Genomic DNA, 52,601 nt, shown 5'->3' with positions numbered 1-52,601 from the left:
TCCGGATTTTCGCGAGGGTCTGGAGCGCGAGGCGTTCGAGATCGCCAGAAGGGGGTTCTGACATGCAGGATGCCGTGCTTTTCAATGCGCGCAAGGACGGCATTGCCGTCATCACCATCAATCGCCCCGAGCAGCGCAACGCCCTCACCCGGGAAGTTCGCGAGGGCCTGCGGGCGGCATGGGCGCAGTTCGAGGCCGATGACGCCCTGCGCATCGCGATCCTTACCGGCAGCGGCAACAAGGCGTTCTGCGCCGGGGGCGATCTCAAGGAGATGGTCGAGACCGGTATGGCCGTGCCTCCGCGTGACATGTACGCATTGCCTTACGACACCATCGAACTGTCGAAGCCGACCATCGCCGCAGTGAACGGCGTCGCTTTCGCGGGCGGTTGGATGATCGCGCAGGCCTGCGACTTGTGCGTGGCCTCCACCGCTGCGAAGTTCGCGATTACCGAGGTCAAGGTCGGGCGCGGCAGTCCATGGGCGGCCCCGCTGATCCACATGATCGGGCAGCGCATTTTTATGGAGATCGTGCTGACCGGCAAGCCGATCAGCGCCGAGCGCGCTTACGAGATCGGCCTCGTCAACCGTCTTGCCGAGCCCGGCGCGGTGCTGGATGCGGCTCTGGATCTGGCGCGCGAAGTGCTGGAAGGCGCGCCGCTCTCGGTGAAGGCTGCGCGCGAGACGGTGATGCTCTCGACCGAGATGGGTCGCAGCGCGGCACTGGCTGCGGCGCGGGCGGCGCATGAGCATGCCTATAACTCGCACGACGCGCAGGAAGGGCCGCGGGCCTTCGCGGAAAAGCGCAAGCCCGTTTGGCAAGGGCGTTAGCTCAGGCCGTCTATCGCCGCCCAGCGGGCGATCCGCGCGGTTCGGGCGCGGTGCCGCGTCATTCCGCCTAGTGCGATGACGGGAACCCGCGCCCGTGCGGACAGCAGTTTCAGCCCCACCGCGCCGAGTGTTTGTGCACCGGGATGCGAAGCGGTTGGAAAGACCGGGGAAACCAGCACCGCGTCTGCTCCGGTCCGATGCGCGATGGCCAGCTCACGCAGCGAATGGACGGTGGCCAAGCGTAGCACGCCTTGCTTGCGGCCCAGCCTTTCGGGCGAGGCATAAACCCCATCCGCCCGCCAGCGACGGGCCAGCGCAGTATCTCCCGCCAGCACCGTGCGATGCCCGTGCCGGCGCGCCAGCCTGAGCAGTGCATCGAACCGCGTCTGCCGCGCCTCGGGAGAAAGATGATAGTGCCGGAACACCAGCCCGGACCCGCGCGGGAGCCGCGCCAGTGCATGCTCCAGCCGCGCATCGTTGCGGGCATCGCTGATAAGCCAGAGCTTGGGAAGGGACGGCTGGCGGTTCTTCACGAGGACGCTATAGCAGCGCGCCATGGATCAGCTACAAGACATCCGCGCCCGCATCGCCAGGTCCGCCGAGATCGCCGGACGCAAGCCCGAGGCGATCGAACTCATCGCTATCTCCAAGACCCACGACGCCGAGGCGATCGAGCCGCTGCTCGCTGCCGGCCAGCGCGTCTTCGGCGAAAACCGCGTGCAGGAAGCCGAGGCGAAGTGGCCCGCCCTGCGCACGGCCTACCCCGACGTTAAGCTGCACCTTGTCGGCCAGCTTCAGTCGAACAAGGCGGAGGATGCCGTCGCGCTGTTCGACTGCATCCATTCCGTCGATCGCCCCTCGCTGGTCGCGGCGCTGGGCAAGGCGATGGAAAAGGCGGCCCGCAAGGTCCCGTGCTTCATCCAGGTCAACATCGGTGCGGAGGACCAGAAGGGCGGTTGCGCCATCGCCGATGTCCCCGTGCTCCTCGCTTCGGCGCGGGAAGCGGGCATTCCCGTCGTCGGCCTGATGTGCGTCCCCCCCGCCGGGATCGAGGCGGCGCCGTTCTTCGCGCTGCTGGCAAAGATCGCGGCCGACAATAACGCCGATGGGGGGCTCGACCAGCTCTCGATGGGCATGAGCGATGATTTCGAGACCGCCGTGCTGCTCGGCGCTACACAAGTGCGCGTCGGCAGCGCACTGTTCGGCAAGCGCGCGTGACAATGGAGCGCACCGAAAAGCAGAAGATGCTGGCGGGCGAGCCCTACCGCGCATCCTGCCCGGAAATCGTTGCCGACCAGCGCGCGGCAGCCGAATGGATGGCCGCGTACAACCGCACCATCGACCTTGCCGACCGCGATGCACTGCTGCGCGAACGCTTCGCCGCGGTGGGCGAAGGGGCGACCATCCGGCCGCCGTTCCATTGCGACTACGGGTACAACATCAGTCTCGGGCGCGGGGTGTTCCTGAACTTCAACTGCGTCATCCTCGACGTGGTGGAGGTGACCATCGGCGACGGAACGCAGATCGGCTCGGGCGTGCAAATCCTGACGGCGGACCACCCACGCGATCCGGTCGAACGGGCGAGCGGCCTCGAATGGGGCGTGCCCATCCGCATCGGGCGCAATGTCTGGATCGGCGCCGGGGCGCTCATCATGCCGGGCGTTACGATCGGAGATGATGCGATTGTCGGTGCGGGGAGCGTGGTGACGCGTGACGTAGCCGCAGGGGTTACCGTCGTGGGAAGTCCGGCCAAAGCCAGAAGGTGAGGGAGACGCAGGGGTTTACCACCCCTGCACCCCGTATACCGTCGAGGTCGCGCGCGTAGCTTCGTTACGCACTGACGCTTCGTCGGGAGACTTGTAGCCTGCGGCGCAATATGTGCCTGACGCCGCTGCACGCACGGCGACGACAGTAACGGGGTCTGGGGCGATGGCCCCAGATTCTCCCCTTTTTCCTTCTTACTTCGGCGTATCCAGCTCGTTGCCGGTCAGCGTCACGATATGCAGCAGGTTGGTGGAGCCCGGCACGCCGAACGGCACGCCAGCCAGCGCCACCAGCCGCGATCCGGCCGCGCCGAAGCCGTGGCGCAGGGCCATGCGCTTGCCTTTGGCGATCATCTCCTCGAAGCTGCCGATGTCGCGGGTGACGACGGCGTGTGCGCCCCACAGCAGTGCGATGCGGCGTGCGGTGGGCTGCGAGGGCGTGAGCACCAGCATCGGCGCGGCGGGGCGTTCGCGGGCCACGCGGCGGGCGGAGCCGCCCGAGCCGGTGAACACCACAATGCCTTCGATCGTCAGGGTATCGGCGATCTGCGCGCAGGCTTCCGACAGGGCGTCGGCGCTGGTCGCGTCGGGCGGGGTACGGGTGAGGTGGATGCGTTCGCGATAGGTCGTGTCGCTTTCGACCTTGGCGGCGATGCGGTCCATGATGGTCACCGCCTCGACCGGCCACTGGCCCGCTGCCGTCTCAGCCGAGAGCATGACCGCGTCGGCGCCGTCGTAGACCGCGTTCGCGACGTCGGAGACTTCGGCGCGGGTGGGCGAGGGGCTGGTGATCATCGATTCCAGCATCTGCGTGGCGACGACGACCGGCTTGCCCAGCGCGCGGGTCTTTTCGATGATGTGCTTCTGGATCGGCGGCACTTCCTCGGGCAGCAGTTCCACGCCGAGGTCGCCGCGTGCGACCATGATGCCGTCCGACAGCTCGATGATCTCGTCGAGGCTTTCGACGGCTGCGGGCTTTTCGATCTTGGCCATGATCGCGCCCTGGCCGCCCGACAGGCGGCGCGCTTCAGCGACGTCCTCGGGGCGCTGGACGAAGGAGAGACCGATCCAGTCCGCCTTCTGCTCGACCGCGAAAGCGAGGTCGCGGCGATCCTTCTCGGTCAGGGCCGGGATCGGGATCAGGGCATCGGGAATATTGACGCCCTTGCGATCGGAGATCGGGCCGCCGACTTCGGCGCTGCACAGTATCGCGTCCGGTTCGGCGCGGATGACGATGAGGCGCAGCTTGCCGTCGTCGATCAGCAGGCGCTGGCCCTTCTGGAGGATGCCGAAGAGTTCGGGATGCGGCAGGCAAACGCGTTCGTCGTTGCCCGGGGTCGGGTCACGGTCGAGCGTGAAGTGGGCGCCGTGGCGCAGGAAGGCCTTGCCGCCCTCGAACTGGCCGACGCGCAGCTTGGGGCCTTGCAGGTCGCACAGGATCGCGACGGGGCGCTCCAGGTCCTTCTCGACCGCGCGGATGTTGGCGATCGTCTCGCGGTGGGTGTCGTGGTCGCCGTGGCTCATGTTGACGCGGAAAGCGTCGGCGCCGGCCTTGAGCAGCTTGGCGATCGTCTCCTTGTCGCGGCTTGCCGGGCCCAGCGTTGCGAGGATCTTTACCTTGCGCTGGCGCTTGATGCCGCGATGGTGGGGAGAACGACGATAGGGCCCATTTGCGTTCAGGGCGCCCGAAGGAATGGTGCTGACCAAGTTTACTGCCTCTTCCGGAAACTGGGCCCCATATGGCAAAGGCGTGATGACAAACCAAGGACGATCGGTGCGATTATGAACGGCAAGGATAACATTGATACGATAGATGACGCCGTGGCCGCTGCCGCGTTCCGTCGCCTTGTGCGCCACCTCCAGCAGCGCCACGATGCCGAGAACATCGACCTGATGGGGTTGGCGGGCTTTTGCCGCAATTGCCTGGCCGACTGGATTCGCGATGCGGGGTACGAAGGCGACAAAGCTGCCGCCCGCGCGGTGATCCACGGGATGCCGTTCGACGAATGGAAGGCAAAGCACCAGAGCGAAGCCACGCCGGAACAGATCGCGCGGATGGAAGAGAGCCTGAAGAAGAACGGCGGGACGCATTGACCTTTACGTCGTCCCGGACCTGATCCGGGACCGCTGGCCGTGAACGGCCTACTTGGCTGCGCGCGCTGCGATCTCTCACCGAAAGACAGCCACCGGTCCCGGATCAGGTCCGGGACGACGAGCCTGCCTGTCAGGGCGTCGCCACCTTCATCAGCACGATCCCGCTGAGGATCAGTCCGGCGGCGAGCAGGCGCATGGCGCTTGCCGATTCGCCCATGAACACGATCCCCGCCGCGAAAGCGCCCACCGCGCCGATGCCGGTCCACACGGCATAAGCCGTGCCCAGTGGCAGGGACCGCATCGCGGCGGCGAGCAGGCCGAAGCTCGCCAGCATCGCGGCCAAAGTCACGACGCTGGGCCACAGGCGCGTGAAGCCCTCCGACTGTTTCATGGAAAACGCCCAGACCACTTCGAGCAGGCCGGCGATGGCGAGAAGAACCCAGGGCATTCGGCAATCTCCTTATGAGGCGATTCCCGGGCCGTCCCGGACTTGAAGCTCCGTCGAAGGAGACGCACGAACGTGGTCGGCGCACTGGCCAGATAGGAAAGTGCGGCTTTGGGGGCAACCCTTTGCGCGTCCTCCACATGATTTCCACAGGGGGGCGCTTTGCCCGAATCCTGTTGTCTCGCTATCAGCGCCGCCAACCGATTCACCAGCATTTACCGGAGCACGTACCCCCATGGCCGAAACCACCGACGATCGCCTGCGCCTGCTGATCGAGCGCGTCGAGCGCCTGGAAGAGGAAAAGAAGGGCATCTCGGACGACATCCGCGACGTCTACAACGAAGCCAAGGCCGTCGGCTACGACGTCAAAATCATGCGTGCCATCGTGCGCCTGCGCAAGATGAAGCCCGACGACCGCCGCGAAATGGACATGCTGCTCGACACCTACAAGTCGGCCCTTGGCATCGACTGATCCTCATTCCTCCCCGAGCCTGCTCGGGGAGGGGGACCGCCCGCGCAGCGGGTGGTGGAGGGGGCGTCAGCTCCCCAGTTGCACCAGCACCATGGCCGCCGCATTGGCGCAGCCGTGCTGGAGCATCGAGGCCGGAAGGCCGATGCGCTGGCGCGTGAAGCCCAGCAGCACGCCTGCCCACAATTGCGGCAACACCATCGGCAGCGCGAGCGCGGATATGGTCGGGTAGTTCATCAGATGGACGCCTGCGAACAGTAGCGCCGCCAGCCAGAACACCGCCGGATAAGCCGCCGCATAAGTGGAAGACGTCGGACGCTTGCGCAGCCACAGCCACCCTCCGACAGCGGCGACCACGAGCGCCAGCAGCGATCCTGCCAACACCAGCGGCTGCAGTGATTTCGCCATGACGGCCAGCCCCGCGAACAGGCCGAAGCACGGCAGCAGCCATAGCGCGCGGGGGCGTCCGGTCTGCCAGCCACGGAAGATCATCTCCTCCAGCACCGGTGCGATCACGATGGTGATCGGCAGCAGCCAGCCTGCCGGCAGCTTGTCGAAGGCGTCGGGCAGCGGCTGGCCCATCGTCTTCTGGTAGAGCCCGAGCAGCGGCAGGATCACCAGCAGAAGCCCGCCGATGTGCAGCACCGTCAGCAGCGCCAGCCGGGGCCATGCCTCACGCGACCGCAGGCCGATGGGCGCAAGTATGCGCGGCCGGGCGACGAAGCTCGCCAGTTCGCGCAGCAGGGCAGAGGGTACTGAGGAGCTTGTTTCGATCCGGGTCGCCATGCTTCGTTCTATCCCCGATTTCCTTGCCAATTCGTTGTCTTGCCAGCACCGTGAGACGGTGCAACCTTGGCGGTCCAGCGAAGGAGAGCGCGCCGATGATCGTCACCACCACTCCCACCGTCGAAGGCCAGCCAGTCCGTGACTATCTGGGTATCGTCACTGGCGAAGTCATCGTCGGCGCCAACCTCGTGCGCGATCTCTTCGCCGCCGTCACCGACATCGTCGGAGGTCGCTCCGGCAAGTACGAGGAAGTCCTCCAGCGCGCCCGCCGCGAGGCGTTGAAGGAAATGGAAGCGGAGGCGGAGAAGCTGGGCGGCAACGCCGTGGTCGGCGTGGACATAGACTACGAGGTGATCGGATCGCACGGTTCGATGCTGATGGTAAGCTGTTCCGGAACTGCCGTCGTCCTGTAGCAGACCGACTCCGGTTGCCCTTTGGGGTGCCCCTGTTGTAAGGCCCGCGCCACTTCATTCATCGCAAAGACCCGTGGACTCATGGGCAGGCAACGAGCGGACCGATGGCAGGCCATTCCAAATTCAAGAACATCATGCATCGCAAGGGTGCGCAGGACAAGAAGCGCTCGGCGCAGTTCTCCAAGCTCAGCCGCGAAATTACCGTCGCGGCGAAGATGGGCATGCCCGACCCGGACATGAACCCGCGCCTGCGCGCCGCCGTCAACGCGGCCAAGGCGCAGTCGATGCCCAAGGACAACATCCAGCGCGCGATCGACAAGGCGAGCAAGGGCGACGCCGAGAACTACGAGGAAGTGCGCTACGAGGGCTACGGCCCCAGCGGCATCGCCATCATCGTCGAGGCGCTGACCGACAACCGCAACCGCACTGCTACCAACGTGCGCACCGCCTTCGCCAAGAACGGCGGCAACCTCGGCGCCTCGGGCGCGGTTTCGCACGGCTTCGAACGCCTCGGCCTAATCGAGTACCCCGGCAGCGTGGGTGACGAGGACAAGGTCCTCGAAGCCGCGATCGAAGCGGGCGCCGAAGACGTGCAGAGCGACATGGGCGACGGCGACGAGAACCCTGGCAGCCACCAGATCTGGGTTTCGGTCGATGCGCTCCACGAAGTCGCGCGCGAGCTGGAAAAGACCCTGGGCGAAGCCGAAGGCGTCAAGCTGGCATGGAAGCCCAACCTCACCGTCGATGTCGACGCGGACACCGTCAGCACGCTGATGAAGCTGGTCGACACCCTCGAAGACGACGACGACGTCCAGACCGTCTGGGGCAACTACGAGATTTCGGACGAGGTCATGGAAACGCTCGGCTGATATGCTGGCACTGATCGCCCGCGCCCTGCTTTCGGGCGTTCTCATCGTGGCGATCGCGGAAATCGGCAAGCGCCTGCCCGCTCTGGGTGCGCTTGTCGCTTCGCTGCCGCTGGTCTCAGTACTGGGCATGATCCTGCTGTGGCAGGCCCGCCCGGATGCCGAGAACATGGCGGTCCATGCCGGGGCGACGTTCTGGTACGTGCTCCCCTCGTTGCCGATGTTCCTGCTGATGCCCGTCCTGCTGCGCAATGGCCTTGGTTTCTGGGCCTCGCTGCTGGCCGGGTGCGTGCTGACCATCGTGCTCTATTCGCTGATGATGCATTTCGGGCCGCGGCTCGGGCTGAAGGTCTGACATCATGATTATCCTCGGCATCGACCCCGGCCTGACCTGCACGGGCTGGGGCGTCGTCGCCAAGAGCGGCAGCCGCCTCAGCCATGTCGCCAACGGCCAGATCCGCACCAACGCCAAGGCCGGAATGGCCGAGCGGCTGGTCGAACTCGACGCCGCGCTGACCGATGTGATCCTCCAGCACCGGCCCGATACCGGCGCGGTGGAGGAAGTCTTCGTCAATGTGAACCCGCAGTCGACCCTCAAGCTGGGGCAGGCGCGCGGTGTCGCGATGCTGTCCGTGGCGCGCGCCGGGATTCCGGTGGCGGAATATTCGACCAAGCTGGTGAAGAAGGCGATCGTCGGCACCGGCGGGGCGGCGAAGGCGCAGATCCAGGCGATGCTGATGGTGCTGCTGCCGGGCGTGAAGCTGGCGGGCGAGGACGCCGCCGATGCTCTGGCGGTGGCGATTACCCATGCGAATATGCTGGGCAGTCACAGATAAAAGGGAAGTCCTGGGGCCATCGCCCCAGACCCCAAACTGTCGTTGTCGCGCGCGCAGCAGCGGCGGCCTAACATTACGCCGCAGGCTTTCAATGTCTCCCGGCTCACCGTCTGACATGACGAAGCGGCGCGCGTGGCCTCGACGCTATACGGGGTGCAGGGGTGGTAAGGCCCTGCTTGCCTCTCTTTTCCTCTGGCGCCCCGAATCCCTTCCTGCCATAGGAACAAACCATGATCGCCAAGCTGACAGGATTGCTCGACGACACCGGCGCCGACTGGGCCATCATCGACGTCAACGGAGTGGGCTACCTCGTCCATTGTTCGGCGCGGACGCTGGACCATCTCGGTATCCGGGGTGATCGCGTCGTCGTCCATACCGAGATGCAGGTTTCGGAAACCGACCAGCGCCTGATCGGCTTCACGTCCGGGGCGGAGCGCAACTGGTTCCGTCTGCTGACGGCGGTGCAGGGTGTCGGCTCGAAGGTAGCGCTGGCGATCCTCTCCGCTTTGACGACCGAGGAACTCCAGCGAGCCTGTGCGGGCGGCGACAGCGCCATGGTGGCGCGCGCGAACGGCGTCGGGCCGAAGCTGGCGAGCCGCATCGTCAACGAACTCAAGGACAAAGCCGGCGGCATGCTCACCGCGCCGGGGGCGTCCGGCATCGTGGCGGTGGCGCCTGCGGGCTCGGCCAGCGCCGATGCGGTCTCGGCCTTGCAGAACCTTGGCTTCAAGCCTGCGGTGGCGGCGACGGCGGTTGGCAAGGCGGTCGATCAGCTTGGTGAGGATGCGGCGCTGGGCGACCTCATGCGCGTGGCGCTGAAGCTGGCGACGGGGTGAAGATCATGTCTCAGGTCAAACTCGACATTCCTGCAGAGCAATTACAATGGATCGAAAAAAAGGTTTCGCAGGGGCGCTTCCTTGATGCTGCTGAATATGTCCGGCATCTTGTTCGCCGTGATTTGGAGCGCACAGAGCAGGAAGCGACCGCATCGGGGCATCCGCTCAAATGAGCTTCGTGGATCAATACGAGGATCGACAGCCGCCGCGGATGCTGCCGACGATTTTTGGGATCTTAGCAAGCCCGATTAGCATCGCCATTGTGCTATGCGTTATATCTTGGTCCTTTGCGCCTGGATTTATCGGACTGGCACTGCCGCTATGCCTTTTGGTCGGTGTTCCCGTAGCACTCGGTGTCAGAAAGCGAATGACGCTGACGTTTCCAAATTGCGCACTGGCGGGCGGCACGTCCGGGTTCCTGACCGCGCTTATGATCATGATCGTCGCGGCCATACGCGACACGTATTATGAAATTGGCAGCTCTTTCTTCATACTGACCTTTGGTGGCGTTGTGTGCGGAGGCATAGCTTTCCCGTGGATCAGATGGATGGATCTGCGCTTTCCAGCTACAGGCCATTCATGACCGACAACCCCATCCTTTCCCCCAATCGCCAGGTCGAGGACGCCGATGCCGCGCTTCGGCCCAAGACGCTCGCCGAGTTCGTCGGGCAGGCGGCGGCCAAGGACAACCTGCACGTCTTCATCGAAAGCGCCAAGTCGCGGCGCGAGGCGATGGACCATGTGCTGTTCTTCGGGCCTCCGGGCCTTGGCAAGACGACGCTGGCGCAGATCGTTGCGCGCGAACTGGGCGTGGGTTTTCGCGCCACTTCCGGTCCGGTCATCGCCAAGGCGGGCGACCTCGCCGCGCTGCTGACCAATCTGGAGCAGGGCGACGTCCTGTTCATCGACGAGATCCACCGTCTCAATCCCGTGGTCGAGGAAGTGCTCTATCCGGCGATGGAGGACCGCGCGCTGGACCTCATCATCGGCGAAGGTCCGTCGGCGCGCTCGGTGCGGATCGACCTGCCGCCGTTCACGCTGATCGGCGCGACGACCCGGCAGGGCCTGCTGCAGACGCCTCTACGGGACCGTTTCGGCATCCCGGTGCGCCTGCAGTTCTACACCGTCGAGGAACTGGAGAAGGTCGTCAGCCGCGGCGCGGGCCTGCTCGGCATCGGCATCGACAAGGGCGGAGCGACCGAGATTGCCCGCCGCGCACGCGGTACTCCGCGTGTCGCGGGGCGCCTTATGCGGCGGGTGCGCGATTTCGCGCATGTGGCGGGATCGGACACCATTACCCGTGCGATCGCCGACGATTCGCTCACCCGGCTGGAAGTGGACGCCATTGGCCTCGATGCGCAGGATCGCCGGTATCTGAGGATGATCGCGGACATCTACAAGGGCGGCCCGGTGGGCGTGGAGACGCTGGCGGCGGGACTGTCCGAACCACGCGACACGATCGAGGAAGTGATCGAGCCGTACCTCATCCAGTTGGGCCTTGTCGCCCGCACGGCACGGGGACGTTGCCTCAATGATAGGGGTTGGAGCCACCTTGGCATGACCCCTCCTGCGGGGCCGCAGGGCGGGTTGTTCGATTCGGAAGGGTGAGTGCGCCAAGCGGCACATTCGCCGCAAAAGCGTCGGTCTGCTTTACAACCCGCCGAACCAACAGTCCCGTTTCGGTACACCCTCTGAGTTAGAATGATAAATTAACCCAGTTTCCCGCATCGGGACGGTGAATTGCGGGTGAATGACGTTGCCGCATTAACGTGTCTCTGCGTTGTTTCTGGCAGATGGATGCACGGTAGCCCCAGAGGGCCTTCGGGCCTCCGGTGCGAAACAAAGAGAGCAACGCGTTATGTCGGTTCGGATGGCCCTTGCTAAACTGTCTGCCTGTGCGGCGGGCTGTGCCGTGATCGGCGGCGGCGCCGTTCACGTCGCCGAGACGCAGTCGGCGAAGACCGAGTACCGCAAGGTGAAGATGGCCAAGGCCGCCCCGGTAAAGAAGCGCCCGGCCCAGCGCCTCGTCCGGAAGGACCAGCCCCGCACCACCAAGCGCGTGCGCAAGATCATCAAGCGGACCTGCTGCGACCAGCCGCAGATGGCGATGGTGCCGATGCCCGCGCCGTACATGCCGCCCGCGCCGGGTCCGTCCTACTCGGGCGGCAGCGGCGGCGCGCCGGTAGTGATCGGCGGCGGCGGTGGCGGCTTCGGCGGCTTTGGCGGCGGGTTCTTCGGCGGCTTCTTCGGAGGCAGCGGCGGCGGTGGCGGCGGCAACGTCGTGATCACCTCGACCAGCAGCGGCGGCGTGACTTCCACGACCGGCGGTGTCACTTCGACTTCGGGCGGCGTCACGTCCACCACGGGCGGTGTGACCTCGACCAGCGGCGGCGTCACCTCGACCTCCAGTTCGAGCACCGGTGGCCTGACCTCCACGACCACGACCGGCGGGATCACCTCGACCACGTCGACCAGCTCGGGCAACGTGACCAGCACCAGCAGTTCCAGCTCGTCCTCGTCCTCGTCGTCTTCTAGCTCCAGCTCCAGTTCGTCCTCCAGTTCCTCAAGCGGCGGTGACGATCATTCTTCCGGCGGCGCGACCTCCACGGGATCGTCCAGCGGTTCGTCGTCCAGCTCGTCTTCGTCGTCGGGGTCTTCCTCGACTTCGGGCGGTTCGACCGGCTCGACTTCGTCGAGCAGCTCCAGTTCCTCGTCTTCCTCTTCGTCGTCCAGTTCGTCCTCGGGTGGTTCGACCACGAGCACGTCGGGCGGCACCGATGTACCCGCTCCGCCGATGCTGATCCTGTTCGGCGCGGCGGCTGCAGCTATCGTCGGACGACGCCGGCTGGCCCGCGCGAAGGCGGCCTGACATCTGAACACGGGGAGGGCGACGCCAAAGGCGGTGCCCTATGTGGAAGGGCGAGGTTCGCGGACCTCGCCCTTTTCATATGTTTTGCAAGGCCCGGCGTCTTTTACGGCCGGTTAACCAGAAATGCCCGATACGGCCTCTCGAAGCACAGCCGAGTTTCGCGGGGCCGATTCATGAAGATGGAACCTATCCTGCCGTTCGCCGAACGGACCTGCCCACGCCTCTCGGTGGTGGTGCCATGCTATAACGAGGAGGCCGTTCTCCTCATGCTGGAAGCACGGCTCGCGGCCGCCTGCCGGGAACAAGTGGGCGAGGACTACGAGATCGTCCTCGTCAACGACGGCTCCACTGATCGCACCTGGCCGCTGATCTGCGTACTGGCCGAGCGCAACCCGCGCGTTCTGGGCGTCGACCTCTCGCGCAACCATGGGCAGCAGCTGGCAGTGACAGCCGGACTGCAGATATGTCGCGGCGACCTGATCATGATGATCGACGCGGACCTGCAGGACCCTCCGGAACTTCTTGGCGCAATGATCGAGAGGATCGAGGCGGGCGCGGACGTCGCATATGGCCAGCGCGTGGCGCGGCACGGTGAAAGCGCTTTCAAGCGGGGAACCGCATCGCTTTTCTACAAATTGCTCAACCGATTGTCGGAGCAGAACATCCCCGTCGATACCGGTGATTTCCGGCTGATGACCCGGCGCGTGGTCGATCAACTCAACGCCATGCCCGAGCGCTGTCGCTTCATGCGCGGCATGGTCAGCTGGCTGGGGTTCGAGCAGGTTGCCGTACCCTACGAACGCGATGCGCGCAGGGCGGGTGAAACGAAGTATTCCGTGCGGCGCCTGATGAGCCTTGCCATCGACGCCATCACGAGCTTTTCGACGGTGCCCCTGCGGCTGGCCTCTCATCTCGGCGTCCTGTCGGGATTTGCGGGGTTCGCACTCCTGTTCTGGGCGATCTGGCGCTGGTCCGAGAACGGGGTGATCATCGGCTGGACCAGCACGATCGCGGTCATGCTGATCATGGGTAGTATCCAGCTGATCATCCTCGGCGTTTTCGGCGACTACCTCGGGCGGCTCTATATCGAAAGCAAAGGGCGGCCGCTGTTCATCGTGCGCGAGGTGCGCAGCCAGTCGCGGGCGAGCGAGCGCGGACCTGTGGTGATGCCGCTGACGGTCGGCGCCTTCGATCCGCGGGTCTGACGTCCTGCCGATGACCCTGACAATGGCCGCGTTGCGCTTCGGGCTGGTGGGTGTGCTGAACACGATCGTCGGCTTGGCCGTAATCTGGGCGCTGCTGCGGCTGGGGGTGGGCGACTATCCGGCCAACGCCTGCAGCTACGGAGTGGGTGTGTGCTGCTCCTTCGTGCTCAACCGGACCTGGACATTCGAGGTGCGCGGGCCGGTCGCTTCCACGGAAGTGGCGCGGTTCCTCACCGTCTTCGCGCTGTCCTACGGCGCGAACCTGGGCATGCTGACGCTGATGCGCGGGCTCGGCTTCGCGCAGAGCCTGATCGGGCAGGGCGCGGCGATGGCGGTTTATTCGGCCTGCTTCTTCCTCCTGTCCCGCCATTTCGTCTTCGCTCCGGGGCGCGCCGCGCGATGACGGGGCAGTCGGGAACGATCCCGCTGCGCTGGTGCGCGGCGCTGGTGCTGCTGGCCGCCGTGCCGCTGTTCTGGCCGGTGGTGCCGCCGCTGACCGACCTGCCCGGGCACATGTCGCGCTACATGGTGCAGATGGACGGCGGACGCAGCGCCGATCTGGCGCAGTGGTACAGCTTCCGGTGGGGCCTGCTCCCTAACCTCGGCGCCGATCTGCTCGCCTGGGTGTTCGAGCCGATCGTCGGCCTGAGGCTGGCGGTGAAGGCCATTGCGATCCTGATCGTGATGCTGCAGGTCGCGGGTTACCTCTGGCTGTCGCGCGCGGCGCATGGGCGGGTGGCGGTGACCGCGCTGTTCGCGGTGCCGCTGGCGCTGGGCAATCCGTTCCAGTTCGGGTTCCTCAACTTCACGCTGGGCATGGCGCTCGTCACGCTCGCACTGGCCTGGTGGATCAGTCCGTCGATGGCGGACAACCCGCGGCGGCGCTGGCTGGTGTTCTGCCTGGTCGCCTGCGTCATCTGGGTGTGCCATCTGGCCGCATGGGCGACTTTGTGCGTGCTGGTCGGGTGTTGTGAACTGGCCGGACGTTTCGAGCGATCCGGGCGCCTGCTGCCGGCGCTGTGCGGCGGGTTCCTTGCCAGCACCTGCCTGTTGGTGCCGCAGCTGGCGAGCATGGCGTGGCCGAACCCGGCCGGGCACCTGCCGAACGAGAACTGGTTCCGGCTGGGGCTCAAGATCTATCACTTCGCCAACGTTCTGGCGGATCGATGGGACGCTTGGGATTACCTCTGCGCGGCCGGACTGCTCGCCCTGATCGTGGCTGTCTGGCGCTCGCCGCGCTTTGCCCTGCACAAGGGGTTGGCGCTGGGCACGATCGTGCTGCTGGTGGTGTTCATGGTCATGCCGGGCACGATCTACGGGTCGGCCTATGCCGACATGCGCCTGACGCCCATGATCTATGCGCTGGCGCTGATCTGCGCGCGGCCGCTCGACCTTGGTGCGTGCAGGCAGCGGATGCTTGTGGTCGCCGGGATCGCCTTCGTGGCCTTGCGCCTCGTCGGCAACACGGTGAGCATGGCCGCCTGGGACGAGCAGATCAGCAAGGAGCAGGCCGTGGTCGAGCACGTCCCGCGCGGCTCGCAGCTGCTGACCTTCATCGCGCTGCCTTGCGTCAACTTCATCCGGCAGCAGGCGCGGGTGCGCGATGTTCACGTCGCCAGCTATGCGATGATGCGCCGCCATGCCTTTGCCAACGACCAGTGGGCGATGCCGGGCGGTCAGCTCATGAGCATCGACAACCCTGCCGCCGGTCCCTTCATCGACGCGCAGACCGGGGCGCTGGTCGGCGAGAGTTGCCAGGGGTTCAACCAGCTGCTCACGGCGATCGACCGGGTGCCTGACGGCATTCCCCGGTTGTGGGTGGTCTGGCACGTGCCCGAACTGCCGCTCGCCGGGTGGCGGCCGGTGGCGCGCTCGGGAGATTCCGTGCTGTACCTTCGTCAGATGCCATAGCGGCGCTTGACCGCACGGTAGCGTTCAAGGCGCATCACCTCGCGCTCGGCCGGATCGACCAGGGCGGTGTCGGCCGGGAGATGCTCGATCAGCCGGTTCCTCGGTACGAGCCGGGTCTGGAACCTTGCGGTGTCCTGCGTCAGCAGGTTGCGATAGGTCAGGTTGCCCTCCCGAAACCGCTGCGTGTCGAGCCAGTTGTGGACGCCCGGATCGTCGTGGGCGAGCACCAGCCGCACCACGCCGTCGCCATCGACGCGGGTGCGCGCGGGCGTGTAGCTGACCGGCCGGTGCAGAAAGTCCATCGAGCCCATGAAAGCGCCGCCCATGCCGAAGATCCAGAAGCCGGGGTGCGCGTCCATCTCGACGATCAGCGCCTCGTCCGGTTCCAGCCGCCAGACCATGTGCGCCGCCATCCGCCCGCGCTTCGCGTCGGAGGCATCGTTGGCAGTCCGGTCGGGAGGGAAGGCGCCCAGCGCATGCGGATCGCACACGCCGCGCGAGGTCAGCCACGAATGCTCCGGCCAGTCGTGCATCAGGCCGGTGACGAAGGCACCCGCCCAGTCCATCGCCTCGATCATTTTCGCAGGTGTGGGCAGCGGCCTTGCGCCTGCGGTGTCCAGTGCTTCGATGGTCAGGGAGGTGGGGGTTTCGTCCCAGCCATCGAAGGCTTCGCGGATGAACAGCTTGCGGCTGCCCGGCGTGGTCGGGAGCCAGTTGCCCGGCCGGGGTTCACCGCCGACGAAGAGTTCGAAATCGCCTCGCGCGTCCGCCTCGATCTGCGCGCCGAGGATGTTGCACTCGGGAATGTCGCCGAAGGGCTCGTGAAGCGAGGGCCAGTCGGTGCCGGGGATAGTCTCGGGGCGGGGGCCTTGCACGGTGATGTTCAGCCAGCGCGCGGTGCCCTTGCGGCCGGTCAGGCGATACGTGCGGTTTCCGTCGATCCAGGCCTGCCGATACGTGAAGTCGGCGACGTCTCCCCCCAGCTTGCGTGTCGGCGTGACGAAGGGGTGTATCTGCGGGAACGCGGTATCGCGCGTCTCCAGCGCGAGGTCGAACGCCTGCCCCAGATTCTGCGTCAGGAAGCGAAAGGCGTCCGCGCGCTGGAGTGGATTGGCGGGATTGGCGTCCTTGAAGGCGCTGTGACCAGCGCTTTTCAGGCGGTCGCAGAATTGCTCCCATGCTACGCGCAATAGGGCATCGTCGGGTCCATCGCCAAAGGCCATGTCAGGCTCCCAGTCGGTCGAGCATGTCGGAAAGGGCGCGGGCGGCGCGCGTGCAGGCTTCGCGCGGGCCTTCCGCCTCGATGCGCGGGCCTACGAGTTCGAGGTCGAACAGCCCGGTGTAGCCAAGGTCGAGCACATCGCACAGGATCGCCTCGAGCGGGATCGCGCCATCTCCCGGCACCGCGCGGCAGGGCGTGCTGCGATCGCCGAGAACATAGTCGCTGACTTGCACCAGCCCCGCCAGCGGCATCGCGTCGGCCAGCTTTCCGCGCAAGTCGGCCTCGGTCCAGCATGCATGCAGTTCGACGCAGACATCGATCGCGGCCATCCGGGCGAGGCGGACGGCATCGGGCAGGGTGTGGGCCATGTGGATGTCGGCGTTGAGCGGAGAGGCGTTTTCCACCAGCAGGCGAATCCCCGCCCGCTGCGCCGCATCGCGGCAGGGGGCGAGCAGGTCGGCGAAGCGCTGTGCTGCGGCCTCCCAGGACAGTGCACCGCGTCCTCCGGTGAGGAGATAGATTGCGGGCGCGCCCACTTCAGCCGCGACCTCGATAACACCGAGCAGGTTCGCCGCCGCCTTCCCGGTGTCGCGTTCAAGGTCGGGATGGAGGGCGAAGAGGTGGTTGATGCACCCGATCTGCACCGGGCTTTCGCGTGCCGCCGAGCGGGCTTCCTTCGTTTGCAGGCACGGCGCGGCGAGTGTGCAGTGCTGCACGCCGATGCTGCGGCAGAAGTCCAGGAAATCTGCGGTTGGCTCGGTGATCAGGGCCACCTGATGCAGGCTGACGCGCGGGTGCATCGGCGGTTACCTGCGCACTTCGATCGGCACGCCGAAGCGCTCGCGGAAAGGCGCGAACTCGGCGTTGAGATCGTCGATGCAGTAGCCGGCGTCGATGAGCACCCGCGTCGAGTAATGGAACTTGCCGTGGCGATCGCCGCGATTCTCGGCGAGGTAAGCGCGCATGGCGTCCTCCTGTCGCGGCCCGAATGCGCGGTCGGCGAATCGGTAGTAGCCGCGCACGGTGCCGATGGGATCGGCGACGAAATCGGCATAGCGCACGTGATGAATGCGCGGGTCATCAACCAGTGGGTCGGTCATGGTATGGCCGATCGACCAGCGCACGCGTTCGACGTGCGCGCGCGCCTCTTTCACGAGGTCGATCGGACCGACGATGCCTTCCATGATGTCGGCCATCATCATCGTCGAACTGGCCGCGACCATCACCGGGTCGCGGTGCAGCCAGACCAGCGTGGCGTCGGGATAGGCGTCGAAGAACGCCGCAAGGCGCGTGGTGTGAAAGCCCTTGAGCACCCAGTATTTGCGCGGGCGACGGAACTGGAAGGCCTGCAGCATGGCCTTGTGGATGCGGTACTGTGCGACTGGATCGGTAGGCAGGCCCATCGACAGGTTCTGCATCGGCACCCGCCACCAGGCGGTGGGCGTCATCACGCGAAAGTCGAAAGCCCAGGTCCGCTCGTCTTCGGGCAGGCCGTGGCCGAGCATGTCATTGTAGGGGTGGCAGTGCAGCCACTTGGCCATCTTCGCGTTGATTTCCCGCCATTCCTCGTCGGCGAGACGGTAGCGAGGGTCATCGCCCGTAACGGTCCCGGGCGGCGGCGATGGATGCATGACCTCGGCGAAGCGCAGCGCCCGCGCGTCCGGGTCCACCGACATCAGCGCATGCATCAGCGTGGTGCCAGATCGAGGCTCGCCGCTGGCGAACATCGGCCGTTCGATCACTTCGTCCGCCAAAGGAAACGCGCTGCGATCGTGGAAGAAGCGCAGGCGGTCGGTGAGCAGCCAGTGGATGTTGCGCGCTGCCGACTGCCGGCCCGCCTCGTCCATGGGGATGGTGTCGATATGCGCCACGGCAAGGGCGAAGCGTTCGGGAAAGCCTTCGTCCGCCCAGTCTGTCAGACCGGTTTCGTCGATCGCATGCTGCAGCAATTGCTGCGGTTCGAGCGCAGCCATCGGATCAGCCCTCCACCAGCCGGGCGATCTCGTCCTCGGTCTCCCGTACCTTGGCGGCGGAAGTGGCAGCGAACTTCATGCCGCCCATCGCGCCGTATTCCATCAGCTTGTAGACGCGCATTCCGGCATCGACGAAGGCCTTGATCTTCAGCGCCACTTCCTTCGGTGTGCCCACAGGGAGTATGTCGCGGATGGCCTGCGGGTTCATGGCCTCGCAGAATTTCAGCATCGCCTCGCGGCTGAGCTTTACCGGATCGAAGTCCATGATCCCGCGCCAGTCCGGACCCATCGGGTGGTCATGCCCGAACTGGGCAAGGTCCTTCGCGGTGATCATGAGCACGATCGACTTCACCATCGGCGCGCGCAGCATTTCGTCGATCTCGTCCGGCTCGCCGATCAGCGCCATCTGGGTGATCGCGGGCGTGAAATGGCTCATGTCCCGCCCGGCCGCGTCACCCGCATCGAGGATGACCTTGAGCTTGGCCGCGTAATCCTCGGGCGTCCACGCACCCGCCGGCCACCAGCCGTCCGCCTCGCGTCCGGTGATGCCCAGCATCCTTGGTCCTGCCGAGCCCAGCCAGATCGGCGGGGCCTTGCCGTCGTAAAGCTCGGTGTCCATGCGGGCGTGGTGGAGGTGAAAGAACTCCCCTTCGAAATCGACCGGGCCATCGGCATGCCACAGCAGCTTGATGACCTTGATCGCTTCTTCCAGCCGTCCCACCGGCTTGGCGAAGTCGAAGCCGTAAGGCACCGTGTTCTCCAGTTCGCCCGAGCCGAGACCGAGGATGAAGCGCCCCTTCGACAAGTGGCTGATCGTCAGCGCCGACTGCGCCAGCAGCGAGGGATGCCGCCGCACGGTATCGACCACGGTGGTCGCGAGCGGGGTGTTCTTCGTAAGCACCGCCGCCGCCGCGCTGACCGCCATGCCGTCCAGATGCCGGTGCGGGCTGGGGGAGGAGAGGGCGAGGTCGGTGAACTCCGGCGTCCAGATCGAGTCCGGCCAGAAGCTGACCATGTGGTCGGGCAGCCAGATCGAATGGTAGCGGCCCGAATCGTACTCCCCCACCATGTCGATGCCCAGCGGAAGCGTGGTGCGCAGGAAGGCGGCAGGCTGGACTTTCATCGGCTCATCTCCCTGAGGCGGCGGCTGCAGTGCATCGCAGGCACGATGGGTGCCGGACGCCTCTTTGTTCGGGGGCCATGGGTGGGCTAGGCGCCGGCCGAAGCAAATTCCCATTTGGGGATGAGGCGATGTCCTGTGAGAGCGTGTCTGTCGAAAGTCTGATCGTCCCGTTGATCGCCCCCCTGATCGAGGGTCTGGTCGAAGATCCGCCATGGCGCGGTTTCCTCGACGCTTTGCGCGCTGCGGTTGCGGGTGACTACGCCAGCCTGGTGTTCCGCCCGCTGCCGCTTGGTACGCCCGAGGCCCGCGTGATCCACCTCTATTCGGGGGCGCCGTCGCCGCCGCGGGTGTCGCGGCACTATCGCGAGAACCTCTACTTGCGCGATCCGATGCCCTATCATGAGATGACGGAAGGGCGCACGTATCGGCTAGACCAGCTGCTGCATTTCGGCGAGCCCGCCCACGACGCCTATCTGACGCAATTGCTGGTGCCATCGGGCATGAACCATATGCGGATGATCCGCTTTGCCGAGAAGTCGGGCACGAGCGGCTGGATCACCGTCACCCGGCGCGAGGGCGATTTCGGCCGGCAAGTCGACGGCCTGCTCGAAGCGCTGGTGCCATACATGCGCGTAGCGTTAGGCAGTTTCGTGGCGCTGGAGCGGGAGCGTATGACCGCTGCCGTCGCGCGCGAGGCCGTGCGGCGTCTGAACTTCGGCTGGCTCACGCTCGACGGCGAAGGGCGCGTACTCGACGCAGATGCGCAGGGTTCCCGCATGTTGCAGGCGGGCGATCGCATCGCGCGGGCGAAGGACGGCAGGCTAACCGCCCGCGACACGGCGCTGCGCCGCCAACTGCTTGCTGCGGTGCGAGAACTGGCGATCGATCCACAGGCGCGGCCGCGTGCGATCGTGCTGTCGCGTGAGCCGTGGCTCGACCTGCTGCTGGTGCCTTCGGGCCAGCGGATGGGGACGACACAGGCTGCGCCGGCGATCGTGTGCTACCTGCATGCCGACAACTGGTCGTCCGCCGATCGCTGCGAGCAGCTAGCCCAGCTTTTCGATCTTGCGCCCAGCGAGGCGCGGCTGGCGCTGGCCTTGAGCCGAGGCATGTCGATCAGCGAGGCCGCGCCGGAGCTGGGGCTGACGGTGGAATCGGCGCGCACCTATTCCAAGCGGATCTACGCCAAGACCGGCGCGCGGGGGCAGGCGGACCTCGTGCGGTTCATCCATCGTTCGGTTCTGGTGATCGCGTGATCGGATACATCATTACGGGGCCGCCTGAGCGATTATAACAGGTGTTCAGCATTTTTCGTTGACTGTACGCCCGGCGGGCTTCAGCGAATGCATACGAAACGAATGGGAGAATGCCGCCGATGACCAAGCTCCTTGCAGGAAAAGTCGCGCTCGTGACCGGGGCATCGTCTGGCATCGGCGAAGCGGCGGCGCTTTGCCTGGCAGAGGCAGGTGCCGCCGTCGCCATGTCGGCCCGGCGGGCTGAGCGGCTCTCCGGCCTCGTCGCTAGGATCGAGGCGGACGGCGGTACGGCGCTGGCCATCCCGGGCGACATGACGGTGGAGGACGATGCCCGCCGCGCGGTGGCCGAAACCGTCGAGAAGCTGGGCCGAATCGACATCCTGATCAACTCGGCCGGGATCATGGAAGCCGGGGGAATCGAGAATTGCGATACCGCGATCTACCGCCGGGTCATCGACATCAATCTGATGGGGACCGTCTACACCTGCACTGCCGCCGTGCCCCACATGCTGGAACAGGGTGGCGGTGACATCATCACCATTTCATCGCTCGCGGGCCGTAAGGGCGGTCCGATGACGAGCGCTTATTCCGCCAGCAAGCACGCGGTGAACTTCATGACCGATGCGATGCGGCAGGAACTGGGCGGCCGCAACGTGCGCGTCACCACGCTGATGCCCGGCGCGACCGAGACCGAGGTGGGCGACAACATCTCCGATCCAAACTGGCGCGCCGCGATCCAGGCGCACGTCGCCAAGGAAGGCGCGGTGAAGCCGAGGGACATCGGCGAGGCCATCGTCTTCATCGTGGCGATGCCGCGTCGCACGAACATCTCGGAAATAACGATCCGGCCGACGATCGACACGTCGGCCTGAAGGGAGAGGGAAGATGGCCGGAAGGCTTCAGGACAAGATCTGCATCATTACCGGCGCCGGGTCCGGGATGGGGCGCGCGATGGCGCGGCTGTTCCATACGGAAGGGGCGAAGCTGCTGCTCGCCGACATCTCGGGCAAGGAGGACGAAGTGGCTGCCGATCTCGGCGGCGAGGTCGTATCGATCCATTGCGACGTCTCCAGCGAGGCGCAAGTCAAGACGATGATCGCAAGGGCCGAGGAGAGCTTCGGCAGGCTCGACGTACTGTGCAACAACGCCGGTTTCGGCGGCGGGATGGCGCCGCTCCACACCCAGACGACCGAGCTGTGGGACAAGGTGCACGCCACCAACATCCGGGGCGTGTTCCTCGGCATGAAGTACGGCATCGAGTCCATGCTGAAGACCGGCGGCGGAGCGATCGTCAACACCAGTTCGGCTTCGGCGGTGATCGGGTGGAAGCACCACAGCGTCTACAGTTCCGCCAAGGCGGGCGTGCACCAGCTCACCAAGGTCGCGGCATTGGACTATTCGGACAGCAACATCCGCGTGAACGCCGTGGCGCCGGGGACGATGTGGACGGGGCTGGTCGAGGCATCGAAGACGCATGATGCGCCGCCAGAGGGTTTTCCGACGCTCGCCGGGATACCGATGGGGCGCTGGGGCCGCGCAGAGGATATCGCATTGGCCGCGCTGTTCCTCGCCAGCGACGAGGCGGCCTACATCACCGGGGTGATCCTGCCGGTGGACGGCGGCTATTCGATCGGATTTTCCGGCATGGGGGCGGAGCGGCCCGGGATCGTCAGCGCCAACAGCGACGGGTAGCTGGGCGCCGCCCTAAAGCCAGGGCGCCACCGGTATGCCCGTCAGCGAGGGATCGGCCCACAGATACTCGGTGAAATGGCCGATCCTCCTGCGCGTATCGACGTAGCAGAAGCACAGCTTTGCTTCGTCGGACGGCTTGGCCGGGAACCGCAAGGCAAGCGCCTCCCCGCTGGCGCGCACGTCCTGCAGCAGGGCCTGCCATTCAGCGTAAGGCCCCGGCACCGCGATCCCGATGTGGTGGAAGGCGAGGACCTGCGCCGACAAGTCCGCCGCGTCCGTGTAGATTTCGGTGACGCCCGAGATCGGCTCGATGATCTCGAACTGGCGCAGGCCGCCGGGGCCGCCGATATTGGCGATCGCTGACTTCACGCCCAGCCTGCGCGTTTCGCCGTAGGAGAGGACCTCGATCTCGGATTCGCTGCGGCGCAGGCCGGTGATGCCCAGTTGCGTCTCGGCGTGCATGATCGCCGCGTCCATGTCGCGCGTGGCGTAGCTCATCTGGATGAGCCGCCCGTAGCGCCTGCCGATATGCGTCATGGCGACGCCTCTCCCTGTTCTCATCGTCCCGGCGGTGATGACCGGCGGCCTTGGCGATTGCAAGATAGTGTCCGCTTCTTCAAAATTCCCACAAGGCGGCAAGGCCGCGCTGAGGAGAGGCAAAACCCATGGATTTGAGCGAAGCAGGCCACGCGTTCGTCACCGGCGGCGCAAGCGGCATCGGCCTGGGTATCGTCGATGCGATGGCCCGCAAGGGGCTCAAGGTGACGATCGCCGACATCGATGCCGAGCACCTCGCCGCAGTGCTGGCCGATCGCGGTGGGGCCGTTCGCGGCGTCGTCCTCGACACCCGCGACCGTGAGGGCTGGGCGCGCGCGAAGGCCGAGGCGGAAGGTGTCTTCGGCCCGGTCGATGTGCTGGTCAACAACGCCGGCATCGCTCCCAACGGCCGCGAATTCGCGGACATGGACCCGGCCAGCTTCGACCGCATCGTGGCGATCAACCTCACCGGCATTGCCAACGGCGTCTTCACCTTCGCCGCCGATATGCGGGCAAGGTGCAAGGGGCACGTGGTCAATACCTCCTCGCAGGCCGGTCTCACCGCGAGCGTGCCGGGCGTCGGGGCCTATGCGGTCGCCAAGTTCGGGGTAACTGCGCTCACGGAGGCGTTGAGGCAGGAGATGGCTCCTCATGGCGTGGGTGTGTCGCTGCTTTGTCCGGGTTATGTTGCCACGAACCTGGCCGAGAACACCCGCAAGGTCGGAGGCGAAATCCGCCAGTATGCGGGCGCCATGCCGCCCTCCGGCGTGACGGCCGAACATATCGCCATGATGGTGCTGGCGGGCATCGAGGCCGACGAACCGTGCATCGTCACCCATGCCCGCGTCTGGCGCAGCGTGGAACCGCGTTTCACGGCGATCCGCGCGGCCTGCGAACGCCGCGACGCAGTGCAGGGCGCCGCTGCATGACCGAGGAACGGTTCGCCCGGATCGAGGCGCAGATCGCCATCGCCGACCTCGTCCACGGCTACGCGCGGGCCGTGCGGCGCGAAGCCTATGAGAGCATCCCCGCTCTTTTCGCCCCGACCGGGACCTTCGAAGTCCGATCCGGCGCGCCCGATCGCACCGAATATGCCGTGCGCCAGCGGTTCGAGACACCCGAGGCGCTGGCCGCCTTCCTCCTCGAAGGGAAGGGCCGGCCGCATCCCGTGCCGCTGATCCATAATCTGATGGTCGAGGTCGCCGGAGACACCGCGCGGGCCAACGCCATGATGGTGGCGCCGATCACCGGCACCAACAAGCAGGTGACCGGCGAATATCACGACAGCTTCGTGCGGCTGGACGGCTGCTGGCTCTTCGCCGCGCGCATCTACACCATCTTCGCGGCCTGACGCGCATTGCATGACGCCTGCACGGCGCGTAGCAGGCGTGCATGATCGCGCACGTCGAACCCTTCCACGCCACGACCATCGGCCGTCTTGCCTACGAACTCGCCGCCGAGGGGCGCGACGTGATCCACATGGAATACGGCCAGCCCTCCACGGGCGCTCCGGCCGCGGCCATTGCCGCGGCCCATACGGTGCTCGATGCCGAGGCCGGTGGCTACTGGGAGAGCCCGGCGCTGCGCGAACGGATCGCGCGGCACTACGCCGAGGCTTATGGCGTAGTGGTCACGCCCGAGCAGGTATTCCTGACCTGCGGTGCCTCGCCTGCCTTCGTGCTGGCGCTGTCCTGCTGCTTCCGCCCCGGTGCGCGAGTGGCGCTGGCCCGGCCGGGATACGTCGCTTACCGCAATGCCATGCGCACGCTCTATATCGAGCCGGTCGAGCTGCCCTGCGGCCCGGCCGAGCGCTACCAGGTCACCGCCGCCGCCCTCGACGCGCTCGATCCGGTGCCCGAGGGGCTGATCCTTGCCAGTCCGGCCAACCCCACCGGCACCGTCATCGCGCCGGAGGAACTTGCGGCCATCGCGCAGGTCTGCGCGCGCAAGGGCATCACTGTGATCTCCGACGAGATCTATCACGGCCTGACGTACGGCATGACGGCCGACTCCCTGCTCCAGCACGTGCCCGAGGCACTGGTGGTGAACAGCTTTTCCAAGTGGTTCTCGATGGCCGGCTGGCGGCTGGGCTGGCTGGTGGTTCCTTCGCGTCTGATCGAGGCTGCGCGCGCACGGATCGCCAACCTGTTCCTGACCCCGCCGGTGCTGGCGCAGCACGCGGGGCTGGTCGCCTTCGACTGCACCGAGGAACTGGAGGGGCACCACGCCAATTACGCGCGCAATCGCGAACTGCTGCTGGCCGCGCTCCCCCGTCTCGGCCTGCAGCGCATCGCGCCGCCGGACGGGGCGTTCTACATCTGGGCCGACATCGGCCACCTGACCAACGACAGCTTCGCCTTCTGCCGCCAGCTCCTTGCCGACACCGGCGTCGCCACCGCGCCGGGCATCGACTTCGACCCGGTCGATGGCAACCGTTTCATCCGCCTCAGCTTCGCCGTCTCCACGCTGGAGATCGAGGATGCGATCGAGCGCATGGTGCCTTGGTTCGCTGCGCGCGGGAACACTGCCGGCGTTTGACATTGGTTTGCTGATACGATCCTGCATGGCTCATAGTCGAGAGAAGGGCAGTATGATCGTCACCGGCCGCGGCCTGCGCGCGCGGGGGCGAATCACTTTGCGAGCAAGCCTGCGAGACTGCCGATAGAGCGCGGCAAAGGCTGCACGAGGTCGATGGAGTGCGATTCGCGATGGCGCCGATGCCCGGCATGGCGGCATTTTTCGGAGTGATGGATTCTGTGCCGGTACCACAGTCCGGTGACCGGCCGACCACGTGCCCGCGCCCATGCTTCGCGCAGATGCGGATGCTCACCCGGGCAGCCGTCATGCGCACGATTTCAGAAAGTCATGTGATCTGCACCTGGACAATATCGGGACGCGACATGGAGTTACTGCCCCAACGCTCGCAAGGACGGGTGCGGGGCGTCGATACCGGACACGATCTGGGCCCCGCCGAACCGGCCCGGTTCGCGGATAAAATTGCCGCGACAACCCGTCCCTAGCGGCGGTTTGCCTAAGGAAATTTCCGCAAGGGGTCTGCGCAGCCGTGAATACACGGGTGTTTCACCTAGCCTCTATAAGATGTAACAAGGCGGGACAGCGAATCCGGGCTACAGGGAACTGCGTATTGACGCTGGGCCAGGTCTGGGGACTGTGGCGCACCCTTCGGACGCGAAAGACAACGATAAGGCAATGGCAAGTACTTCGAACAGTGTCGGCAGCGATCGCGTTCATGCGCGCCGTCTGCGTGACTTCCTCCACGATTGCGCGGGCAGTGCCGCCTGCGAGGAGATCGACCGTATTCACGAAGCGCTACACCTGCTGAGCGGCAGTGGCGTCGACGGAGCCGTACCGCTCGACCGCGTACGCATCAACGCCATGCTGGACTGCGGCGCGGGGATGAGCGCCGTGCTGGAGATCATCGGTCCGGACATGCCGTTCATGCTTTCGCGGGGCGGTCACGATACTTGTCTTGCGACCGTGGTGCCTCCGGGCGGCTCCGAGGAAGCTATCGCGGAAGGTTCGACGCTCGCGCTCGCTATGCTGGCGGGCCATGTCGCGGCGGTGCTGGCGAAGGGTGAACGCGGCGCTCATGCCGCAGATGTTCCGCTGGCCTCGGCCTCCATCCGACTGCACTGACACCGCCGGCCCCAAACGATCCCGCGACAGGCCCGGTCGGGAGGGGAATACGACCGGGCCCGCATCGTCGTCCGGAGATCAGGCGACTGCGGATCAGGCGTCGGCGCCTTGGCAACGGGTGGCGCCGACAGCTTTGATGTACCGCGATCGTGGCTAACGGCTCGTTCACGCACGCCTAGGGATATTGCCGGATTGGCGTCAGTTCACGAGGGATGCCTCGATCGCGATGCGGCTCGCGTCGGACGTGTGATTGGCGCCCAGCTTGTTGAGCATGTTGGCGCGGTGGGTTTCAACCGTTCGCGGGCTGATCGAGAGTCTTTCTCCTATCAGGCGGTTGGACAGGCCGCTGGCGACGCTGCCCAGCACTTCGCGTTCCCGCCGGGTCAGGCGATGTAGTCGATCGCGCCATCGAGGATGGCCTGGACGATGCGCTGCGCGCCGGACTCCTCGAAGAAAGCGATGTTCGGAAACCATTCGCCGTGGCTGGCCATGCTTTCGATCAGATCGTCGATCGCGCCCGCCTGGTCGTGGATCTCCGGATTGGCGGCGATCGGGTCTTCTGGGCCGGCCATGGCGGCGAGGATCATCGCCAGCGACGTCTCGTTGACGGGGGCGGCGTAAGTGACGGAGGTGTGGCTCGCGCCTTCGCGCACTATCCCCGGCATGTTCCCACGCGAAAGGCTGACGCGGCGGCGGCGCGGTTTCCCGGGTGTGTGATCGGCCGCATCGCGAAAATCGATTGCAGCGGTGTCGAAAAGAGAGGCGGCAATGGCGCTCGCGCGCTGCATCACCGGGCCGTGTAGGCGGAGCTTGTCGTGGATGCCCGGCAATCCGGTCATATCGCGCTCCTTCTAGAATTAACCGTGTTCTGAAGGTGCTTATGAGGAGCGGACGGCAAAGAGAGCGGTAATTTAGGGGGGGAGATGTGCTTAATAATTACCGTCAGAAGGACGATCTAAATGGGCCGTCGTCCCGGACTTTATCCGGGACCGCTGGGGTTTCTTGGGGCAATCGCAGGCCGCGCGCGGCGATGTGGGCGGTTCACGGCCAGCGGTCCCGGATCAAGTCCGGGACGACGAGTCGAATCGCAAGCGCTTGTTGAACCCCGTACTTAAACTTCCTCGCCCCCTGCCGGTTTAGGGGCTGGCGGCGCTGGAAACCCACCCGCCGGGACCAACGGGACACTTCACGGGAACACGCACAATGTTAGTCATCAACACCAACATCAGCGCGATCCGCGCCTCGAACGCATCGAATTCGGCCAACAAGGCCCTTGGTACCGCAATGGAGCGCCTGTCGACCGGCAAGCGCATCAACTCGGCCAAGGACGACGCGGCGGGCCTCGCCATCTCGACCTCGATGACCTCGCAGATCCGCGGCATGAGCCAAGGCATCCGCAACGCCAACGACGGCATCTCGCTGGCCCAGACCGCCGAAGGCACGCTGTCGGAAGTCGGCAACATGCTGCAGCGCGTGCGCGAACTGGCGATCCAGTCGGCCTCGGGCACTTACCAGACCTCGGACCGCGCGGCGATGCAGCAGGAAGTCTCGGCGCTGACCACGCAGATCAACGACAGCTTCACGCAGGCCAAGTTCAACGGCAACACGCTGATCTCGACCACCGCCGGCGCCGACCTCACCTTCAACATCCAGACCGGTTCGCAGGGCGGCCAGCAGGTCGGGCTGACCTCCAAGGCGATCGACGGCACCAAGGTTTCGGCGACCGCCCTCGACGTGACCGACGCCACGAAGGCGGCGACCACGCTTACCAACGTCGATGCCGCGCTGTCGGACGTCAACGCCACCCGCGCCTCGCTGGGTGCCGGCCAGAACCGCCTCGAATCGGCGATCAACAACCTGACCAACACCACCACCAACTTGTCCGACGCCCGCAGCCGTATCGAGGACGCCGACTACTCGGCCGAAACCACCGCGATGGCCAAGGCGCAGATCCTCAGCCAGGCATCCACCGCGATGCTCGCACAGGCCAACCAGAGCCAGCAGAACGTCCTCTCGCTGCTGCGCTGATAACGGACTGAAATATAGAACCTTCCTATCCCGGAAGGTTCGGAAAGCCCGGTGGTTCCCCATGACCGCCGGGCTTTCTTGCGTGGTAAAAGACCCACCCCCAGCCCCTCCCGCAAGCGGGAGGGGAGCAGAAAGGGATTGCCCTCCCGCAAGCGGGAGGGGGGCGAGACTTGCTCGTTTACGCCCTAGTCGCAGCGGGGTGGGCTGGCCGCCGCCCCCACTTCCACCGTGTCCAGACCGCCCCAGCGGTACACGGCCCAGCTCAGCAACCAGCACACCACGAACAGGCCGACGATCAGGAAGCCCAGCGTGTTGAACTGCTCCGAAAGCGAGGCCGCCCCGGACCACACGCCGCCCTCCAGCCCGAATTTGTCCGACAGCAGCGCGGCGGTCTGGATCGAGCCGATCACCAGCGCCACCATGGCCGAGATCGCGGTGATGACGATGTTGTAGTAGAGCTTGCGGATCGGCTTGACGAAGGCCCATTCGTAGGCCCCCAGCATGATGACGCCGTCGGCGGTGTCGAGCAGGGCCATGCCCGCCGCGAACAGCACCGGGAACACCAGCACCGACCCCAGCGAAACGCCGTCCGCCGCATGCGCGCCCGAGAGGCCGAGGATGGCGACTTCGGTGGCGGTGTCGAAACCGAGGCCGAACAGGAAGCCGAGCGGCGCCATGTGCCAGGCATGGCGCACCAGCCGGAACACGGGGCGCAGGATTCGCGCGATCAGCCCGCGTCCGGCGAGCAGCATGTCGAGGTCTTCCTCGGCATAGGTCCCGCCGCGCCGCACCTCGACGAAGCGTTGCCAGACCCCGCGCAGGATCGCGAGATTCATGATCGCGATCAGGAACAGGAAGCAGGCGGAAATGATCGTCGCGATCACCCCGCCCGAACGGCCGAATGCCTCGAAATCATCGAGAGTGCCTGCTGCCAGCGCGATGGTGGTCGCGGCGATCAGGACGATGGCGGAATGGCCGAGCGCAAACCAAAGGCCCACGGTGATCGGGCGCTGGCCTTCCTGCATCAACTTGCGAGTGACGTTGTCGATGGCGGCGATGTGGTCGGCGTCCACCGCGTGGCGCAGGCCGAGGCTCCAGGCGAGGAGGGCGGTGCCCAGCATCACCGGGCTGGCGTGGAACAGGCTGAACGCCCAGCCCCAGACGACCAGGTTGGCGGCGACGAGCAGAAAAAAGAGCACGGTTATCCGGCTCTTGAGAGAGGTTTTCGCGGGCGACATCGGCGTTCTGATCCGTCTTCGCGTCAGCGACCTGACGGGGGCGTGCCGCGCACTCGGCGCGGTCGGCACGGGAGGCCCCGGACGGACGCGGCAGCGCCCGGCGTCCCTCGCGCCGATGCGGCCCCCGCCGCACGTTGCGTCGCTCAGACGGAAGTTACCGTGCCGCGGCCATCCCCTGGACCAAGGCAAGAGCGACCGGACGCAGGCAGGTCTCCTGGCTCGCGGGTCATCGCTTGATGCATGGCCTTCCCGTGGCCTCGCATGTCGCAGCGTCCGGCCCAGTGGCTGCCGGCGACCACCTTCGGGGCACCGGCCTATGCATCGCGCTCGCCACTTACAGTTGCAGGGACAGCCCCGGATTCGGATGAGAACATCCTCACCGCGTTCCCTTTTAAGCCCCTTGCGGGGCACCGGCGCGATCTTTCGCCGAAATGCTCAAGGTGAACGCTTCGGCGCGGCCTTCCTAATCGCGCGCCTGCTCCGCCGCAAGAGGGGGCTATTCGGCGATGTTCATCGCGTATGTGCGCCGGGCGAAGCGCCAGCGGCCGTCGTGGCGGACGAGGTCGTCGAAGTAGCGGGCGGCGAATTTCATCACCTTGCCCTCGATCCGGGCGATCTCGCGTACGTGGCAGCGGCCCTCGGCGGTGTCGCCCGAAACCTGGATCGCGCCTGGCATGGCGAAAAAGACCATCGCGTCCATCGTGGCGAACAGGTCGTCCCAAGTGCGCGAGAGGGCTTCGTGGTCCGCCGCTTCCTGCCGATGGTCAAGTGGCCGGCTTGGCACGTTCACGGCACCGGGCGTCCGGGGATCGAACTGGAGGATCTGGTGGAGGTCGGCCTCGTCGCGCTCACCGAATGCGCGCAGAAACACGATCTGCCGACCGAGGACGGCTTCGCCGCCTATGCCAAGATGCGGGTGCGGGGGGCGATGGTCGATCTTGTGCGCCGCAACGTGCAGGGCACGCGCGGCACGTCCGAGCGCCGCCGCATGCTGGCGCACAAGGAGACGCAGCTTCGGGGCTGGCTCGGCCGCGATCCCCGGCCTGACGAACTGGCGCAGGCGATGGGCATGGGCGAGGGTGAGTTGGTCTCGCTGCAGGATGCTGCCCGCCCGATGCGTTTCGAGCCGATCGATGAGGTCTATTCCGACCAGTGGATGACTTTCGCGACGGAAACGCCTGACAGCTTCGCGATGCTGGTCGACGCCGAGATGCGCGGCGCGGTCATCGCGGCGATCACCGACCTGCCGGACCGGCTCAAGCTGATCGTGCAGCTCTACTTCGTGGAGGAACTGAACCTCGCCGAGATCGCCGAGGTCTTGCAAGTTTCGATCCCGCGCGTGCATCAGCTGAAAGCGCAGGCGATCGACAAGCCGCGAGAGAGCCTGAAAGGCGTCGCCGAAGTCCTCTGACCGGCACAATCCGGGGATTCATGCGAGGGCGGCGAAATTAATCACACCCACAACCCCTTGGGGCTGCACTTTTTCCTTGCCCCCACATATTCCTGTGGGAAGATGATTCACGCACTCGATTTGCGCGCGATCTTGCCTATCTCTGGCCTTTCCGCCCAAGCGTGAAAGCGTTGTGGGCGAACGCAATTTCAGACGATCCACCGGAGCCGCCCATGTCCCTTCTCGAAGCCCGCAAGACCTACAAGCCCTTCGAATATCCCTGGGCTTACGACTACTGGAAGATCCAGCAGCAGGTCCACTGGCTGCCCGAGGAAGTGCCTCTGGGCGAGGACTGCCGCGACTGGGTGCAGAACATCTCGGATCATGAGCGCAACCTGCTCACCCAGATCTTCCGCTTCTTCACGCAGGCCGACGTGGAAGTGCAGGACTGCTACCATGAGAAGTACGCGCGCGTCTTCAAGCCGACCGAGATCAAGATGATGCTCACCGCCTTCTCCAACATGGAGACGGTGCACATCGCGGCCTATTCGCACCTGCTCGACACCATCGGCATGCCCGAGAGCGAGTACGGCGCGTTCCTTGAGTACTCGGAACTCAAGGACAAGCACGACTACCTGCAGAAATTCGGCGTCGACAACGACGAGGACATCGCCCGCACACTGGCGATGTTCGGCGGCTTCACCGAGGGCGTGCAGCTGTTCGCCAGCTTCGCGATGCTGATGAACTTCCCGCGCTTCAACAAGATGAAGGGCATGGGCCAGATCGTCTCGTGGTCGGTGCGTGACGAATCGCTGCACTGCGAAGGCATCATCAAGCTATTCCACGCCTTCTGCGAAGAGCGTGGCTGCCTCACCAAGGCGGTGAAGGACGATATCGCCGATCAGTGCCAGACCACGATCCGTCTCGAGGACAACTTCATCGACCTGGCGTTCGAGCTGGGCCCGGTGCCGGGCATGACGCCCAAGGATATCAAGAAGTACATCCGCTACATCGCCGATTGGCGCCTTGGCCAGCTGGGCATGAAGCCGATCTACCTGATCGAGGATCACCCGCTGCCCTGGTTGCAGCCGCTGCTCAACGGCGTCGAGCACGCCAACTTCTTCGAGACCCGTTCGACGGAATATTCGAAGGGCGCCACCCGCGGCGACTGGAACACCGTGTGGGCCAACTTCGACTCGCGCAAGAAGGTGCGCGCGAACGACGAGCCGCTGGTGGACGATGGTTCTGAGCCCGGCCTGTTCGGCGAAGTGGCGGCGGAGTAAGTCGTATCGGATCGGGAATGGGGGCAATTTTTCCTCCATTCCCGCCGGATTGGGGCTCATTCCTCGTATTTCGCCGGATGTTTCCGGCCTCCCGCAGCGGGTAGCTCTTGGCAACCGGCTTGCTTCATGCGCATTTCTCCTGAGAATTCTGTCCGGAGAAACGGTCTTGCCCCGTACTATGCTGCTGCTGAGCGCGCTTGCGCTCGCTCCTGCAATCACCGCCCCGCCGGCGCTCGCCCAGACGTCGGCTCCCGTCTCCGCCGACAGCAAGGCGGGCAAGCGCGCCCTGCTTGACGAGAACGCGGTCACCGTGCGCAATGTGTCCCGCGAAGAACTCGTCCACGGACTTCCGCTCGTCGATGACGACGGCTTCGCCATCGGCACCGTTGAACGCCTCGCCGGTAACGAAGTGGTCGTCTCGGACGGGACGGCCGAGTACCGTGTGCCGTTCACGCAAGTCTATGCCTTCAGTAAGGACGGCGCCGATCATTACGCCAGCCGCACCCCGAAATCCCGGCTCAAGCCCGAACCGATCGTCGCCTCCGCTCCGCCTCCGCCGCCGACCGATGCCGACGAGGACTGGGAGAAGCTGGGCCCCGAGGGTGGTCCGCTCCCGGACGAACAGGACGAACCGGAGGCCGCTGCGCCTGCGGACGTAGCGCCGGATAGGGCTGCAACGCCCAGTAACTGACCGGGCGATTCCCGCTCCCTTACGCGGAACCATCATGAAGGAGGCCGCCGCATGTCCCATAACCCGACCCTAATTTTCCTGCCGATGCTGGTGGTGGTCGCGCTGACGTTCGTGGCTTTCGTGCGCATGGCGGTCGCCCGCACCGGTATCATCAAGTCGATGGATCCCGACTACTACCGTGCGCACATCGGCCCGCCCGAGCCCGAAAGCGCCCGCGCGGCGGTGCGGCACTATGACAACCTGTTCGAACTGCCGACGCTGTTCTACGCCGCCTGCCTCACCGCTTTCGTGGTGGCGGTCGTGGGACGCTGGACGCTGATCTTCGCCTGGGGCTACGTCGCCGCGCGGGTGGTGCAGAGCCTGATCCACATGACCTACAATAACCCGGCGCACCGGGGCGGGGCCTTCGTTCTGGGCATGCTGTTCACGCTCGCCTTGTGGATCAACCTTGCGGTGTCGATCTTCGCCCGCCTGTGACCGGCCTGAATTTGACGGACGTTCTGTGGGTGCTGGCGGCGGGGCTCAACCTCGTCGCCTTCGCTGCTTTCGGCATCGACAAGGCCCGCGCGCGGCGGGGAGAACGGCGTATCCCGGAATCGCGGCTGCTGCTTCTCGCGCTCGCGGGCGGGACGCCCGGCGCTTATGCTGGGCGCCGGGCCTTCCGGCACAAGACGCGCAAGCAACCCTTCGTCGCTCAGCTCCACACCATCGCCGCGGTGCAGGCGGCGGGTCTGGCGTACCTTGCGTACGGGGCGTTCTAAACCAGCCAGCTGCCCGGATTGGGCATCGGCACCTGCTTCTGCGCGTTGAGGATACTCATCACGCAGCGCACGATCACCAGAACCGACACCGCGATCAGGATCGGGATGCCGATCAGCACGAGCGTCAGGATCGTGCCTACCACCATGCCGAGGAAGAACAGCCAGAACGTGCGGATCGCATATTCGTAGTGCGACACCTCCCATGCGGCCTTCGCGTCCCCGCGCCAGGCATAGGCGAGCACGACGCCGACGATGCCCGTCACTCCGGTCACGTAGGATGCGAGATAGAGCAGGTTTATGATCGTCGGCTGGTTGAAGTCGAAACCCGACTTGGGCGCCGAACTCGCGGGTCTTGGGTCGAAGTCGGTCATTGGTTCTTCCTCCTGTTTTCCCCTGAAGGGAGGGTGCCTCCATTGGGCCGGGCTGGCAAGTTCACTGCGACTTCTTCCGTTCGCGCGCCTTGACGCGGCGGATCTTGGCGAGGTCGCCTTCAAGGATCCTCAATGCGTCGCGCTCCGCCTCGGAGAGCCGGGCCGTGTCGAAATGGGCGATCAGCACTTCCAGGGCATCGCCGATCCGGCCCAGTTGGCGGCCGTAACTGCCGACTTCATCGAGGATCGCGCGCTCGGTCTCGGGGTACCTGGTTTCGCCGATGTTGACGTTGACCAGCCCGACCTGCGAGCCCTCGAACGTCCAGGTCCAGGGATTGATCGCCTGCCACAGCTTCTCGGGCGCGAGGCTGAAGGTGGGCTGGAGGGACATTTCGGCCATCGCGTTTCTCCGGGAATGGGGACGCGGACAAGAATGCCGCAGGCGGCGGCGCCTGTGCATGACGAATCCCGTCACATCCTTGCGGTAAAAGCGGTGGCGCAGGCGCGCCCGGCCGTTTAGAGGACTGCGCCATGAGCAGCGAAATCAGTGGCCAGGCCGGCCCCGAAACCGGCAGCGAAACCGTTTCCTTCGGCTATGAAGACGTCGCGGCCGAGGACAAGGAAAGCCGCGTCGGCGCCGTCTTCTCCTCCGTCGCGCGCAAATACGACGTGATGAACGATGCCATGTCGGTGGGCATGCACCGCTTGTGGAAGGACAAGTTCGTGCGCCGCGTGCGTCCGCGGCCCGATGAGCAGATCCTCGACATGGCGGGCGGTACGGGCGACATCGCCTTTCGCATGGAAGCCGAGGGCGCGGTGGTCACCGTCTCGGACATCAACCAGGACATGCTCGACGTCGGCATCGAGCGCGCCATGGAGCGCGGCATCGACACGCTGGTGTGGTCGCGCCAGAATGCCGAGGAACTGAGCTTCCCCGCCCACTTCTTCGACGCCTACACGATCGCCTTCGGCATCCGCAACGTCACCCACATCGACAAGGCGCTGGCCGAGGCGCACCGCGTGCTCAAGTTCGGCGGCCGCTTCTTCTGTCTCGAATTCTCGACCACGGAGTGGCCGGGCTTCAAGGAAGTCTACGACGCCTATTCGCACAAGCTGGTCCCGAAGATCGGCTCGATGATCGCCGGGGACGCGGAATCGTACCGCTACCTGATCGAATCGATCCGCCGTTTCCCGCCGATGCCCGAGTTCGAAGGCATGGTGCGCAAGGCCGGGTTCAAGCATACCAAGGTCGAGCCGATCCTCGGCGGCCTCGTCGCGATCCATTCGGGCTGGAAGGTCTGAGATGATTTTCGCAGCTTCCCCCCTCCCGCTTGCGGGAGGGGCAGTGAGACTTGGCAGCTTGCTGCCTAGTCGCAGCGGGGTGGGCGCTGGCGCCGACCTTGCGTTCGGACGCGCCCGCCCCCTCCCGCAAGCGGGAGGGGAGAAGTGACCACCACCCCCGTCCACATCGCGCGTCTCCTCAAGTGGGGCCGCGTCCTCGCGCGCCATGGGGCGCTGCGCGGGATCGAGAACGACCGCAATGCCCCGGCGCCGGTCAAGCGCCTGTGCCGGATCGCGCGCTTCGGCACGCGCCAGCCGGCCGAGCCCGACTATGCCGGCGCCTTCCAGGAGATCGGCCCCGCCGCGATCAAGCTGGGGCAGGCGCTCGCCACCCGGCCCGACCTCGTCGGCGAAGGTCCTGCGCACAACCTGCTGACCTTGCAGGACAGCTTGCCGCCCGTGCCCTTCGCGGCGATCCGCGCGCAGATCGAGAGCACCTTCGGCCGCCCGCTCGAGCGCATCTTCGCCTCGATCGAGGAAACTCCGGTAGGCGCCGCCTCGATCGCGCAGGTCCACCGCGCGGTTACGCCGGACGGGCGCGACGTCGCCGTCAAGGTGCTGCGTCCCGGCATCCGCGAGCAGTTCGCGCACGACGTCGAGACTTATGAATGGGCCGCCGCTCATCTCGAGGCGCTTGGCAACGAGGCGGCGCGGTTGCGTCCGCGTGCCGTGATCGCGAACCTCAAGCGCTGGACCCAGCGCGAGTTCGATCTTCGCCGCGAAGCCGCTTCGGCCTCCGAACTCGCCGATGCGATGAAGGGGATCGAGGATTACCGCGTCCCCGACATCGACTGGGACCGCACCAACGGTTCGGTGCTGACGGTCGAATGGATCGACGGCATCAAGATGAGCAACCTCGCGGCGCTGCGCGAGGCGGGGCACGACATGCCCAAGCTCGCGCGCAGGCTGGTACTGACTTTTCTTACGCAGGCGATCTCCTGCGGGTTTTTCCATGCCGACATGCACCAGGGCAACCTGTTCGTGCAGGGGGCGCCCAATGGCGAGAACGGCCATACCACGATCGTCGCGATCGACTTCGGCATCATGGGCCGGATCAACCGTCAGGCGCGGCTGTGGCTGGCGGAAATCCTCTACGGCCTGACCACCGGCAATTACCGCCGCGTCGCCGAAATCCACTTCGAGGCGCAGTACGTCCCCAGCTATCACACGGTCGAGGAATTCGCGACCGCGCTGCGTGCCGTGGGCGAACCGATGCGCGGCAAGCCGGTGTCGGAGCTGTCGGTCGGGCAGATGCTCGACGGGCTCTTCGCGATCACCCGCGATTTCGACATGGCGGTGCAGCCCCACCTGCTGCTGCTGCAGAAGACCATGGTGATGGTCGAGGGTCTGGCCACCGCGCTCGATCCCGAGATCAACATGTGGGACGTCGCGGCGCCTTTCGTAAAGGACTGGATCCGCGATGAACTCGGCCCCGAGGCGGTGATCGTCGACCGGGTGCGCGAGGATATCGAGACGCTGATGCGCCTGCCCGCGCTGGTTCGCCGGATCGAGGACCGCTTCCCGCCCAAGGGCGGCGCGCCGGAACAGGCCCCGCTGCCGGAGGTGGAGCTGATCTGGGAGCGCCGTAAACGCGAAAGTAACCACTGGGGTGGCTATGCTCTGGCCGCAATCCTAGGGGGCGCGGCGGCGTGGGCACTGACGTACTGGACTCTTCTGAACTGACGGACAGGGGCCGCTTCGCGCGGCTCTCGCCCGGACTTGCCCGGCTGGCGCTGGCGCTGCTGGCGCTGGTGCTGGTCGCCTCGATGATCGCGCCGACCAACAAGCCGGGCAATCGCTCGCCGTGGGAGGGTGCGGTCGAAGGGCCGGTGGACGCGGGGGGCCAGGCCGTCATCACCCCGGACAAGCCCTATGACGAGGACCTCGCGCTGTACGAGGTCGCCATCGCCCGCATCCAGAAAGGCGAGAACTACTACGACTTCATCGTGCCCGAGCAGAGGGCGCGCAATTATCCGGTCAACCCCGGCATCGCGGTGCGCCTGCCGACGCTGGCCTATATCGACGCGATGCTCGGCGAGCGCGGGCAGATGGCTGCGGCGATGGCGCTGATGTTGGCGATCATCGCGGTGTGGTGGCGCCGTCTGGGCGAAGACACGGACGATGGCGGCCGTGTGCAGCGTCTGGGTGCCGCTATGGTATTCGTGGGTGCCTCTCTGCAGCTCAACCGGCACTATTTTCCGTTGCATGAATTGTGGGCGGGGGGACTGATCGCGCTGTCCTTCGGCCTGCACCGGATCGGCCGGGAGGGACAGGGCGGGCGCTGGATCGCGGCCTTCCTCTGCGCCGCGCTGGCGCTGGCGATTCGTGAACTGACGCTGCCTTACGTGCTACTCATGGCCGCTTTCGCGCTGTGGAACCGCAACTGGCGCGAAAGCGCGGCGTGGGCCCTGCTGATCGCGGTATTCTTCGCGGGGCTCGCCTGGCACCTCTCGATCATCGCGAGGGACGTGCTGCCGAGCGACCCGCACGGCCCGGCATGGCTGGTCATGCGCGGCATGGCGGGCTGGCTGGTCAATGTGGTGCAGTCGAGCAATTTGCGCTGGCTTCCGCACTTTCTCGCGGGTCCTGCGGTGGTGCTGATGACTTTCGGCTGGCTCGGCTGGCGCAGTCGCTCGGGGCTGGTCGGGTTCCTGCTTTGCGCCGGATACGGGCTTGCGTTCATGCTCGTCGGGCGGTGGGACAACTTCTACTGGGGGGCGATGATCGCCCCGGTCATGTTCGCCGGGCTGGTCTTTGCTCCGCGCGCGGTGATGCAACTGGTCGCTGCGGCCAAAGGGCCTGTGCCAAACTGATTGCGCCCATGCTCACGCTGTTGCAGAAGCCCCAGTCATGAACGGACCGCGCATTCTGCTGATCGTGGGCGGCGGCATCGCTGCCTACAAGGCCTGCGAACTCGTGCGCATCATCCGCCGCGAAGGCGGCTCGGTGACTTGCGTGCTGACCGAGGGAGGCGCGAAGTTTGTCACTCCGATGACGCTTGCGGCGCTATCGGAAAACCCCGTCCACACGACGCTCTGGGACCTCAAGAACGAGGCCGAGATGGGCCATATCCAGCTCAGCCGCCAGGCCGACCTCGTGGTCGTCTGCCCGGCGACGGCGGACCTGCTCGCGCAGATGGCGGCGGGCCTGGCGGGGGATCTGGCCACCACACTGCTGCTGGCGACCGACAAGCCGGTGCTCGCGGTTCCCGCGATGAACGTGCGCATGTGGCTCCACGCCGCGACACAGCGCAACGTTCAGACCTTGCGCGATTCCGGCGTCGAGGTGATGGAGCCCGACGAGGGCGCGATGGCCTGCGGCGAATACGGCCCAGGCCGCCTGCCCGAACCGGCGGAAATCTGGGAGCACATCGCCCGCTGCCTCGGCCATGGCCCCGAAGGTATCGTCGGTGACGAGCCGGGCGGCCTTTCCGCCACGATGATCCCGCGCGGGCCGCGTGCCATACCCGCCAGCACTTCGCCGCTGGCGGTCAAGGGCAGTGCCCGGGCGGCGCCCGCCACTGATCCCGGCGCGCTCGAACTGATCCCGCTCTCCGACGAGCCGCTGCGGCTTTTCGGCAAGCACGTCCTCGTCACCGCCGGACCTACGCACGAGCCGATCGATCCGGTGCGCTATATCGCCAACCGTTCCTCGGGAAAGCAGGGCTTCGCCATCGCTGCCGCCGCCGCCGAGGCGGGCGCGCGGGTGACGCTGGTGGCAGGGCCAGTCCATCTGCCGACCCCGCCGGGCGTCGATCGCGTCGATGTCGAGAGCGCGCTGGAGATGGCCGAGGCCGTCGACGCCGCGCTTCCGGCTGACGTTGCGGTGATGGTTGCCGCCGTTGCCGACTGGCGGGTGGTGCGCTCGGCCGATCAGAAGCTCAAGAAGGACGGCGGCGCCATCGCGCCGCTCGAACTGACCGAAAACCCCGATATTCTCGCCGGCCTTGCCCATGGCCTGCGCCGCCCGCCGCTGGTCGTCGGCTTCGCGGCGGAGACGCAGGACGTCATCCGCTATGCCCAGGCCAAGCGCGTGCGCAAGGGGGCCGACTGGATCGTCGCCAACGACGTCTCCGGCGACGTCATGGGTGGCGATGCCAATACCGTCCACATCGTCATGGCCGACGAGGTGGTTTCCCTTCCCGAAATGCCCAAGGGGGACGTCGCGCGCGCCCTCGTCGAAAGGATTGCCGATGCACTCGCCGAATGAAGTCCCCGTCATGGTCAAGGTCCTGCCGCACGGGCAGGGGCTGGACCTGCCCGTCTACGCCACCGAAGGCGCGGCGGGCATGGACGTGGTCTCGGCCGAGGACGTGACGATCCCGTCCGGTGGGCGTCATGCGGTGGCCACCGGCCTCTCGGTGGCGATCCCGGTGGGTTACGAAATTCAGGTACGCCCGCGTTCGGGCCTTGCGCTCAAGCACGGCATTTCGGTGCCCAATTCGCCGGGGACGGTGGATTCGGACTACCGGGGCGAGGTCAAGGTCATCCTCATCAACCACGGCGCCGAAGGCTTCGACATTCGCCGCGGCGACCGCGTCGCGCAACTGGTTCTGGCGCCCGTGACGCGCGCCTCGTGGGTGGCCGTCGAGGAACTTGACGAGACGGCGCGGGGTGAGGGCGGTTTCGGCTCCACCGGCGGCGTGGTCGCGCTGGGGAGCTGATTCAGGTGGCGGAGCTGAACACTCCGCTCCACCACAGCAAGGCCCCGATCACCGCGACGAGCGACAGGATCAGCGAGGCGCATCCACCCCAGCCATAACGGTGGTGGATCGCTTCGGCGGTTGCTTCGATAAGACCTTCGAAGATCCATTCAACGAGCCAGGACAAAAGCGTCAGTCCTTGCCCTTGCCGTCCCGCTCACGCCGGGCCTTACGCCACTTCAGGCCATACCAGCCCGCACCGCCGAGGCCGCCCAGCATCATCGCGCCCTTGGCCAGCGTCTCGAACGCAGCGCTCAAGGCGCCGATGGTGACGCCCCAGAACAGCTGCGAGAGGATGGCCATGAAATTATGCATCAACAAATCCTATGGGGCGCCAGATAGCGCCTGAGGCCCCATAGCAAAAGGACGGGCCCGCAATATTTCAGCGGACCCGTCCCTCGGTGTCTCCCACTCTTCGCAGGGGGGAGCCTGTCTGATTTCGTGCTTATTTCTTCTCGGGCGCGACTGTAATGCGCACGGTCTCTCCGGAGTTCCCGGGGAAATTCGTGAACATCGCTTCCACCAGATTGGGCACGACATACTGCAGGCGATTGGAGGTCGAGACGGCTTCCGCCTTGCCTTCGAAGAGGCGCTGGCCGTCTGCGGCGCGGTCGATCTTCAGGTCGATGCCGCTGGTGTAGATGGTGTAGGACTGAATGCCGTTGTCGAAGAACGGGTCGTACCAGCCATAGCGCCACGGGCCGCCCCAGCCGAAGCCGCGACCGTAGAACCCGCGGCCGTAGAAGCCGCCGCCATAGGGACCCCAGCCGCCCCACGGGCCGAACGCGCCTGCGCCCACACCAGTGCTGCGCACGCGCTCACGGCCATTGTCGACGCCGTAGTCGAAGCGCACGATCAGCGTGGCCTTGGCCGGGTCTTCCACCGGGGTGTAGCCCAGCTTGGCCATGCGATCGCCGACCATCGAGGCATACTGGCTGAATTCAAGCCCGCCAGCGAGCTTGGGATTGTCCGCGACTATCGCGAAGCTCTGGCCCTGCGGGGCGGGGAGCTGGGTCGCGAAACGCGAAACGTCGGCCTTGAACGGCGTCGCGCACGCGGCGAGCGCCATGAGCAGCACGGCGGCAGCGGCCATTTTCAGCCTGCCGAGCTGCGATCCGGAATGGTGTGTCATCATCTTTGCTCCACGAACCCGAAGAGATCCAGACGCCCCACTCCGGCGCGGCCTTCGATTCTTTTACGATACTGTCGTGAAATCAACGCCCTGAATAGAGGTTGAATGGACTTGGACGAGCGACGGACCGTTCCGCCGGTTCATCCCGCATCCACCGCCCTCGGGCCGGCTTCACGACTTGATCGCGTTTCGTTCATGTAGGAATAAAGCCCGGTCATGACGAGTCCGTTCCCCATTCTTTCCGTACTTTGCGGCAAGGTCGCTCCGTTCCGCGCGGCCGACGAGCCGAGCGCCATCGCCAAGACGGCGGTGCAAGGTCGGGTGAAGGTCTACCGACTGGGCCTCGAAGGGGACAGCCAGGCCGATCTTTCGGTCCATGGCGGGCCGGACAAGGCCATCCACCACTACCCCCACGACCACTATGACTGGTGGCGCGAAGCGATCGGCGACCATCCGCTGCTGGCCGATTACGGCGCCTTCGGGGAGAATATCGCGACCGATGGGCTGACCGAGGAAGACATCTTCATCGGCGATCGCTGGCGCATGGGCAGCGCGCTCGTCGAGGTGAGCCAGGGGCGCCAGCCGTGCTGGAAGCTCGATCATCGTTTCGACGGGGCGAAGGTCAACGCCGGGTGCGTGAAATCGCGCCGGGCGGGCTGGTACTACCGGGTGATCGAGGACGGCGAGGTCGGTGCGGGCGATGCGCTTGAACTGATCGACCGGCCTTTCCCCGACTGGAGCGTACGCCGCGTCTTCGGCCTGCTCATAGCCGGAGAGCACAAGGGCGACCCGGAAGGCCTGGAAGCGTTGGGCGCAGTCTCCGCGCTCGCCGAACCGTGGGTCCGGCGACGCGCGAAGCTGCTGGGGCTTTAGCGCCTGTCTGCAAATCCGCCGCAGGCGGATTTGGCGGCACCGCCCCACTCCCCCACCTGACCACCCAACGATAGTACCCTATGGGTGGTCGGGTGGGGGAGTGGGCCCGGTGCCGCTACGAAAATGCCCACCGGGCATTTTCCAGACGAATTTTAACCCCGCACGAGTCCGAGGGCGTTGTAGGTCTTTTCCAGCGTCGGGATCGCCAGTTCGCGGGCCTTGGAAGCACCCTTGCACAGGATCGCGTCGAGGCGCTCGCGGTCCTCGCGCAGTTCGAGGAAGCGGGCGTTGATCGGCGCCAGCTTCTCGACCAGCAGTTCGCCGAGCGCGGGCTTGAACTTGCCGAAGCCTTCGCCGCCGAACTCGGCCAGCACCGCCTCGACCGTGGTGCCCGCCATGACCGCGTAGATCGCAACGAGGTTCTTCGCCTCGGCGCGGCCTTCGAGGCCGCCCTTTTCCGAGGGCAGCGGCTCCGGATCGGTCTTGGCCTTCTTCACCTTTTGCATGATGGCATCGGCGGTGTCGGTCATGTTGATGCGGCTCATGTCCGAGGGGTCGGACTTGCTCATCTTGGCGGTGCCGTCACGCAGGGACATGATGCGCGCGGCCTCGGGCGGGATGAACGGTGCGGGCAGGGTGAACAGCGGCGCGTCTTCCGCACAGAAGTCGTTGTTGAACTTCTGTGCGATGTCGCGGGCGAGTTCGAGGTGCTGCTTCTGGTCCTCGCCCACCGGCACGTGAGTCGCCTGGTAGAGCAGCACGTCGGCGGCCTGCAGCACCGGGTAGGTGAACAGTGCGACGCTGGCACCCTCGCGGTTCTTGCCCGCCTTGTCCTTCCACTGCGTCATGCGGTTCAGCCAGCCCATGCGCGCGGTGCCGTTGAGCAGCCACTGCATCTCGGAGTGCTGGGGCACCTGAGCCTGATTGAATAGGATCGAGCGGTCGGGATCGAGCCCGCAGGCCACCAGCGCCGCGACCATCTCGCGCGTGTTCGCGGCGAGGTCGGCGGGGGTGTGCGGCATCGAGATCGCGTGGAGGTCGGCCAGGAAGTAGAGGCACTGGCCACCCTCGGCGGTGACCTCGTCCTGCATCTTCACCCAGTTGCGGATCGCACCGAGGTAATTGCCGAGGTGCAGGTTGCCGGTGGGCTGGATACCGGAGACGATACGCATGGTCGCGTCCTTAAGTCAGTTGTCGATGGATGTGAGGGTTGCGCCCGTACAGGGCACGAATGCAGGTACGGTCAGCGGGTGACCGAACGCCATCGCCATGAACGCGGCGCAAAGGGGCGCAGCGTGGGCGGGAAAAAGATCGCACGATCCTGCATGGCCGGGGCTCATAGCACGTTCGCGCATCGATGGAACCCTTCAGGCGGCGCGCTTGCGGCGGCGCAGGAGGGCGAGGTCGGCGCGGGTGAAGGCGCCGGTCGCCACGGCAGCGATGCCGTAGACCGCGCAGCCCGCCGAAACGAGCACGACCAGCGCCAGCCCGCGTACCAGCCAGGTGCCGTGCACATAAGGCATCATCAGGTCCTGCCCGAACCACAGCGCCGCGCCCATCGCCACGGCGGCGAGCGCCAGCCTCGGTCCGCGCCGTTTCAGCCGCGCATCGACGGTGAAATGTCCGCGCTTCACCAGCGTGCGGTACAGCATCGCCACGTTGAGGGTGGAAGCCAGCGCCGTCGCCAGCGGCGGCCCCATGTGCTGCAGCGGCACGATCAGCACCAGATTGCCGACGAGGTTCGCGACCATCGAGATCGTCGCGTAGCGTACCGGCGTCCTCGTATCCTGCCGCGCATAGTAGCCGGGCGTCAGAACTTTCACGAGGATGTAGCTCGGCAGGCCGATCGAGAAGGCCGCGAGCGCCTCGGCCGTACGGGCGACGTCGCCCGCGTCGAACTTGCCGTAGCCGAACAGGGCGGCGGCGATCGGCTCTCCGCAGACGATCAGCGCGACGGCGGCGGGCAGGGTGAGCAGCAGCGCCAGTTCGAGGCCGCGGTTCTGCGTCTCCATCGCCTCGGCTTCCTGCCCCGCGCCGAGCTGGCGCGAGATCGTCGGCAGCAGGACGGTGCCGAGCCCGATGCCGATGAGGCCGAGCGGCAGCTGGTTCAGCCGGTCCGCCATGTAGATGTAGGTCACCGAGCCGTGCGCCAGCAGATAGGCGGCGAGCGCGGTGGAGATGACGAGGTTGATCTGCACCGCTCCGGCTCCGGCGGCCGCAGGCAGGATCAGGTTGAGCAGCTGCTTCACGTCGACGTTCCACACCGGCATGCGCAGCCGCATCGACACCCCGTTGGCGCGGCAGGCGAGCACCAGCCAGAGCAGCTGGAGCGCGCCGGAAACGGAAACACCGATCGCCTGGTTGCGCGCGGTGATCAGCGGGTCGTCCGAATGGAAGCCGAGGAGCGCCACGATCAGCGTCAGGTTCAGCAGGATCGGCGCGGCGGCGTTGACCCAGAACTTGTTCAGCGAATTGAGGATGCCGCCCAGCAGCGAGACGAGGCTTATCAGCGCGAGATAGGGAATCGTCAGGCGGCTGAGCATGACCGCGAAGGCGAACTGGTCGTGCGTGACGTCGTTGAACCCGCCCGAAAGCAGCAGCGTCACCGGCCAGGCCAGCACTTCGAGCAGCACGGTCATGACGATCAGGACGGGCAGCAGCACCGACAACGCCTCTTCGGCGAAAGTGATGCCGGCCGGGAGGCCGGGGCCGTCCTTGTCCGTGACCTTCTGGTTGAACATCGGGATGAAGGCCGAGGCGAAGGCCCCTTCCGCGAAGAGAGCCCGGAACATGTTGGGCAGGCGAAACGCGATCAGGAAGGCGTCGGAAGCGAAGCCCGCGCCGACGAAGCGGGCGAACAGGCTGTCGCGGGCAAGCCCGAGCACCCGGCTGGCGAGCGTCAGTCCGCCGACGCTGGCGAGGGCTTTTGCGAGGTTCATGCCGCGCTTTCCAAAAGGCAGGCGCCGTGTCTCGCATCCTTCGACAAGCTCAGGATGAGCGGAGTGGAAAACGGGCGGGAAGTGACACCGTCTGGTTTCATCACCCCCGCCCGCTCATGCTGAGCTTGTCGAAGCACCGGCGCGACGCCCCGACCCTCAGCAACTATCTCAGGCGTTGCCGACCGGCTCGCCCATGCCGGTCTCGGCCTGCTGCTGCTGCGCCTGCAGTTGCTGCACGTAGAGGCCGTTGAAGTCGATCGGCTCGAGCATGAGCGGCGCGAAACCGGCGTCGCGCACGGCGTCCGACACGATGCGGCGGGCGTAAGGGAACAGGATGCGCGGCGCCTCGGCGAAGAGGAACGCGTGCGACTGGGCCTCTTCGAGGTTGCGCATGCCAATGAGCGCGCAGTAGCTCAGCTCGACCGCGAAGGCGACGCCCAGGCTGGTGCGCGACGAGCAGGTGATCTTCAGCTCGACTTCGTGGACTTCGCCCTCGATCGCGCGCGCGCCGATGTTGAACTGCACGTCGATCTGCGGCTGTTCCTGCCACGAGAACGCTTCGGGGGCGTTCGGATTCTCGACCGAGAGATCCTTGATGTACTGCGAAATGATGCCTGCGGCGGGGGCGGTGTCTTCGCCGTTGCCGAGGTCGAGGTCGGAAATGATGTTGCCTTCGTCGGCCATCTGATCTGTGTCCCGCAATGGAATCTGAAACGTTCAGCGGGGGCGGGTAAAACATTTTGCGGGCGCGGGGAACACCCGAGCGTCGGGAAAATTGTAGAGGTTGTGTCCCGAAGTTGCGCGCACATCGCTTCGAGGGGCTCGATCCGCCGGGAAAATGCCCCGAACGAGCCACTCACGCGTTGTTCATTTGTAATGCGTACCTATCTGGGGCTATGTTCGAGTGCTAAGCCGAAGGCACGTTCGAGTCTTCGGAACTGCGCCGGAGTGCGATGGGGCTTCAGGCCGGTCTTTGATCGGTTGCGGCCACGGTGCCACAGACGGGGCGCCACAGAAGGATGGAATTAGGGACGTGACACCGGAAATAGTGATCCTGGCCATGATCGCAGCCTTCCTTGGCTTGCGGCTGTACTCCGTGCTCGGCCGCCGCGCCGAGCATGAAGAGGAGCCCATCCAGGGACGCTTCGAAGGTCGCCAGGGCCAGAAGCCGGGCGCTCCGCGCGTTTCCGCGCCGCCGCGTCCCGATCAGCGCAGCGATGACCGCGCCCGCGCCGAACAGCCCCGCCAGCGTGCGATCCCGCTCGCGCCGCCTTCGGTCGAGCGTGGCCTTGCGGAGATTTCGCAGGCTGATCGCCGTTTCGACGCCGCCGCCTTCCTCGACGGCGCGCGCAGTGCTTATCGCATGATCCTCGAAGCCTTCTGGAAGGGCGACAAGGCCGAACTGCGCCAGCTTTGCGATGATGACGTCTATGCCGGTTTCGCCGCCGCCATCGACGCCCGTATCGAGGCCGGCGAGACGCTCGACAACCGCTTGATCCGCATCGAGGAAACCGGCTTCACCGCTGCCGGCGTGGAAAACGGCTATGCCCGCATCACCCTGCGCTTCCGTGCCGATATCGCCGCCGTCACTCGCAACGCCGAGGGTCAGGTGGTCGCCGGTTCGCTCGACGACGCGATCGAGACAATCGACGTCTGGACGTTCGGTCGCGCCGTGAACTCGCCTGATCCCGACTGGGTCCTCGAAGAGACCGACGAAGGTTGATCCGGGGTTGATCCCCCCTTCTTTGGACTGCTAGCCGACAAAGCCTGATCCGCCCCGTGCCACCCCCGGCGCGGGGCGTCTGCTTTGCGGGGAGGGTTTGTTTTGGCGCTGGAGACTATGGCACCTGCGGTGGTGTCCGGGCGGTCGATCCGGGACGCCTGGCGCGCTCTTCTGATCGGCGGTCTGCTGGCCACGCTCGCGGCTTGCGGCGGCGTAATCCCGAAGACCGGCGGCCCGCGCCCCACGCTTCCGCCGACCGGGCCGACGACCCTGCCTTCATCTCCCCAGAACGCGCTGGCTGCCGGTGTGCGCCGTGGTCCTGCGCTGTCGGCGCTGCGGATGGGCGCGGCCGATGCGGCAGGCGCTCTCGCCTCGTTCCGTGAAAGCTGCCCGAAGCTCATCGTCCGCAAGGACGGCAGTGGCCTGACCCGGCCCGAGGACTGGCGGCAGGCTTGCACCGCCGCCGTGAACTGGGGCGCGGGATCGCCCGCGCTGTTCTTCTCCAGTTTTTTCGAGGCCGCCCGCATCGGCGACGGCAGTTCCTACGCTACCGGCTACTACGAACCGGAGATCGCCGGCGGGCGCACGCCGCAGCCCGGTTATACGGTGCCGGTCTACGCCTTCCCGCCCGATCTCGTGCGTGCGAAGCCGGGGGATGCGCCGCCGCTCAGCAGCGGGCGCATGCCGCTTGGCCGCTATGCGCCGGACGGCACCTTCACCAGCTATTTCGACCGCGCACAGATCGATGCCGGGGCGCTGGCGGGCAAGGGGCTGGAGATTGCCTGGGCCGCCGATCCCGTCGAGTTCTTCTTCCTTCAGGTGCAAGGCTCCGGCCGCCTCGTCGCTCCGGACGGCACGGTGACGCGCATCGGCTATGCGGGCCAGAACGGCTTGCCCTATACCGGCATCGGCGGGGTCATGCGCGATCAGGGGCTGGTCGGCTCCGGGCCGGGTCAGTACTCCGGCTCCATGCAGGGCATCATGCAATATGTCCGCGAGCATCCGGTCGAGGGGCGCGCGCTGATGGAGCGCAATCGCTCGTGGGTTTTCTTTAAAGTGTTGAACGGTGATGGACCGCTCGGTGCCCTCAATGTGCCCGTGCGAGCGGGCAATTCTGTGGCCGTAGACCCCCGCTATGTGCCGTTGGGTGCTCCTGTGTACCTCGATATGGACCGCCGCGAGGCCAACGGCCTGTGGATCGCACAGGATACCGGCGGCGCGATCAAGGGTGCGAACCGTTTCGACACCTTCTGGGGCGCCGGGTCCCAGGCCCGCCTGACCGCAGGCGGCATGAGCGGCCGGGGCAATGCCCTGATCCTCTTGCCCAAGGGCGTCCTGACCCGCCTCGGCGCCCGATGAAACGGCCGGGGCGCAGGCTTACGGAAGAGGAGAAGGCGGTCTGGGCGCAAGTCGCCCGCACCGTCAAGCCGCTTGTCGCGCCTCGCAAGCTGGTCGAGCCCGAGGCGCCTGTGATGCCGGTCCCGGTTGCTCCGCCACCACCTGTGAAAAAGGTCAAGGGCCGGGTTCCGCCGCCGTCGCTGCCTAAAGCGGCCCCGCCCAAGCCGCGCGTCGATGTGCCGGTCAATCTCGACGGATCGTGGGAGAAGCGGATCTCCAAAGGCACGTTGCTGCCCGATTTCAGCCTCGACCTGCACGGTTCCAACCTCGATCAGGCCTACATGCGTTTGATGCACGGGCTGGTGCAGGCAAAGGCGATGGGCGCACGAGTAGTGCTCATCGTGACCGGTAAGGCGCGTCCTGTGGATGCCGCAGACCGGGGCAGCGCGCGCGGTGCGATCCGCGCGAAGATCGCCGACTGGCTTGCCGCGAGCGAGCACGCATCGGACATCGTCGCCATTCGCGGCGCCCATCGGCGTCATGGCGGGCAGGGTGCGATCTATCTCGTCCTGAAGAAGCGGCGCTAGGCAAAGCGCGGCCCCGAAGGGGAAATAAGCACCAATTTTCAGAAGGATGTGGAGGCCCGAGGACCAATCAACCCTCGGATATCTGCGGTTTAATGAAGGGCTACTGTGCCAGCCTCGGTACGATCGTTTCCACTAGGAGGAGTATTTGCTGTAGTGGAACTATCTTCTTCGGATGGCTCGATCCCCGTAGGTGCCGAACACGTGCCACCGAGATTGAGGATTGCAGCTCCCCGGAACAAGTGGCTGCTCATGAGGTGGATGTAGCGTTGGGCCGTAATCTGGATGTCAGAGTGCCCCAACCAGTCCCTCAAGGCGACCAAATCCATCCCGCCGATCGCCAGCCGGGTAGCGCAGGTATGGCGCATGGAGTGCATGGTCACGTCCGATATGTCGAACCCCCGGTCCTCCATATCCGCCTTCAGGTTCAGCAGCATGTAGCCGGGGCCACCGGAGCCGCTCTTCCATGGGAACCAGCGGCCTTTGACGGCCATCGCATTGAGCAGCGGGATGGTGCGCAATACTCGATCGGTCGCCGGCACTTCGCGGGGCTTGTCGCTCTTGGTGGAGTAGCGCTCCAGGCCGAGGTAGGTGGCCGCAATCTGCTTCCCGGTCGACTGGTCGAGCCAGCGCTTCGTCCGTATGGACTTCTGACCGAGCGATAGCAGCTCTCCGAGGCGGAACCCGGTGTCCAGCGCGACGACGATAAGCCATCCGAGGTGACGCCATGGGCGGGAGGGCTCGTCCTCGATCCGCTTGGCGATGCAGTCGAACAGCGCGACCTCCTCAGCCTCGCTCAGGACGCGCTCACGGATGTTTCGCACCTCGATCTTGGGGAACTTGGGCTTGGCGATCAGATACGCCTTGCCGGTCTTCGGGTCGTCATTGTTGACAGCATACGTCAGGGCCGAGGAGAGGGCGCCGAGGAGCTTGCTGACGGAAGCCTCTGCGTAGCCCGTTCCGTCGCGAAGGGTTTTCTCGATCATGCCGATATGCACGCTTGCGACGTCCTTGAGCAGCAACGTGTCCAGCTCAGCGCGGATGATGGTCTCCTTGAGAACACGCGCGTTGCTCTCGTGGGTGCGTTGAGCCTTCTTGCCCCGCCAGTTGGTATCCAGGCAGTCGATGATCCAGTCCACGAGGAGTATTCCTCCTTGGCGAGACGTCTGGCTAGTGGAAGTTTCGACGGTAGGGCCTCGACCCTTGGCCGCGATCACCCCGCCCATGGCAGGATGCTTCGGGTGCCGACCGGCCAGCCAGTCCGCCCGCTGGCGCTTGGCGTCTGCCATGTCGCGAGTATCGAGGGAGACACGGGACCGCTTCAGGTCTCCTGTATCGGGGTCCGGTAGGCGGACGTCGAGGTAGAGGATGCCGTTAGGCTTCGTCCCGATCTTCACGGTCATTGGTGGTCTCCTTGGTAGGAAGTGCGGCGCCGTCGAGGGCCTCAAGCAGTTCGGCGATGACGTTTCGTCCCTGAGCCGTCAGGCGTAGGAACTTCTCGCGGTTGTCGGCGGGGTTCTCCTCGCGGGTGAGCCACCCGAGCCCTTGACGCTTGCTCTCGTAATCCGAGCGCTTCATGGGCTTGTCGAGGAACGCCTTGTAGGTCGTGTGGAGGCTGCGATTGACGATCGGGCCGACAGCCTCCTTGAGAGTCGAGAACGTGCCCGGTTTACCTGCGAGGTCGGCGATTGCGGCCGACAGGAAGAACGTCATCTGAGCGAGCGTCATCCTCTCCGGCGACAATTCGGCAAGGACTATCAACGCCGTAGAGAAGTCGGTTAAGTCTCCGACGCGCAGCGTAAGCTGGTCGCTCCGGCGTGAGCGGGTGGTCATCGGTTGCTCCATTGTTGGGTAAGGGAGAAGTTCTATCTTCCGTAAGCATCTAGTGGTGACCCGATCAAGAGGATTCGCCCACGGATATACCGTAGGAAAATTCCTATATACAAGAACAAATCAGGAACCCCCGTTCCTGATCCGGCGTGTGACAGACCCTTCGCCTAGTGGAAAGGGCCTAGCCGCAAGTTGCGTCTTCGACGAACTTTTCGACGAGACGAAGGCTCCGCTCGGCAAGCCTTAGGGTGGGTTGGTAACGAATTGGTCGGTGACCCCCGTGGACCACTACCCGACCGATTCGCTCTAGCTCTCTCAGACGTCTCCGGGCGGTATCCTCACTGACCCCAGCCAGTTCGGCGACCTCCGCAGCGGTGAGCGCTGCATTGTCCCGGTAGAACGCGCAGAGGAGTGGTAGGCCGACAGAAGGCCCCCATATCCTCGTGAGCGCCATCGACAGCTCAAGCGCGCCGCAGGCGAGCTGAGCATTTCTGCGGCGGTCAGCCATGGCGGACCTCCTCATCGTAGGGGCCACGCGAGGCTCCCGAGGCTTCAGCCAGGTCGACGACGTCGGCGCACCTTTCGGCGACCCTGCCGGCAATCTGGAGGGCCAACGCCGGGGTCACTTTGACCCGCGCCGCGATCGACCAGAGGACGACGGCGGAGAGGTACTTTCTGGCAGCCTCGGCGGGATGGTTCAGGCCGAACTGCATGCCCGCTGCGAGAGCGTTGCGGACAAACGGGTGGGGATGCGCCATCACCACATCGGCGAAGGCGTCGAGACGCTTAGGCATTTCCGTTACTCCGAAGGTCTATCTAGTGGAATAGATGTGTCGAGTTGTAGGATTTTTCCTACGGTTTCCCGCGCCGCAGTTTTTTCCACAGTCCTCTGTTCTCCTCATGTTCCAATTGCGGTAAGTGGAAGCATGGACACGGCAGAAGCCCTGAGGATCATCGACGATCGCGTGGAGAAGACGGCGTCGTCACGTGGTGCGGACGATGCGACTCGTGCCGCGCTCCGTCACTTGGCTGGGTTAGGGATCGAGCGCGCGGTGTTGGTCTGGTTCTGGCAAGCACTCTTCGGTGAGAACGAGATTGGCCGGGACCAGAACGCCAACGCCAGCAGGAACCGGATCAAACTGCTAGTGCAGGAGTACCAGCGGCTCAGCGGTGGGAGGGCAGGCGGTCGCCGGTAACAGCCCCGGCAAGAGCACCTAGGATGCCGCAGCCGAACCCGATGGTGATGCAGGCGCAGCCCACGACCGGGCGGCCGGTGCTGGCGGCAATGCCTGCAGTCAGCCAGGTGGAGGCGTAGAGGCCCCCGAGGGCGCCGATAAGGGCGTTGCGGGTGATACGGTAGGGCATTTCGACTGCTCCTTCTTCAGTTACCGGAAGAGCCCACGCAGGAGCACTTCAGGAAACTGGCGGAGTCCCGGAGGACCCCGCTACAGTCTGTCTAGTGGAAGGATTAGGCGGGCATTAGGACGCCTGCGCTGCTCAGGCGGTAGGGACGACCACCCACGACCTCAGTGTCATCGACCTCGAAACACTTGATGCGGTAGCGGCCTGTGGAGTCGTCCCAAAAGCGGAAGAC

General features: G+C 65.7%; 67 protein-coding genes and 1 riboswitch (1 of these 68 running past the window's edge). Of the genes, 41 read left to right on the top strand and 26 right to left on the bottom strand.

The features are described 5' to 3' along the window. A protein-coding gene (locus tag HWN72_RS13840; protein WP_008828006.1) for an acetyl-CoA hydrolase/transferase family protein crosses the window boundary here: on the top strand, positions 1-61 show its 3' portion. It extends 1,187 nt beyond the left edge of the window; 61 of the gene's 1,248 nt are visible here — the last part of the coding sequence; the start codon falls outside the window, past its left edge; it ends in the stop codon at positions 59-61. 1 nt (position 62) lies between these two features. Beyond that, positions 63-830 (top strand): enoyl-CoA hydratase/isomerase family protein, encoded by a 768-nt coding sequence (locus tag HWN72_RS13835; RefSeq protein ID WP_211150476.1) that lies wholly within the window; start codon positions 63-65, stop codon positions 828-830. Here the strand turns inward: HWN72_RS13835 and HWN72_RS13830 are convergent. After that, positions 827-1,387, bottom strand: a complete 561-nt coding sequence (locus HWN72_RS13830; protein WP_211150475.1) for a thiamine phosphate synthase — start codon at positions 1,385-1,387, stop codon at positions 827-829. The two genes, HWN72_RS13835 and HWN72_RS13830, sit on opposite strands and share 4 nt — an antisense overlap. Here HWN72_RS13830 and HWN72_RS13825 point away from each other — a divergent pair. Next, on the top strand, positions 1,386-2,048 hold the full coding sequence (locus HWN72_RS13825; RefSeq protein ID WP_211150474.1) for a YggS family pyridoxal phosphate-dependent enzyme: 663 nt from the start codon (positions 1,386-1,388) through the stop codon (positions 2,046-2,048). The genes HWN72_RS13830 and HWN72_RS13825 overlap by 2 nt on opposite strands. Positions 2,049-2,050: 2 nt before the next feature. Next, complete coding sequence (locus HWN72_RS13820; RefSeq protein ID WP_008828002.1) at positions 2,051-2,596, top strand: sugar O-acetyltransferase; 546 nt, start codon at positions 2,051-2,053, stop codon at positions 2,594-2,596. 192 nt (positions 2,597-2,788) lie between these two features. Here the strand turns inward: HWN72_RS13820 and pyk are convergent, their stop codons facing one another. Beyond that, positions 2,789-4,273 carry a pyruvate kinase gene (gene pyk / locus HWN72_RS13815; RefSeq protein ID WP_036526484.1) on the bottom strand — a complete coding sequence of 495 codons (1,485 nt, stop codon included), beginning with the start codon at positions 4,271-4,273 and terminating at the stop codon, positions 2,789-2,791. Between the two features lie 102 nt (positions 4,274-4,375). Here pyk and HWN72_RS13810 point away from each other — a divergent pair, with 102 nt between their 5' ends. Next, entirely contained in the window at positions 4,376-4,687 is a 312-nt protein-coding gene (locus HWN72_RS13810; protein WP_008828000.1) for a DUF1244 domain-containing protein, read from the top strand. 130 nt (positions 4,688-4,817) lie between these two features. On the opposite strand, the gene sugE is transcribed toward HWN72_RS13810, so the two are convergent. Next, complete coding sequence (sugE, locus tag HWN72_RS13805) at positions 4,818-5,135, bottom strand: quaternary ammonium compound efflux SMR transporter SugE (RefSeq protein ID WP_008827999.1); 318 nt, start codon at positions 5,133-5,135, stop codon at positions 4,818-4,820. A gap of 232 nt (positions 5,136-5,367) precedes the next feature. Here sugE and HWN72_RS13800 point away from each other — a divergent pair, with 232 nt between their 5' ends. Beyond that, positions 5,368-5,604 carry a DUF2312 domain-containing protein gene (locus HWN72_RS13800; RefSeq protein WP_008827998.1) on the top strand — a complete coding sequence of 79 codons (237 nt, stop codon included), beginning with the start codon at positions 5,368-5,370 and terminating at the stop codon, positions 5,602-5,604. A gap of 66 nt (positions 5,605-5,670) precedes the next feature. Here HWN72_RS13800 and HWN72_RS13795 read toward each other — a convergent pair whose 3' ends face one another. Beyond that, a complete protein-coding gene (locus tag HWN72_RS13795; RefSeq protein WP_008827997.1) occupies positions 5,671-6,387 on the bottom strand; it encodes a type II CAAX prenyl endopeptidase Rce1 family protein in 717 nt (238 codons plus the stop codon). A gap of 95 nt (positions 6,388-6,482) precedes the next feature. Here HWN72_RS13795 and HWN72_RS13790 point away from each other — a divergent pair, with 95 nt between their 5' ends. From HWN72_RS13790 to HWN72_RS13735, 12 genes are all read left to right on the top strand, one after another. Continuing rightward, positions 6,483-6,800, top strand: coding sequence for a heavy metal-binding domain-containing protein (locus HWN72_RS13790; RefSeq protein WP_008827996.1), 318 nt, complete (start codon positions 6,483-6,485; stop codon positions 6,798-6,800). A 104-nt stretch (positions 6,801-6,904) separates the two neighbouring features. Then, complete coding sequence (locus tag HWN72_RS13785) at positions 6,905-7,669, top strand: YebC/PmpR family DNA-binding transcriptional regulator (RefSeq protein WP_008827995.1); 765 nt, start codon at positions 6,905-6,907, stop codon at positions 7,667-7,669. A 1-nt stretch (position 7,670) separates the two neighbouring features. Continuing rightward, on the top strand, positions 7,671-8,021 hold the full coding sequence (locus HWN72_RS13780; protein WP_008827994.1) for a DUF3147 family protein: 351 nt from the start codon (positions 7,671-7,673) through the stop codon (positions 8,019-8,021). Between the two features lie 4 nt (positions 8,022-8,025). Beyond that, positions 8,026-8,502 carry a crossover junction endodeoxyribonuclease RuvC gene (gene ruvC, locus HWN72_RS13775; RefSeq protein WP_008827993.1) on the top strand — a complete coding sequence of 159 codons (477 nt, stop codon included), beginning with the start codon at positions 8,026-8,028 and terminating at the stop codon, positions 8,500-8,502. A 230-nt stretch (positions 8,503-8,732) separates the two neighbouring features. Beyond that, positions 8,733-9,338: a Holliday junction branch migration protein RuvA gene (ruvA, locus tag HWN72_RS13770; RefSeq protein WP_008827992.1), complete on the top strand. Its 606-nt coding sequence runs from the start codon at positions 8,733-8,735 to the stop codon at positions 9,336-9,338. Beyond that, positions 9,335-9,511 (top strand): hypothetical protein, encoded by a 177-nt coding sequence (locus tag HWN72_RS13765; protein ID WP_211150473.1) that lies wholly within the window; start codon positions 9,335-9,337, stop codon positions 9,509-9,511. The genes ruvA and HWN72_RS13765 overlap by 4 nt, the downstream gene beginning before the upstream one ends. Next, positions 9,508-9,921, top strand: coding sequence for a hypothetical protein (locus tag HWN72_RS13760; protein ID WP_008827991.1), 414 nt, complete (start codon positions 9,508-9,510; stop codon positions 9,919-9,921). The genes HWN72_RS13765 and HWN72_RS13760 overlap by 4 nt, the downstream gene beginning before the upstream one ends. Next, complete coding sequence (gene ruvB, locus HWN72_RS13755; RefSeq protein WP_008827990.1) at positions 9,918-10,946, top strand: Holliday junction branch migration DNA helicase RuvB; 1,029 nt, start codon at positions 9,918-9,920, stop codon at positions 10,944-10,946. Before HWN72_RS13760 ends, ruvB begins: the two co-directional genes overlap by 4 nt. A 304-nt stretch (positions 10,947-11,250) precedes the next feature. Next, a complete protein-coding gene (locus HWN72_RS13750) occupies positions 11,251-12,207 on the top strand; it encodes a PEP-CTERM sorting domain-containing protein (RefSeq protein WP_309141571.1) in 957 nt (318 codons plus the stop codon). Positions 12,208-12,380: 173 nt separating this feature from the next. After that, positions 12,381-13,412 (top strand): glycosyltransferase family 2 protein, encoded by a 1,032-nt coding sequence (locus HWN72_RS13745; RefSeq protein ID WP_008827986.1) that lies wholly within the window; start codon positions 12,381-12,383, stop codon positions 13,410-13,412. Between the two features lie 10 nt (positions 13,413-13,422). Continuing rightward, entirely contained in the window at positions 13,423-13,815 is a 393-nt protein-coding gene (locus tag HWN72_RS13740) for a GtrA family protein (RefSeq protein WP_036526416.1), read from the top strand. Further along, complete coding sequence (locus tag HWN72_RS13735) at positions 13,812-15,323, top strand: hypothetical protein (RefSeq protein ID WP_051586875.1); 1,512 nt, start codon at positions 13,812-13,814, stop codon at positions 15,321-15,323. The genes HWN72_RS13740 and HWN72_RS13735 overlap by 4 nt, the downstream gene beginning before the upstream one ends. Here HWN72_RS13735 and HWN72_RS13730 read toward each other — a convergent pair. Genes HWN72_RS13730 through HWN72_RS13715 form a run of 4 tightly spaced genes read right to left on the bottom strand, consistent with a single transcriptional unit; the run spans position 15,311 to position 19,641 of the window. Next, the gene (locus HWN72_RS13730; RefSeq protein ID WP_036526415.1) at positions 15,311-16,546 is read right to left on the bottom strand and encodes a DUF1214 domain-containing protein; all 1,236 of its coding nucleotides are present in this window, start codon (positions 16,544-16,546) and stop codon (positions 15,311-15,313) included. The genes HWN72_RS13735 and HWN72_RS13730 overlap by 13 nt on opposite strands. A 1-nt stretch (position 16,547) precedes the next feature. Further along, the gene (locus HWN72_RS13725; protein WP_036526413.1) at positions 16,548-17,345 is read right to left on the bottom strand and encodes a sugar phosphate isomerase/epimerase; all 798 of its coding nucleotides are present in this window, start codon (positions 17,343-17,345) and stop codon (positions 16,548-16,550) included. A 6-nt stretch (positions 17,346-17,351) separates the two neighbouring features. Then, entirely contained in the window at positions 17,352-18,518 is a 1,167-nt protein-coding gene (locus tag HWN72_RS13720; RefSeq protein ID WP_036526411.1) for a sulfotransferase, read from the bottom strand. 4 nt (positions 18,519-18,522) lie between these two features. Continuing rightward, positions 18,523-19,641: an LLM class flavin-dependent oxidoreductase gene (locus tag HWN72_RS13715; RefSeq protein WP_036526409.1), complete on the bottom strand. Its 1,119-nt coding sequence runs from the start codon at positions 19,639-19,641 to the stop codon at positions 18,523-18,525. A gap of 143 nt (positions 19,642-19,784) precedes the next feature. Between HWN72_RS13715 and HWN72_RS13710 the strand changes: the two genes are divergently transcribed. From HWN72_RS13710 to HWN72_RS13700, 3 genes are all read left to right on the top strand, one after another. Continuing rightward, positions 19,785-20,897, top strand: coding sequence for a hypothetical protein (locus tag HWN72_RS13710; protein ID WP_051586874.1), 1,113 nt, complete (start codon positions 19,785-19,787; stop codon positions 20,895-20,897). A 119-nt stretch (positions 20,898-21,016) separates the two neighbouring features. Beyond that, complete coding sequence (locus HWN72_RS13705) at positions 21,017-21,769, top strand: SDR family oxidoreductase (protein WP_051211533.1); 753 nt, start codon at positions 21,017-21,019, stop codon at positions 21,767-21,769. A 13-nt stretch (positions 21,770-21,782) separates the two neighbouring features. Next, the gene (locus tag HWN72_RS13700) at positions 21,783-22,589 is read left to right on the top strand and encodes an SDR family NAD(P)-dependent oxidoreductase (protein ID WP_008831320.1); all 807 of its coding nucleotides are present in this window, start codon (positions 21,783-21,785) and stop codon (positions 22,587-22,589) included. A 12-nt stretch (positions 22,590-22,601) separates the two neighbouring features. Here the strand turns inward: HWN72_RS13700 and HWN72_RS13695 are convergent, their stop codons facing one another. Further along, positions 22,602-23,126 carry a hypothetical protein gene (locus HWN72_RS13695; RefSeq protein WP_008831319.1) on the bottom strand — a complete coding sequence of 175 codons (525 nt, stop codon included), beginning with the start codon at positions 23,124-23,126 and terminating at the stop codon, positions 22,602-22,604. Between the two features lie 128 nt (positions 23,127-23,254). On the opposite strand from HWN72_RS13695, the gene HWN72_RS13690 reads away from it, so the two are divergent. The 4 genes from HWN72_RS13690 to HWN72_RS13675 all read left to right on the top strand — a co-directional run bounded on the left by HWN72_RS13690 (position 23,255) and on the right by HWN72_RS13675 (position 26,783). After that, positions 23,255-24,055: an SDR family oxidoreductase gene (locus tag HWN72_RS13690; protein ID WP_008831318.1), complete on the top strand. Its 801-nt coding sequence runs from the start codon at positions 23,255-23,257 to the stop codon at positions 24,053-24,055. Further along, complete coding sequence (locus HWN72_RS13685; RefSeq protein WP_008831317.1) at positions 24,052-24,477, top strand: nuclear transport factor 2 family protein; 426 nt, start codon at positions 24,052-24,054, stop codon at positions 24,475-24,477. Before HWN72_RS13690 ends, HWN72_RS13685 begins: the two co-directional genes overlap by 4 nt. A 41-nt stretch (positions 24,478-24,518) precedes the next feature. Next, on the top strand, positions 24,519-25,664 hold the full coding sequence (locus HWN72_RS13680; protein WP_036526408.1) for an aminotransferase class I/II-fold pyridoxal phosphate-dependent enzyme: 1,146 nt from the start codon (positions 24,519-24,521) through the stop codon (positions 25,662-25,664). Between the two features lie 672 nt (positions 25,665-26,336). Then, the gene (locus tag HWN72_RS13675; protein WP_036526477.1) at positions 26,337-26,783 is read left to right on the top strand and encodes a hypothetical protein; all 447 of its coding nucleotides are present in this window, start codon (positions 26,337-26,339) and stop codon (positions 26,781-26,783) included. A 198-nt stretch (positions 26,784-26,981) separates the two neighbouring features. On the opposite strand, the gene HWN72_RS31090 is transcribed toward HWN72_RS13675, so the two are convergent. Together HWN72_RS31090 and HWN72_RS31085 are read right to left on the bottom strand one after the other, a co-directional pair. Further along, positions 26,982-27,149, bottom strand: coding sequence for a LuxR C-terminal-related transcriptional regulator (locus HWN72_RS31090; RefSeq protein WP_008831314.1), 168 nt, complete (start codon positions 27,147-27,149; stop codon positions 26,982-26,984). Positions 27,150-27,166: 17 nt separating this feature from the next. Then, entirely contained in the window at positions 27,167-27,622 is a 456-nt protein-coding gene (locus HWN72_RS31085; RefSeq protein ID WP_008831313.1) for a hypothetical protein, read from the bottom strand. A gap of 364 nt (positions 27,623-27,986) precedes the next feature. Between HWN72_RS31085 and HWN72_RS13665 the strand changes: the two genes are divergently transcribed. Beyond that, positions 27,987-28,811 carry a flagellin gene (locus HWN72_RS13665; protein ID WP_069708221.1) on the top strand — a complete coding sequence of 275 codons (825 nt, stop codon included), beginning with the start codon at positions 27,987-27,989 and terminating at the stop codon, positions 28,809-28,811. 185 nt (positions 28,812-28,996) lie between these two features. Here the strand turns inward: HWN72_RS13665 and HWN72_RS13660 are convergent, their stop codons facing one another. Then, a complete protein-coding gene (locus HWN72_RS13660; RefSeq protein WP_069708220.1) occupies positions 28,997-30,049 on the bottom strand; it encodes a HoxN/HupN/NixA family nickel/cobalt transporter in 1,053 nt (350 codons plus the stop codon). A 186-nt stretch (positions 30,050-30,235) separates the two neighbouring features. Further along, positions 30,236-30,479, bottom strand: a riboswitch (cobalamin riboswitch). A gap of 66 nt (positions 30,480-30,545) precedes the next feature. Beyond that, on the bottom strand, positions 30,546-30,749 hold the full coding sequence (locus tag HWN72_RS13655; protein WP_008833135.1) for a nuclear transport factor 2 family protein: 204 nt from the start codon (positions 30,747-30,749) through the stop codon (positions 30,546-30,548). A gap of 39 nt (positions 30,750-30,788) precedes the next feature. On the opposite strand from HWN72_RS13655, the gene HWN72_RS13650 reads away from it, so the two are divergent. The 5 genes from HWN72_RS13650 (at position 30,789) to HWN72_RS13630 (ending at position 34,174) form a co-directional block, all read left to right on the top strand. Further along, positions 30,789-31,460: a sigma-70 family RNA polymerase sigma factor gene (locus HWN72_RS13650; RefSeq protein ID WP_008833134.1), complete on the top strand. Its 672-nt coding sequence runs from the start codon at positions 30,789-30,791 to the stop codon at positions 31,458-31,460. Positions 31,461-31,672: 212 nt separating this feature from the next. Beyond that, positions 31,673-32,722 (top strand): ribonucleotide-diphosphate reductase subunit beta, encoded by a 1,050-nt coding sequence (locus tag HWN72_RS13645; RefSeq protein ID WP_008833133.1) that lies wholly within the window; start codon positions 31,673-31,675, stop codon positions 32,720-32,722. 166 nt (positions 32,723-32,888) lie between these two features. Further along, the gene (locus HWN72_RS13640; protein ID WP_156799824.1) at positions 32,889-33,413 is read left to right on the top strand and encodes a hypothetical protein; all 525 of its coding nucleotides are present in this window, start codon (positions 32,889-32,891) and stop codon (positions 33,411-33,413) included. 51 nt (positions 33,414-33,464) lie between these two features. Beyond that, positions 33,465-33,890 carry an MAPEG family protein gene (locus HWN72_RS13635; RefSeq protein WP_008833131.1) on the top strand — a complete coding sequence of 142 codons (426 nt, stop codon included), beginning with the start codon at positions 33,465-33,467 and terminating at the stop codon, positions 33,888-33,890. After that, positions 33,887-34,174, top strand: a complete 288-nt coding sequence (locus HWN72_RS13630) for a DUF1294 domain-containing protein (RefSeq protein WP_008833130.1) — start codon at positions 33,887-33,889, stop codon at positions 34,172-34,174. The genes HWN72_RS13635 and HWN72_RS13630 overlap by 4 nt, the downstream gene beginning before the upstream one ends. Here the strand turns inward: HWN72_RS13630 and HWN72_RS13625 are convergent. Further along, the gene (locus HWN72_RS13625; protein ID WP_008833129.1) at positions 34,171-34,545 is read right to left on the bottom strand and encodes a DUF4870 domain-containing protein; all 375 of its coding nucleotides are present in this window, start codon (positions 34,543-34,545) and stop codon (positions 34,171-34,173) included. The two genes, HWN72_RS13630 and HWN72_RS13625, sit on opposite strands and share 4 nt — an antisense overlap. A gap of 61 nt (positions 34,546-34,606) precedes the next feature. Then, positions 34,607-34,945, bottom strand: a complete 339-nt coding sequence (locus tag HWN72_RS13620) for a hypothetical protein (RefSeq protein WP_211150472.1) — start codon at positions 34,943-34,945, stop codon at positions 34,607-34,609. A gap of 131 nt (positions 34,946-35,076) precedes the next feature. On the opposite strand from HWN72_RS13620, the gene HWN72_RS13615 reads away from it, so the two are divergent. The 5 genes from HWN72_RS13615 (at position 35,077) to dut (ending at position 40,549) form a co-directional block, all read left to right on the top strand. Continuing rightward, a complete protein-coding gene (locus HWN72_RS13615; protein ID WP_008833127.1) occupies positions 35,077-35,847 on the top strand; it encodes a class I SAM-dependent methyltransferase in 771 nt (256 codons plus the stop codon). A gap of 144 nt (positions 35,848-35,991) precedes the next feature. Further along, complete coding sequence (ubiB, locus tag HWN72_RS13610) at positions 35,992-37,569, top strand: 2-polyprenylphenol 6-hydroxylase (RefSeq protein WP_008833126.1); 1,578 nt, start codon at positions 35,992-35,994, stop codon at positions 37,567-37,569. Next, a complete protein-coding gene (locus HWN72_RS13605) occupies positions 37,536-38,699 on the top strand; it encodes a hypothetical protein (RefSeq protein ID WP_008833125.1) in 1,164 nt (387 codons plus the stop codon). The genes ubiB and HWN72_RS13605 overlap by 34 nt, the downstream gene beginning before the upstream one ends. 37 nt (positions 38,700-38,736) lie before the next feature. Next, positions 38,737-40,095: a phosphopantothenate--cysteine ligase family flavoprotein gene (locus HWN72_RS13600; protein WP_008833124.1), complete on the top strand. Its 1,359-nt coding sequence runs from the start codon at positions 38,737-38,739 to the stop codon at positions 40,093-40,095. Next, a complete protein-coding gene (gene dut, locus HWN72_RS13595) occupies positions 40,079-40,549 on the top strand; it encodes a dUTP diphosphatase (protein WP_008833123.1) in 471 nt (156 codons plus the stop codon). The genes HWN72_RS13600 and dut overlap by 17 nt, the downstream gene beginning before the upstream one ends. 1 nt (position 40,550) lies before the next feature. Here dut and HWN72_RS13590 read toward each other — a convergent pair whose 3' ends face one another. The 3 genes from HWN72_RS13590 to HWN72_RS13580 all read right to left on the bottom strand — a co-directional run bounded on the left by HWN72_RS13590 (position 40,551) and on the right by HWN72_RS13580 (position 41,720). Continuing rightward, positions 40,551-40,715: a hypothetical protein gene (locus tag HWN72_RS13590; protein ID WP_155986275.1), complete on the bottom strand. Its 165-nt coding sequence runs from the start codon at positions 40,713-40,715 to the stop codon at positions 40,551-40,553. A gap of 5 nt (positions 40,716-40,720) precedes the next feature. Further along, a complete protein-coding gene (locus tag HWN72_RS13585; protein WP_008833122.1) occupies positions 40,721-40,903 on the bottom strand; it encodes a hypothetical protein in 183 nt (60 codons plus the stop codon). A 130-nt stretch (positions 40,904-41,033) separates the two neighbouring features. Continuing rightward, entirely contained in the window at positions 41,034-41,720 is a 687-nt protein-coding gene (locus HWN72_RS13580; protein ID WP_036526466.1) for a DUF4136 domain-containing protein, read from the bottom strand. 216 nt (positions 41,721-41,936) lie between these two features. Between HWN72_RS13580 and HWN72_RS13575 the strand changes: the two genes are divergently transcribed. After that, on the top strand, positions 41,937-42,593 hold the full coding sequence (locus tag HWN72_RS13575; protein ID WP_008833120.1) for an MOSC domain-containing protein: 657 nt from the start codon (positions 41,937-41,939) through the stop codon (positions 42,591-42,593). Between the two features lie 152 nt (positions 42,594-42,745). Here HWN72_RS13575 and trpS read toward each other — a convergent pair whose 3' ends face one another. The 3 genes from trpS to secB form a co-directional block, all read right to left on the bottom strand. Further along, positions 42,746-43,765 carry a tryptophan--tRNA ligase gene (gene trpS, locus HWN72_RS13570; RefSeq protein ID WP_008833119.1) on the bottom strand — a complete coding sequence of 340 codons (1,020 nt, stop codon included), beginning with the start codon at positions 43,763-43,765 and terminating at the stop codon, positions 42,746-42,748. A gap of 195 nt (positions 43,766-43,960) precedes the next feature. Then, complete coding sequence (gene murJ, locus HWN72_RS13565) at positions 43,961-45,532, bottom strand: murein biosynthesis integral membrane protein MurJ (protein WP_069708218.1); 1,572 nt, start codon at positions 45,530-45,532, stop codon at positions 43,961-43,963. A gap of 168 nt (positions 45,533-45,700) precedes the next feature. Next, positions 45,701-46,216, bottom strand: a complete 516-nt coding sequence (secB, locus tag HWN72_RS13560) for a protein-export chaperone SecB (RefSeq protein ID WP_008832774.1) — start codon at positions 46,214-46,216, stop codon at positions 45,701-45,703. Between the two features lie 349 nt (positions 46,217-46,565). On the opposite strand from secB, the gene HWN72_RS13555 reads away from it, so the two are divergent. The 3 genes from HWN72_RS13555 (at position 46,566) to HWN72_RS13545 (ending at position 49,180) form a co-directional block, all read left to right on the top strand. Next, positions 46,566-47,255, top strand: coding sequence for a Tim44/TimA family putative adaptor protein (locus tag HWN72_RS13555; RefSeq protein WP_008832773.1), 690 nt, complete (start codon positions 46,566-46,568; stop codon positions 47,253-47,255). Between the two features lie 102 nt (positions 47,256-47,357). Further along, the gene (locus tag HWN72_RS13550; protein WP_008832772.1) at positions 47,358-48,614 is read left to right on the top strand and encodes a murein transglycosylase A; all 1,257 of its coding nucleotides are present in this window, start codon (positions 47,358-47,360) and stop codon (positions 48,612-48,614) included. Beyond that, positions 48,611-49,180: a Smr/MutS family protein gene (locus HWN72_RS13545; protein ID WP_008832771.1), complete on the top strand. Its 570-nt coding sequence runs from the start codon at positions 48,611-48,613 to the stop codon at positions 49,178-49,180. Before HWN72_RS13550 ends, HWN72_RS13545 begins: the two co-directional genes overlap by 4 nt. Positions 49,181-49,269: 89 nt before the next feature. Here HWN72_RS13545 and HWN72_RS13540 read toward each other — a convergent pair whose 3' ends face one another. From HWN72_RS13540 to HWN72_RS13525, 4 genes are all read right to left on the bottom strand, one after another. Next, positions 49,270-50,580, bottom strand: coding sequence for a site-specific integrase (locus HWN72_RS13540; protein WP_211150471.1), 1,311 nt, complete (start codon positions 50,578-50,580; stop codon positions 49,270-49,272). After that, positions 50,552-51,010, bottom strand: a complete 459-nt coding sequence (locus tag HWN72_RS13535; RefSeq protein ID WP_211150470.1) for a hypothetical protein — start codon at positions 51,008-51,010, stop codon at positions 50,552-50,554. The genes HWN72_RS13540 and HWN72_RS13535 overlap by 29 nt, the downstream gene beginning before the upstream one ends. A gap of 178 nt (positions 51,011-51,188) precedes the next feature. Then, positions 51,189-51,461 (bottom strand): winged helix-turn-helix transcriptional regulator, encoded by a 273-nt coding sequence (locus tag HWN72_RS32000; RefSeq protein WP_353231258.1) that lies wholly within the window; start codon positions 51,459-51,461, stop codon positions 51,189-51,191. Between the two features lie 46 nt (positions 51,462-51,507). Then, entirely contained in the window at positions 51,508-51,801 is a 294-nt protein-coding gene (locus tag HWN72_RS13525; RefSeq protein WP_211150468.1) for a hypothetical protein, read from the bottom strand. Positions 51,802-51,933: 132 nt separating this feature from the next. On the opposite strand from HWN72_RS13525, the gene HWN72_RS13520 reads away from it, so the two are divergent. Further along, entirely contained in the window at positions 51,934-52,203 is a 270-nt protein-coding gene (locus tag HWN72_RS13520) for a hypothetical protein (RefSeq protein ID WP_211150467.1), read from the top strand. Here the strand turns inward: HWN72_RS13520 and HWN72_RS13515 are convergent. Next, entirely contained in the window at positions 52,172-52,372 is a 201-nt protein-coding gene (locus HWN72_RS13515) for a hypothetical protein (protein WP_211150466.1), read from the bottom strand. The two genes, HWN72_RS13520 and HWN72_RS13515, sit on opposite strands and share 32 nt — an antisense overlap. Positions 52,373-52,601: the final 229 nt, after the last annotated feature.

Origin of the sequence: Novosphingobium sp. HR1a (assembly GCF_015594425.1) — a bacterium.
Lineage (GTDB): Bacteria > Pseudomonadota > Alphaproteobacteria > Sphingomonadales > Sphingomonadaceae > Novosphingobium > Novosphingobium resinovorum_A.
Note: the sequence above shows the minus strand (reverse complement) of the source record. Positions and strands in the feature narration are given on the sequence as shown.

What these genes read in the sequence shown, in the direction of transcription:
- HWN72_RS13835 (WP_211150476.1), top strand. Translation starts at nt 63, where the DNA reads ATGCAGGATGCCGTGCTTTTCAATGCGCGCAAGGACGGCATTGCCGTC.
- HWN72_RS13825 (WP_211150474.1), top strand. Translation starts at nt 1,386, where the DNA reads ATGGATCAGCTACAAGACATCCGCGCCCGCATCGCCAGGTCCGCCGAG.
- HWN72_RS13830 (WP_211150475.1), bottom strand. Translation starts at nt 1,387, where the DNA reads ATGGCGCGCTGCTATAGCGTCCTCGTGAAGAACCGCCAGCCGTCCCTT.
- HWN72_RS13820 (WP_008828002.1), top strand. Translation starts at nt 2,051, where the DNA reads ATGGAGCGCACCGAAAAGCAGAAGATGCTGGCGGGCGAGCCCTACCGC.
- HWN72_RS13810 (WP_008828000.1), top strand. Translation starts at nt 4,376, where the DNA reads ATGAACGGCAAGGATAACATTGATACGATAGATGACGCCGTGGCCGCT.
- sugE (WP_008827999.1), bottom strand. Translation starts at nt 5,135, where the DNA reads ATGCCCTGGGTTCTTCTCGCCATCGCCGGCCTGCTCGAAGTGGTCTGG.
- HWN72_RS13800 (WP_008827998.1), top strand. Translation starts at nt 5,368, where the DNA reads ATGGCCGAAACCACCGACGATCGCCTGCGCCTGCTGATCGAGCGCGTC.
- HWN72_RS13795 (WP_008827997.1), bottom strand. Translation starts at nt 6,387, where the DNA reads ATGGCGACCCGGATCGAAACAAGCTCCTCAGTACCCTCTGCCCTGCTG.
- HWN72_RS13790 (WP_008827996.1), top strand. Translation starts at nt 6,483, where the DNA reads ATGATCGTCACCACCACTCCCACCGTCGAAGGCCAGCCAGTCCGTGAC.
- HWN72_RS13785 (WP_008827995.1), top strand. Translation starts at nt 6,905, where the DNA reads ATGGCAGGCCATTCCAAATTCAAGAACATCATGCATCGCAAGGGTGCG.
- HWN72_RS13780 (WP_008827994.1), top strand. Translation starts at nt 7,671, where the DNA reads ATGCTGGCACTGATCGCCCGCGCCCTGCTTTCGGGCGTTCTCATCGTG.
- ruvC (WP_008827993.1), top strand. Translation starts at nt 8,026, where the DNA reads ATGATTATCCTCGGCATCGACCCCGGCCTGACCTGCACGGGCTGGGGC.
- ruvA (WP_008827992.1), top strand. Translation starts at nt 8,733, where the DNA reads ATGATCGCCAAGCTGACAGGATTGCTCGACGACACCGGCGCCGACTGG.
- HWN72_RS13760 (WP_008827991.1), top strand. Translation starts at nt 9,508, where the DNA reads ATGAGCTTCGTGGATCAATACGAGGATCGACAGCCGCCGCGGATGCTG.
- ruvB (WP_008827990.1), top strand. Translation starts at nt 9,918, where the DNA reads ATGACCGACAACCCCATCCTTTCCCCCAATCGCCAGGTCGAGGACGCC.
- HWN72_RS13745 (WP_008827986.1), top strand. Translation starts at nt 12,381, where the DNA reads ATGAAGATGGAACCTATCCTGCCGTTCGCCGAACGGACCTGCCCACGC.
- HWN72_RS13740 (WP_036526416.1), top strand. Translation starts at nt 13,423, where the DNA reads ATGACCCTGACAATGGCCGCGTTGCGCTTCGGGCTGGTGGGTGTGCTG.
- HWN72_RS13735 (WP_051586875.1), top strand. Translation starts at nt 13,812, where the DNA reads ATGACGGGGCAGTCGGGAACGATCCCGCTGCGCTGGTGCGCGGCGCTG.
- HWN72_RS13730 (WP_036526415.1), bottom strand. Translation starts at nt 16,546, where the DNA reads ATGGCCTTTGGCGATGGACCCGACGATGCCCTATTGCGCGTAGCATGG.
- HWN72_RS13725 (WP_036526413.1), bottom strand. Translation starts at nt 17,345, where the DNA reads ATGCACCCGCGCGTCAGCCTGCATCAGGTGGCCCTGATCACCGAGCCA.
- HWN72_RS13720 (WP_036526411.1), bottom strand. Translation starts at nt 18,518, where the DNA reads ATGGCTGCGCTCGAACCGCAGCAATTGCTGCAGCATGCGATCGACGAA.
- HWN72_RS13715 (WP_036526409.1), bottom strand. Translation starts at nt 19,641, where the DNA reads ATGAAAGTCCAGCCTGCCGCCTTCCTGCGCACCACGCTTCCGCTGGGC.
- HWN72_RS13705 (WP_051211533.1), top strand. Translation starts at nt 21,017, where the DNA reads ATGACCAAGCTCCTTGCAGGAAAAGTCGCGCTCGTGACCGGGGCATCG.
- HWN72_RS13700 (WP_008831320.1), top strand. Translation starts at nt 21,783, where the DNA reads ATGGCCGGAAGGCTTCAGGACAAGATCTGCATCATTACCGGCGCCGGG.
- HWN72_RS13695 (WP_008831319.1), bottom strand. Translation starts at nt 23,126, where the DNA reads ATGACGCATATCGGCAGGCGCTACGGGCGGCTCATCCAGATGAGCTAC.
- HWN72_RS13690 (WP_008831318.1), top strand. Translation starts at nt 23,255, where the DNA reads ATGGATTTGAGCGAAGCAGGCCACGCGTTCGTCACCGGCGGCGCAAGC.
- HWN72_RS13685 (WP_008831317.1), top strand. Translation starts at nt 24,052, where the DNA reads ATGACCGAGGAACGGTTCGCCCGGATCGAGGCGCAGATCGCCATCGCC.
- HWN72_RS13680 (WP_036526408.1), top strand. Translation starts at nt 24,519, where the DNA reads ATGATCGCGCACGTCGAACCCTTCCACGCCACGACCATCGGCCGTCTT.
- HWN72_RS13675 (WP_036526477.1), top strand. Translation starts at nt 26,337, where the DNA reads ATGGCAAGTACTTCGAACAGTGTCGGCAGCGATCGCGTTCATGCGCGC.
- HWN72_RS31085 (WP_008831313.1), bottom strand. Translation starts at nt 27,622, where the DNA reads ATGACCGGATTGCCGGGCATCCACGACAAGCTCCGCCTACACGGCCCG.
- HWN72_RS13665 (WP_069708221.1), top strand. Translation starts at nt 27,987, where the DNA reads ATGTTAGTCATCAACACCAACATCAGCGCGATCCGCGCCTCGAACGCA.
- HWN72_RS13660 (WP_069708220.1), bottom strand. Translation starts at nt 30,049, where the DNA reads ATGTCGCCCGCGAAAACCTCTCTCAAGAGCCGGATAACCGTGCTCTTT.
- HWN72_RS13655 (WP_008833135.1), bottom strand. Translation starts at nt 30,749, where the DNA reads ATGGACGCGATGGTCTTTTTCGCCATGCCAGGCGCGATCCAGGTTTCG.
- HWN72_RS13645 (WP_008833133.1), top strand. Translation starts at nt 31,673, where the DNA reads ATGTCCCTTCTCGAAGCCCGCAAGACCTACAAGCCCTTCGAATATCCC.
- HWN72_RS13635 (WP_008833131.1), top strand. Translation starts at nt 33,465, where the DNA reads ATGTCCCATAACCCGACCCTAATTTTCCTGCCGATGCTGGTGGTGGTC.
- HWN72_RS13625 (WP_008833129.1), bottom strand. Translation starts at nt 34,545, where the DNA reads ATGACCGACTTCGACCCAAGACCCGCGAGTTCGGCGCCCAAGTCGGGT.
- HWN72_RS13620 (WP_211150472.1), bottom strand. Translation starts at nt 34,945, where the DNA reads ATGGCCGAAATGTCCCTCCAGCCCACCTTCAGCCTCGCGCCCGAGAAG.
- HWN72_RS13615 (WP_008833127.1), top strand. Translation starts at nt 35,077, where the DNA reads ATGAGCAGCGAAATCAGTGGCCAGGCCGGCCCCGAAACCGGCAGCGAA.
- HWN72_RS13600 (WP_008833124.1), top strand. Translation starts at nt 38,737, where the DNA reads ATGAACGGACCGCGCATTCTGCTGATCGTGGGCGGCGGCATCGCTGCC.
- dut (WP_008833123.1), top strand. Translation starts at nt 40,079, where the DNA reads ATGCACTCGCCGAATGAAGTCCCCGTCATGGTCAAGGTCCTGCCGCAC.
- HWN72_RS13585 (WP_008833122.1), bottom strand. Translation starts at nt 40,903, where the DNA reads ATGCATAATTTCATGGCCATCCTCTCGCAGCTGTTCTGGGGCGTCACC.
- HWN72_RS13580 (WP_036526466.1), bottom strand. Translation starts at nt 41,720, where the DNA reads ATGACACACCATTCCGGATCGCAGCTCGGCAGGCTGAAAATGGCCGCT.
- HWN72_RS13575 (WP_008833120.1), top strand. Translation starts at nt 41,937, where the DNA reads ATGACGAGTCCGTTCCCCATTCTTTCCGTACTTTGCGGCAAGGTCGCT.
- trpS (WP_008833119.1), bottom strand. Translation starts at nt 43,765, where the DNA reads ATGCGTATCGTCTCCGGTATCCAGCCCACCGGCAACCTGCACCTCGGC.
- murJ (WP_069708218.1), bottom strand. Translation starts at nt 45,532, where the DNA reads ATGAACCTCGCAAAAGCCCTCGCCAGCGTCGGCGGACTGACGCTCGCC.
- secB (WP_008832774.1), bottom strand. Translation starts at nt 46,216, where the DNA reads ATGGCCGACGAAGGCAACATCATTTCCGACCTCGACCTCGGCAACGGC.
- HWN72_RS13545 (WP_008832771.1), top strand. Translation starts at nt 48,611, where the DNA reads ATGAAACGGCCGGGGCGCAGGCTTACGGAAGAGGAGAAGGCGGTCTGG.
- HWN72_RS13540 (WP_211150471.1), bottom strand. Translation starts at nt 50,580, where the DNA reads ATGACCGTGAAGATCGGGACGAAGCCTAACGGCATCCTCTACCTCGAC.
- HWN72_RS13535 (WP_211150470.1), bottom strand. Translation starts at nt 51,010, where the DNA reads ATGACCACCCGCTCACGCCGGAGCGACCAGCTTACGCTGCGCGTCGGA.
- HWN72_RS32000 (WP_353231258.1), bottom strand. Translation starts at nt 51,461, where the DNA reads ATGGCGCTCACGAGGATATGGGGGCCTTCTGTCGGCCTACCACTCCTC.
- HWN72_RS13525 (WP_211150468.1), bottom strand. Translation starts at nt 51,801, where the DNA reads ATGCCTAAGCGTCTCGACGCCTTCGCCGATGTGGTGATGGCGCATCCC.
- HWN72_RS13520 (WP_211150467.1), top strand. Translation starts at nt 51,934, where the DNA reads ATGGACACGGCAGAAGCCCTGAGGATCATCGACGATCGCGTGGAGAAG.
- HWN72_RS13515 (WP_211150466.1), bottom strand. Translation starts at nt 52,372, where the DNA reads ATGCCCTACCGTATCACCCGCAACGCCCTTATCGGCGCCCTCGGGGGC.